General features: G+C 68.9%; 35 protein-coding genes and 2 tRNA genes. 14 read left to right on the forward strand and 23 right to left on the reverse strand.

Annotated elements, in window-relative coordinates:
• Positions 1–193: 193 nt before the first annotated feature.
• Complete coding sequence (locus GO986_RS19770; protein ID WP_157461245.1) at positions 194–796, forward strand: toast rack family protein; 603 nt, start codon at positions 194–196, stop codon at positions 794–796.
• Positions 797–955: 159 nt separating this feature from the next.
• Positions 956–1,747, forward strand: coding sequence for a 5'/3'-nucleotidase SurE (surE, locus tag GO986_RS19775; RefSeq protein ID WP_157461246.1), 792 nt, complete (start codon positions 956–958; stop codon positions 1,745–1,747).
• Positions 1,748–1,969: 222 nt separating this feature from the next.
• Here surE and GO986_RS19780 read toward each other — a convergent pair whose 3' ends face one another.
• Positions 1,970–3,421 (reverse strand): E3 binding domain-containing protein, encoded by a 1,452-nt coding sequence (locus tag GO986_RS19780; RefSeq protein WP_157461247.1) that lies wholly within the window; start codon positions 3,419–3,421, stop codon positions 1,970–1,972.
• A 280-nt stretch (positions 3,422–3,701) separates the two neighbouring features.
• Here GO986_RS19780 and GO986_RS19785 point away from each other — a divergent pair, with 280 nt between their 5' ends.
• The 4 genes from GO986_RS19785 to csaB all read left to right on the forward strand — a co-directional run bounded on the left by GO986_RS19785 (position 3,702) and on the right by csaB (position 8,482).
• Entirely contained in the window at positions 3,702–4,754 is a 1,053-nt protein-coding gene (locus tag GO986_RS19785; protein WP_157461248.1) for a Glu/Leu/Phe/Val dehydrogenase family protein, read from the forward strand.
• Positions 4,751–5,365 carry a uridine kinase gene (gene udk / locus GO986_RS19790; protein ID WP_224576114.1) on the forward strand — a complete coding sequence of 205 codons (615 nt, stop codon included), beginning with the start codon at positions 4,751–4,753 and terminating at the stop codon, positions 5,363–5,365. The genes GO986_RS19785 and udk overlap by 4 nt, the downstream gene beginning before the upstream one ends.
• A gap of 286 nt (positions 5,366–5,651) precedes the next feature.
• Positions 5,652–7,514 carry a DUF5693 family protein gene (locus GO986_RS19795; protein ID WP_439648721.1) on the forward strand — a complete coding sequence of 621 codons (1,863 nt, stop codon included), beginning with the start codon at positions 5,652–5,654 and terminating at the stop codon, positions 7,512–7,514.
• Positions 7,511–8,482 (forward strand): polysaccharide pyruvyl transferase CsaB, encoded by a 972-nt coding sequence (csaB, locus tag GO986_RS19800; RefSeq protein WP_157461249.1) that lies wholly within the window; start codon positions 7,511–7,513, stop codon positions 8,480–8,482. The genes GO986_RS19795 and csaB overlap by 4 nt, the downstream gene beginning before the upstream one ends.
• A 59-nt stretch (positions 8,483–8,541) precedes the next feature.
• Here csaB and GO986_RS19805 read toward each other — a convergent pair whose 3' ends face one another.
• The 4 genes from GO986_RS19805 to GO986_RS19820 all read right to left on the reverse strand — a co-directional run bounded on the left by GO986_RS19805 (position 8,542) and on the right by GO986_RS19820 (position 11,225).
• Entirely contained in the window at positions 8,542–9,006 is a 465-nt protein-coding gene (locus GO986_RS19805) for a PaaI family thioesterase (RefSeq protein ID WP_157461250.1), read from the reverse strand.
• Positions 9,007–9,249: 243 nt separating this feature from the next.
• Positions 9,250–9,822 carry a DUF2231 domain-containing protein gene (locus GO986_RS19810; RefSeq protein WP_157461251.1) on the reverse strand — a complete coding sequence of 191 codons (573 nt, stop codon included), beginning with the start codon at positions 9,820–9,822 and terminating at the stop codon, positions 9,250–9,252.
• A gap of 82 nt (positions 9,823–9,904) precedes the next feature.
• On the reverse strand, positions 9,905–10,873 hold the full coding sequence (locus GO986_RS19815; protein ID WP_157461252.1) for a CobW family GTP-binding protein: 969 nt from the start codon (positions 10,871–10,873) through the stop codon (positions 9,905–9,907).
• 22 nt (positions 10,874–10,895) lie between these two features.
• On the reverse strand, positions 10,896–11,225 hold the full coding sequence (locus GO986_RS19820) for a hypothetical protein (RefSeq protein ID WP_157461253.1): 330 nt from the start codon (positions 11,223–11,225) through the stop codon (positions 10,896–10,898).
• Positions 11,226–11,310: 85 nt separating this feature from the next.
• Here GO986_RS19820 and GO986_RS19825 point away from each other — a divergent pair, with 85 nt between their 5' ends.
• Positions 11,311–13,065: an ABC transporter ATP-binding protein gene (locus GO986_RS19825; RefSeq protein ID WP_157461254.1), complete on the forward strand. Its 1,755-nt coding sequence runs from the start codon at positions 11,311–11,313 to the stop codon at positions 13,063–13,065.
• Positions 13,066–13,078: 13 nt separating this feature from the next.
• Here the strand turns inward: GO986_RS19825 and GO986_RS19830 are convergent.
• From GO986_RS19830 to GO986_RS19855, 6 genes are all read right to left on the reverse strand, one after another.
• Positions 13,079–13,154, reverse strand: a tRNA-Phe gene (locus GO986_RS19830).
• A gap of 5 nt (positions 13,155–13,159) precedes the next feature.
• A tRNA-Asp gene (locus GO986_RS19835) sits at positions 13,160–13,235 on the reverse strand.
• A 201-nt stretch (positions 13,236–13,436) separates the two neighbouring features.
• Positions 13,437–14,198, reverse strand: coding sequence for a metallophosphoesterase (locus GO986_RS19840; protein ID WP_157461255.1), 762 nt, complete (start codon positions 14,196–14,198; stop codon positions 13,437–13,439).
• Positions 14,199–14,429: 231 nt separating this feature from the next.
• Positions 14,430–15,029, reverse strand: a complete 600-nt coding sequence (locus tag GO986_RS19845; protein ID WP_157461256.1) for a single-stranded DNA-binding protein — start codon at positions 15,027–15,029, stop codon at positions 14,430–14,432.
• Positions 15,030–15,165: 136 nt separating this feature from the next.
• The gene (locus tag GO986_RS19850; protein ID WP_157461257.1) at positions 15,166–17,556 is read right to left on the reverse strand and encodes a penicillin acylase family protein; all 2,391 of its coding nucleotides are present in this window, start codon (positions 17,554–17,556) and stop codon (positions 15,166–15,168) included.
• Between the two features lie 168 nt (positions 17,557–17,724).
• On the reverse strand, positions 17,725–18,102 hold the full coding sequence (locus tag GO986_RS19855; RefSeq protein WP_157461258.1) for a hypothetical protein: 378 nt from the start codon (positions 18,100–18,102) through the stop codon (positions 17,725–17,727).
• Positions 18,103–18,669: 567 nt separating this feature from the next.
• Here GO986_RS19855 and GO986_RS19860 point away from each other — a divergent pair.
• Positions 18,670–19,578, forward strand: a complete 909-nt coding sequence (locus GO986_RS19860) for a hypothetical protein (RefSeq protein WP_157461259.1) — start codon at positions 18,670–18,672, stop codon at positions 19,576–19,578.
• Positions 19,579–19,704: 126 nt separating this feature from the next.
• Here the strand turns inward: GO986_RS19860 and GO986_RS19865 are convergent, their stop codons facing one another.
• Positions 19,705–21,228: a hypothetical protein gene (locus GO986_RS19865; RefSeq protein WP_157461260.1), complete on the reverse strand. Its 1,524-nt coding sequence runs from the start codon at positions 21,226–21,228 to the stop codon at positions 19,705–19,707.
• A 312-nt stretch (positions 21,229–21,540) separates the two neighbouring features.
• Between GO986_RS19865 and GO986_RS19870 the strand changes: the two genes are divergently transcribed.
• Entirely contained in the window at positions 21,541–22,683 is a 1,143-nt protein-coding gene (locus tag GO986_RS19870; protein WP_157461261.1) for an MFS transporter, read from the forward strand.
• A 331-nt stretch (positions 22,684–23,014) separates the two neighbouring features.
• Here GO986_RS19870 and GO986_RS19875 read toward each other — a convergent pair whose 3' ends face one another.
• The 6 genes from GO986_RS19875 to GO986_RS19900 form a co-directional block, all read right to left on the reverse strand.
• Positions 23,015–23,860, reverse strand: a complete 846-nt coding sequence (locus GO986_RS19875) for a 4-(cytidine 5'-diphospho)-2-C-methyl-D-erythritol kinase (protein ID WP_157461262.1) — start codon at positions 23,858–23,860, stop codon at positions 23,015–23,017.
• A complete protein-coding gene (gene ispD, locus GO986_RS19880; protein WP_157461263.1) occupies positions 23,857–24,540 on the reverse strand; it encodes a 2-C-methyl-D-erythritol 4-phosphate cytidylyltransferase in 684 nt (227 codons plus the stop codon). The genes GO986_RS19875 and ispD overlap by 4 nt, the downstream gene beginning before the upstream one ends.
• Positions 24,541–24,655: 115 nt before the next feature.
• Positions 24,656–25,225, reverse strand: coding sequence for a UbiX family flavin prenyltransferase (locus tag GO986_RS19885; RefSeq protein ID WP_369409492.1), 570 nt, complete (start codon positions 25,223–25,225; stop codon positions 24,656–24,658).
• Positions 25,222–27,309, reverse strand: coding sequence for a hypothetical protein (locus tag GO986_RS19890; RefSeq protein WP_157461264.1), 2,088 nt, complete (start codon positions 27,307–27,309; stop codon positions 25,222–25,224). The genes GO986_RS19885 and GO986_RS19890 overlap by 4 nt, the downstream gene beginning before the upstream one ends.
• Positions 27,306–27,893: a glycerol-3-phosphate acyltransferase gene (locus tag GO986_RS19895; protein ID WP_157461265.1), complete on the reverse strand. Its 588-nt coding sequence runs from the start codon at positions 27,891–27,893 to the stop codon at positions 27,306–27,308. Before GO986_RS19895 ends, GO986_RS19890 begins: the two co-directional genes overlap by 4 nt.
• Before the next feature lie 317 nt (positions 27,894–28,210).
• A complete protein-coding gene (locus GO986_RS19900) occupies positions 28,211–31,534 on the reverse strand; it encodes an ATP-binding protein (RefSeq protein WP_157461266.1) in 3,324 nt (1,107 codons plus the stop codon).
• A gap of 127 nt (positions 31,535–31,661) precedes the next feature.
• Between GO986_RS19900 and GO986_RS19905 the strand changes: the two genes are divergently transcribed.
• The 5 genes from GO986_RS19905 to GO986_RS19925 all read left to right on the forward strand — a co-directional run bounded on the left by GO986_RS19905 (position 31,662) and on the right by GO986_RS19925 (position 35,179).
• Entirely contained in the window at positions 31,662–32,417 is a 756-nt protein-coding gene (locus GO986_RS19905) for a HesA/MoeB/ThiF family protein (RefSeq protein ID WP_157461267.1), read from the forward strand.
• Between the two features lie 73 nt (positions 32,418–32,490).
• On the forward strand, positions 32,491–32,859 hold the full coding sequence (locus tag GO986_RS19910) for an HU family DNA-binding protein (protein WP_157461268.1): 369 nt from the start codon (positions 32,491–32,493) through the stop codon (positions 32,857–32,859).
• Between the two features lie 533 nt (positions 32,860–33,392).
• Positions 33,393–33,827 carry a hypothetical protein gene (locus GO986_RS19915; protein ID WP_157461269.1) on the forward strand — a complete coding sequence of 145 codons (435 nt, stop codon included), beginning with the start codon at positions 33,393–33,395 and terminating at the stop codon, positions 33,825–33,827.
• A gap of 82 nt (positions 33,828–33,909) precedes the next feature.
• Positions 33,910–34,626, forward strand: a complete 717-nt coding sequence (gmk, locus tag GO986_RS19920) for a guanylate kinase (protein WP_157461270.1) — start codon at positions 33,910–33,912, stop codon at positions 34,624–34,626.
• Positions 34,627–34,654: 28 nt separating this feature from the next.
• Positions 34,655–35,179, forward strand: a complete 525-nt coding sequence (locus tag GO986_RS19925) for a macro domain-containing protein (protein WP_157461271.1) — start codon at positions 34,655–34,657, stop codon at positions 35,177–35,179.
• A 226-nt stretch (positions 35,180–35,405) separates the two neighbouring features.
• Here GO986_RS19925 and GO986_RS19930 read toward each other — a convergent pair whose 3' ends face one another.
• The 5 genes from GO986_RS19930 to GO986_RS19950 all read right to left on the reverse strand — a co-directional run bounded on the left by GO986_RS19930 (position 35,406) and on the right by GO986_RS19950 (position 40,420).
• Positions 35,406–37,589, reverse strand: a complete 2,184-nt coding sequence (locus GO986_RS19930; protein WP_157461272.1) for a fimbria/pilus outer membrane usher protein — start codon at positions 37,587–37,589, stop codon at positions 35,406–35,408.
• Entirely contained in the window at positions 37,579–38,286 is a 708-nt protein-coding gene (locus GO986_RS19935) for a fimbrial biogenesis chaperone (protein ID WP_232337921.1), read from the reverse strand. The genes GO986_RS19930 and GO986_RS19935 overlap by 11 nt, the downstream gene beginning before the upstream one ends.
• Before the next feature lie 102 nt (positions 38,287–38,388).
• On the reverse strand, positions 38,389–38,808 hold the full coding sequence (locus GO986_RS19940) for a hypothetical protein (protein ID WP_157461273.1): 420 nt from the start codon (positions 38,806–38,808) through the stop codon (positions 38,389–38,391).
• A 1-nt stretch (position 38,809) separates the two neighbouring features.
• Positions 38,810–39,313: a hypothetical protein gene (locus GO986_RS19945; RefSeq protein WP_157461274.1), complete on the reverse strand. Its 504-nt coding sequence runs from the start codon at positions 39,311–39,313 to the stop codon at positions 38,810–38,812.
• Between the two features lie 171 nt (positions 39,314–39,484).
• Complete coding sequence (locus tag GO986_RS19950) at positions 39,485–40,420, reverse strand: hypothetical protein (RefSeq protein ID WP_157461275.1); 936 nt, start codon at positions 40,418–40,420, stop codon at positions 39,485–39,487.
• Positions 40,421–40,500: the final 80 nt, after the last annotated feature.

Consider the following 40,500-nt stretch of genomic DNA (forward strand, 5'->3'; position numbering starts at 1 on the left):
TAGTCCGTAGCTGGGTCAAGACAGACTAACCCGTCTGGATCGTCCTTTTGAGGCTGGAAAAGGTTGGGCTTTGGGTGGAGTGGAAAGCCTCTTTATGTCTTCTGCTTGGGGTGCTGCTCATAGAGGCGTCATGCGGCGACTTGAGGATGACCGCAGTTCAGTTCTGCCCTCATCCCCTGTCCTTGGAGGTTTCATGCGCGCTCCCGTGTTGCTCTCGTTTTTTCTGACTGGTCTGGCTGCGGCGCAGACCTACCGCGCCGTGGATGTCACCCTGACCTTTGGCAGCGGCATTTTCACAGCAGCCCTCAGTAATGCGGTGAGTGCAACCCTGGGCAGCCAGAAGCCGACTGTTAAAAACGGGGTGGCGTATGTGGGTGCGCGCCAGACCTCAGGCGCCTGGGACGTGGGCCTGAGTCCCAAACTGCCGCTGGCCCTTAATGTCACCCAGGAATCTGGAAGCCAGGACCTGAACTTGCGCGGCTTGCCCCTGACCCGGCTGAACGTGAAGATGGGATCGGGGCCGGTAGACATTCAGCTTCCAGGAGCGTCTTTGACGGCTCAGGTGCGGCAGGAAAGCGGCAGTCTGGACCTCCATGTGCCCCAGAACACGGGCCTCAAGCTGGTCGTGAACCGCTTTCAATCCGGTGCGCTGACCATGGAGAGGAGGACCCTGGCGGTAGGGGAGAGCCTGAGCGGCACCTATCAGACTTCTAATTACGCCACGGCCAAGCACAAGGTCACGGTGAACCTGATCTGGGGCAGTGGTCCGGTGCAGGTGCATACACCGGGGCAGTAGTTCAAGGCGTTGGGGGGAGGCGGAGGCCTACTCGCCTGAGCATGAGTCTCTGCGCTTTTCGTGGTGCTCTGCCTGAGCTTCAATGGCAGCAGCACACCACTCGCTCTGCTCAGCACAACGTCCTCTGCCGCGACTGAAGCGCCCGCGCTAGGCTGCGGTATGGCAGCACACAAGCGACAGGCAGACCGGCCCACCGTGCTGGTGGCCAACGACGACGGCATTTTCAGCCCCGGCATCAAGGCACTGGGCCTGGCGATGGCGACTTTTGCCGATGTGGTGGTCAGCGCCCCCGATGTTGAGCAGAGTGCGGTTGGCCACGGCATCACTATCCGGCGCCCGCTGCGCTTCAAACACACGGCCGCCGCCGGATTTGGCGAGGTGCCGGCCCACCGGGTAGACGGCACCCCGGCCGACTGCGTGGTGCTGGGCGTACACCTGACTGGCCTGCCGGACCTTGTGGTGAGCGGCATCAACCTGGGGCCCAACCTGGGCGACGACCTGACCCACTCTGGGACGGTGGCCGCCGCCATTGAGGGCATGACGCTGGGGGTGCCGGCTATTGCCTTCAGCCAGCAGGCCACGCCAGGCGGCGAGTACGACTTTGGCCGCAGCGCCGAGTACGCCGCCCGGCTGGCGCAGCAGGTGCTGGCGCGCGGCCTGCCGCCCCGGACGCTGCTGAACGTCAATTTTCCGCACGGTGTTCCCCGGGGTGTGCGCGTAACCCGCGTGGGCGAACACCGCTGGGAAGACGCCATCGTGACGCGTGCTGACCCCGAGGGCCGGGAGTACCACTGGGTTGCCGGCACCAGCCGCGCCGCCGACGCCCACGACGAGGACACCGATTACGGCGCGGTTCAGGCCGGGTTTATCAGCGTGACCCCCGTGCGCATTGACCTGACCGCCCGCGACCTGCTGGCCGAGGTGGCAGGCTACGTTCCTGGCTTGAACTGAGGGTGAAAGGGGAAGAAGAGGTGAGGCAGCTCCTCAATCTTTCTCTATCCCGGTGCAGCAGGCAGGCGTGTGCCCGAGCACTCCCAGAGAGGAGCGGCGGCCTGACCTAAGGGCAAAAGCCATGACCATTCTTTAACGCCAGCAGGTCGGAGGACGTGCCAGGGGAAATTCATAAGAAGGCGGCGGACGTGAGCTTCACGTCCGCCGCCTTCTCGATTTGCTTTACAGCACGAGCAGAATGGGCTGTTCCAGAGTGCCGGCCACCTGCGCCAGGAACTGCGCGGCGCGTGCCGTTTCTACGTCGCCGTTCAGGCTCAGGGTGGCGCGGCCGTTCTCGGTGCGGCCCACGCTGAGGGTCACGGTCTGCGGGTAGTGCAGGTCGTCGAGATCCAGGGCGGCGGCGTCCACGACCAGCAGGTCGGGCGTGCCGTCAAAGTTGGTGTCCAGCGCCGTCATGGCGTCGCGCAGGCTGCCGCTGCCCACGGTGTGCGTGCGGCCCTGTCCGTCCAGTGCCACGCTGCTCAGGCCCAGGGTGTCGGCGTGGCGCTGCGCGGCGCGGGCGACCAGCAGACCCAGCGGCAGCTCCTGCGAGAGCGCGCGGCTGACCTGGTCGCGCAGGTCGTACAGGGCGGCCACGTCTGCGCCCCGGCGCAGGTAGGTGCCGAACCACACGCCGCCAGTGGGGGCCTGAGCGGGTGCAGCTGGGGTCTGAACCGGCACCGGCGCGGCAGGCATGGGGGCAGCGGGCGTGGGGACCACAGCCGGCTCAGGCGGCGCGGCCACTTCCGGCTGAGCCGGCTCGGGCTCGGGTGTGGGTGCCACGGGCTCTGGCTCGGCCACCACGGGTTCCGGGGTGGGCTCGGGCTGCACGGGTTCGGCGGCAGGTTCGGCCTGCGCGGCGACGGGCTCGGGCAGAGGGGTGGGCTCGGACACGGGAGTCGGCTCGGGCTGCGCCACCACTTCTGGCTGCACGGGTTCTGGCTGCACTGGGGTCGGCACCAGCTCGGGTTGGGCCGCCACGGGGGTGGCCACCGGCTCGGGCATGGGGGTGGGCGCGGGGGCCGGCGCCGCTTCGGGCTGGGCCGGCTTCTGGTACAGGCGCGAGAGCAGGCTGCTCAGGCCACCGGCCGGGGCCGCAGGCGCCGCCGGGGGTGGGGTCACGGGCGCCGGGGTGGGCTCGGGCATGGGGGCCGCCGCCGCAGGCATGACCGGCTCGGGGGTAGGGGTCACCACGGGCTCGGGCACAGGGGGAGTCGGCACCGGAGCGGCGGCAACAGGGGCGGGCGCCACTTCGGGCTCGTCGTCCAGCTCGAACTCGGTGTCCTCGTCCAGATTGCTGGGGGCGGGGGTGGCCGGCACCTCGGGGGAAGCGGTGCGGGTCTGCTCCACAAAGGCCGTCAGGTCGGTGTCCACGCCCGCGCGGCTGAGCATGTCGGCGTTCATGCCAGCCTGGTTCAGTATGGCGGCGCTGGGCACTTCCTCGCCGTTCCAGTCGGGCGGCGGCAGGTCCACCGGGGTATCGGGCGGATCTTCCTCGCCGGACATCACACGCGACAGGTAGTTCAGAATGTCCTGTTCGACGATCTGACCGCCGGCTCCGGAGCCTTGAATCCTCTGCCAGTCAATCCCGTTCGCTTCTGCCAGCACCTGGGCAAGCGGCGCAATCCGTTCCATTCAGTTCCCCCTTTGTGCGGCCCATTGTACGGGACGCGGCGACGGGCACGCGGCGCAGGCGCCCCACACGGGCACCAGCACTGGTCGCGCTTCCAACATCAGCATGCCCGTTAGGGTGCCGCCTGGCCTCTGACAGCGTTCTTTCATGCGGCGTTCACCTGGGGCGCAGGCCTGGGGAATCCCGTCCCTGTCGCCTGCGGGGCACGGGTGCTAGGCTGCTTTCTGGTTGGCGCGTCCCCTGCCCCGCAGGCGCCGGGCGCGGCCACAGGAGAAGCCATTTATGCAGATACTTGAAGAGATGGGGTCGCGCGGTCACGAGGCCCTGACGCTGCTTCACCATGCCCCCAGCGGCCTGCGCGCCGCGCTGGCGGTGCATTCGACGGTGCTGGGGCCGGCCATCGCGGGCGTGAGACTGCGCGAGCAGGACGAGGACCTGGCGGTGCGCGGCGCCCTGGCGCTGTCGGAAAGCCTGACCCTGAAAGCGGCCCTGGCAGGCCTGAACTACGGCGGCGGCGCCTGCGTCCTGATGACCCCTGAATGCGGCATGGACGACCCTCACGCCCGCGAGGCCCTGTTCCGGGCGCTGGGCCGCCAGGTCCGCCCCATGGAGTCGCGCGTGGTGCTGACCGAGGACATTGGCGTCAGTCCCGCCGATATCTCGTTTGTGGCGCAGGAAACCGGCTCGACGCTGGGCATGAACACCGACACCAGTTCGGTCACGGGTTACGGCGTCTACCGGGGCATGAAGGCCGCCGCGCGCTTTGCGCTGGGCTCCGAGAGCATGCGCGGCGTGCGCGTGGCGATTCTGGGCGTGGGGGCGGTGGGCCGCACTCTGGCCGCGCACCTGCACCGCGAGGGCGCCCGCCTGACCGTGGCCGATGAGCGCCCTGACCGCGCCGAGGCCCTGGCTGAAGACCTGGAAGGCATCAAGGTGGTGGGCGCCCACGAACTGCTGGACACCCCCTGCGACATTCTGGCGCCGTGCGGCTACGGCCATTCCATCCGCAGCGAGGACGTGCCCCGCTTGCAGTGCCGCCTGATTGCGGGCGGCGAACACCATCCCTTGACCCGCCGGGGCGAGGCGGCGGTCAAAGAGGCGGGCATCGTGTACCTGCCGGATTTCGCTATCAATTCGGCGGGGCTGATTGCCGCCGCCACGGGGCTGGACATGAACCAGGCCGCCGAGCGGGTCTACCAGACGGTGGGGCGCATCACGCAGGCGGCTGAGCAGTACGGCAAGGCTCCCCATGTGGTGGCCCGCCGCATGGCGGAGCGGCGCATTGACCTGATCGGCTCGCTGGGCGCCGGTCAGGGCCGGGGAGGCCGCGCGTGAGCCTGCCCTTTGTGATCGGTGTGGCGGGCGGCTCGGGCAGCGGCAAGACCACCGTGACCCGCCGCGTGATCGAGACGGTGGGCGGCGGCGGCGTGGCGGTGCTGAGCCAGGACAACTATTACCGCAACCAGGACGAGATTCCCTTCGAGACCCGCCTGAAGACCAACTACGACCACCCGGCGGCCTTCGACTGGGCGCTGCTGCGCGAGCATGTGGACGCCCTGCTCTCGGGCGTGCCTATCGCCATGCCGGAATACGACTTTACCCAGCACACCCGCTCGGCGCAGACGACCCCCGTGCTGCCCGCGCCCGTGGTGGTGCTGGAGGGCTTTTTTGCCCTGTACGACGAGGGGCTGCGCGAGCGCATGCACCTCAAGGTCTTTGTGGACGCCGACGCCGACGTGCGGTTTATCCGCCGCCTGCTGCGTGACACCCAGGAGCGGGGCCGCACCCCGCAAAGCGTCATCGAGCAGTACCTGGAATACGTGCGCCCCATGCACCTGAGTTTCGTGGAACCCACCAAGCGCTACGCCGACGTGATTATTCCCCACGGCGGCATGAACGAGCCCGCCCTGGACATGCTCGCCGCGCGCATCCGCACGACGATTTAGGGGTGTGGACAGGAGGAAGTGGGGAGTGGGCAGTAGGAAAAACTCTGGTCCGAGGGGGTTCGCTCACTGCCAACAGTGTCGCCCTTCAGGTCTGTTGAGGTCTGGCGCCGCGCTTCCCCAAAGTTAGGTGGGCTGACCAGATTGCCCAGCCCAGATGTTCTCTCCTCCTGTCCTGCCCCTTTCTTTCGGAGGACGCCTACGCGCAGCCCCGGCGGGCATGCTGACCTGTCATGCCCCCTGTCCGCCTTGCCCCGCCCCCACTTCACCCGCCCTTTAGGATGTGCCTGTGACCCAGCCCGCCCCCACCCGCCCCGACGCTGCGCTGCCTTCCGGCGTGGCCCTGCCGCCCGCCACGCGGCACCCCTGGACGCCCGCGCTGCTGGGCCTCATCCTGCTGTCGCTGATTCCCGCCTTTGTGCTGGCCTTTCAGCGGGTCAGTTACGAGCAGTCGCAGAAGACGGCCGCCCTGGTGATGGACTACCCGGCGGTCACCGCCCAGGCCCGCCGCTTTGGCCTGGAACCGGAAGCCCTGCTGGAGCGGTATCAGCGGCTGGGCGTCAACGGCGTGGCGCTCTACGAGGACGTGGTGGGCAGTCTGGTGCAGCGCGGCGAGATCGTCCTGAAAACCGGCGCCGACCTGCTGGCCGATGTGCCCGGCGCGCCGGTCAAGGCGCAGAACGTCTACCTGCGCTCGGTGAAGCCCGGCGCGGCCGAGGCGCTCCCGGCGCGCTACACCATTCCCACCCGCACTGTGCAGGCGGCGGGGCAAACCTGGGTGGAGTGGCCCACCGATCCCACCTTCCTGCCCACTGGCCCCAACACGGAGCTGCTGGCGCGCCTGAAGGCCAAAGGGCTGACCGTGGTGTACCGGCCCTATGCCGACGACGCCCTGCGCGAACCGGGCGCCGACTGGCCCGACGTGCCATTCATCCTGTTTAACGGCGACGAGGTGATTGGCGCGCGCACCCCCGAACTGCTGAGTAAGATCAACGAGCGGCTGGGCACGCGCCTGCCCGCCCTGATTGAGGCCACGCCCCAGCGCGGCCTGGACACCCTGATTGCCGGGCGCGGCGCGGCGCGCACCTTCAGCGTCAACCCCAGCTGGCAAAACCGCCTGGACCCTCTGACCCTGGCCAGCAAGTACAACCTCGCCGCCCGCGAGCGCTCCATGCGCCTGCTGTACCTGCGCCCCTATCCCACGATTGGCGAAACCGAGGCCCTGCTGGCCCGCACCACCGAATTGCTGGGCCGGTCGGGCGTGCGGATCACCGAGCCCGTGATCGCGCCCTTTCAGGACAACACGGCGCTGCGCCTGCTGAGCCTGGTGGGACCGCTGGCGGCGCTGCTGCTGCTGGGCCTCAGTTTTCCCCTGATGCGGCTGGGGCTGCTGGTGGCGGCGGGGTCGGCGGCGCTGGCCTTCGCCCTGAACAAGCTGGACCCCTTTGCCAGCGCGGCCCTGGTGGCGGCCGTCACCTTCCCGGCGCTGGGGCTGGTGCTGCGGCGCCACCGGGTCACCGACTGGTTTCTGGCGACGGGCCTGAGCCTGGCCGGCGTGCTGTTCGTCTCGGCGCTGGGGGCCAACAAGGACAGTGTGCTGGGTCTGGAACCCTTCCGGGGCGTGGGCCTGACGCTGCTGCTGCCGCTGGTGCTGGTGGGCCTGAGCTTCCTGCCCCGCCAGGACCTGCGGCAGACGGCGCGGGATATCTACAACGCACCTATCAAGTTGGGGGACGTGGTGGTGATGGGCCTGGGCCTGGCCGTGTTTGCGCTGGTGTTCCTGCGCCGGGGCAACACGACCGGGGCCAGCGTCAGTGACACCGAGGCCCGCATCCGTCAGGACCTGCAAGACAGCCTGGTGCGACCACGCTTCAAGGAGCTGGCGGGGCATCCGCTGGCGCTGGTGGGCCTCAGCGGCGTGCTGCCGGGCTACTTCAGCGCGCTGCTGATTCTGGGCGGGGTGGTGGGCCAGGCCAGTATCCTGAACACCTTCTCGCACTTTCACACGCCCCTGCTCATCAGCGCCCAGCGCTGCTTTCTGGGGCTGGCGGCGGGGCTGGCCGCCGGGGTGGTCATCATCTGGCTGGTCAAACAGGCGCTGCGCCTGTGGCAGACCTACGGCGGCCGCCCCCAGCCTGAGGCCCGCGCATGAAAGTCACCGTCAGCGGTTACTACGGCTTTGGCAACACGGGCGACGAGGCGATTGCCCTGGCGATCACCCGCGAACTGCGCAAATACGGGGCGTCGCCCCTGCTGCTCTCCAACACCCCCGAAGAGACGGCCCGCACCTACGGCTGCGAGAGCGAGGCCCGCATGCAGCCGGCAGCGGTGCTGGGGGCGCTGGTGCGGTCGGGGGTGCTGCTCTCGGGCGGCGGCGGCCTCTTGCAGGACAAGACGAGCGCGCGCACGCTGACCTACTACTTGGCGGTGATCCGGCTGGGCAAGCTGCTGCGCCGCCGCGTGGTGGTGTTTAACCAGAGCGTCGGTCCCCTCAGCGCGCAGGGTGGCCGCAAGGTCGCCGCCGCCCTGCGCGGCGTGCAGGTGATTGTGCGCGACCAGGGCAGCGTGGACACCCTGGCGGCCCTGGGCGTTCAGGCCCAGCTGGGCGGCGACCCGGCCCTGCTGCTGCCCCCCACTCCTGGCCTCAGGCGTGACCCCATGCGCGTCATCGTGGCCCCGCGCGGCGACGTGACCGAAGCCACCGAGCGGCTGCGCGACGTGGTGCGCGCCCTGCAAGCAGAGGGCCGCCGCGTGACCGCCCTGAGTTTTATGCCTGACCACGATGACCAAGCCGCCCACAGCCTCGGCGCCGACGAGGTGCTCAGCACCTGTGACCCCCAGGTGGCCCTGGACGCCATTGCGGGCAGCGGCTACGTGGTGGGCGTGCGCCTGCACGCCGTCATTCTGGCGGCGGCCAGCGGCACGCCTTTTTCCGGCATTGCCTATGACCCCAAGGTGCAGGGCTTTTGCACCGACGCCGGGGCGCCCGCCCACGCCGTCGCCCTGGACCCTGGCCGCGTGGCCGACGAGGCCCTGCGCCGGGTGCTGCCCGACCAGGCCGCCATTGAAGACATGCGCCTGCGGGCCGCGCAGAGTTTTAGCCGGGCCCTGGGGAAGTAAGGGTGGGGCCGGAGGACGTGGGCTGCGGGGGTTTCCTCCAGCCCACGTCCTCCGGTCAGCTAGGCCCCCACCGCAATCACGTTGCAGGTGCAGCGCGCCAGGCTGGTCACGCGGCCCCGCTCATCCTTGACTTCAATGGCCCAGACCAGCACGGTGCGCCCCCGGTAGGCCAGGGTGCCCTCGCCAGTGACCCAGCCGCCGGTCACCCCGCGCACATGAGTGCCGTTCAGGTCCACGCCGACGGCCACCTGCCGCGTGGGGTCCAGGTTCATCCACGAGCCGACGCTGGCCAGCTCCTCGGCCAGGGCGAGGTTGGCGCCGCCGTGCAGGCGGCCGGCCGGCTGGCGGTTCCCTTCCACCGGCATTCTGGCCACCACACGCTCGCGGCTGACCTCGGTAAATTCGATGCCCAGGCGCGCTCCCAGTGTGCCCGACAGCGCGTTCATGCGCCCGGCCAGTTCCCCTGGGCTCAGGGTGTCGAGTTCGTGGGGCGTGGGGAACTTCAGGTCGGGGTGCAGGGCCATGCAGCCATGCTAAGGCGGTCACCGTCCATTTGGGGGTGAACGGCGCGAATGCCGGGCGGCGTGGTGGTGATGGCGCGGCGGCGGTGTCCCTTCTGAACCGCAGGCTGTGAGCCGTGGTGTTCTCAGGCAGATTCGGATGAAATCGGATGCAACAACGGTTGCATCCGAGCGGACTTGCAAAGCTGCTCCGCAGAGCGGGCTGACAGACGTGGAGTTGACAAATCGGAACAGACAGAATCCGTCTTAGCCCTGACGGTGCGCCAGCGTTTGGCCCACGCCCAGGCCGTGGCGGTACACCAGTTCGCCGCCCAGAAAGCCGCCTGCGCCGGCCAGCAGCAGTCCAGCCCCCGAGAGCGCTTTCCCCAGGCCGCGCTTCCCTTTCCTGCGCGCCAGCAGCGAGCCCACATTCAGGAAAAAGGCGACTTCGTTCAGGGCGCCGTGAATGAAGCCCGTGCGCCGGGCCTCGCCGCGCGTGTTGGCCCAGTCGGCCCAGCCGGTGGCAATCGAGCCCACAGCGCCCAGGGTGCCCAGCGTCAGGGCCAGGTCGGCAGCGTGGTCATTGCCCCCCGGCGTGCGGGCTGGCAGGTGGTCCAGCGCCGCCGCCACCACCCAGCCGCCCAGCGGCAGATGAATCAGGATGGGGTGAATGGGGTGACCCAGCCACTCGCCGTGCAGGGCGTTCACGACGGCGGGCGGCAGCGTCGTCTCGGCGGCTTTCAGCAGCAGTTGCCACTGGTCGGCCACCGTTTCCAGGGTGTCGTGGTTGCTGAGAAGGTCTTCGGCGGCGTGGGCGGGGGGGGCGTGGCGCTGAAGCATGGGTGAAACCTCCTGGCCCTACCGTCGCACCCGCGCGGCGCCGGCATGTGGGAAGCCGGTTGAGGGGGGTTCATGGCCCGGCTTAGTCGGAAATCAGGTCGGCGGGGTCCGGGGTCAGGCACGCCGCCCACGCCCCTTCAAACTCGGCCCGGTCCAGCCCGCGCCCAATCACCACCAGCTCGGAGGTGCCGTCGCCCTCTTCCCAGGCGTCGGCCGTGAACAGGTCGCGCACCGCCTGAAACAGGATGCGCTGCGGGTAGCCGTGCAGGTCGAGAAACCCCTTGGCCCGCAGCACCTCGGCCGGGCGCGAGAGCAGGTAATCAGTCATGAACCGCTGCCAGGCGTAGGGGTCAAGGGGCCGCGCGGCGCGCAGGGTAAATGACTTCAAACCCGGAGTATGAACCGCCTGTACGTCCACACCGTCCAGCACGCGGGGGTCAAAGTCGTCGCGGGCCAGCAGCGCCGCTGCGTTGACCTGGCCCTGTTCTACCTTCTTGACCTCGGCCAGCGGGTTAATACCGCGCAGCACGCCCTCGGCGTGGGCCAGCAGGTCGGGGTCTGCCAGATCGGTTTTGTTCAGCACCACCACATTCGCGTAGGCCAGCTGCCGCGCGGCTTCGGGGTGGTCGCGCAGGGTCTGCAGGGCGTGGCGGGCGTCCACCACCGCCACCAGCGTGGTGACGCGAAAGGCCGCACGCACCGAGCGCTCCAGCAGTGTCGTCAGAACCGGGGTGGGGTCGGCCACACCCGAGAGTTCAACGATCACGGCGTCTGGTTTGTGCTCGCGCATGGCGATGGTCACCAGCGCGCGCAGCAGGTCGTCGCGCCCCGTGCAGCACAGGCAGCCGGCCGTCAGCTCGGTCACGTCGTCCTGAAGGCGCTCAATCAGGCTGCCGTCCACGCCCGCCGCGCCAAATTCGTTGACAATCACGCCCAGGCGGTGCGGCAGGCTGCGAATCAGGTGGTTGACCAGCGTGGTCTTGCCGGCCCCCAGAAAGCCGCCCACCACCACGACAGGAATGCGTTCATCGGGGTGGGTCTGGGTGGTCATGGGTTCAGGATAGGGGAGAGGCTCAGCGGTGAATGGTCACGGCGGTCAGCAGCTTGCACACCCCAACAATCACCACCAGCCACCACAGGACGGCCTCGTCGCGCTGCAGTGTCCCAGCCACGTCCAGATAGCGCTGCCGGGCACGGTAAGCGGTGATCAAACCAAGAGGCACCAGAATGAGGGCTAAGGCATCGACCTTCCAGCCATCCAGTGTCGGCTCGCGGCCTGTGGCCTCAAAACGGGTTTCGTGTCCAAACGTCAGATGAGCAAAAAAGGGCACGACGACGAGGAGAAGGCCGGTCCAGAGCGCCCGGCGCAGCACAGGGATGGCCGTCAATGTAGGATCAGACACGTTGTAGTGTAGCTGACTGGAAGCCCAGCTTGAGAAGGTGGCGTTGCGCCGGTCTGCACACCTGCTTTCCTCTAGCCTGCCCCCCATGCCCACGCCGTCTCCTTCTGTCCTGCGCCGCCTGTACGGGCTGCTGACGCCCTACCGCCGCACGGTGGGCGCGGGCCTGCTGCTCCTGCTGGGCAGCGTGGCCGCCGAACTGTACCCGCCGCTGGTCTGGATCCGCGTGGTGGATCAGGGCCTGCCAGCGGGGGACTGGGTATTGATCGGGTGGCAGCTGGCGCTGCTGGTGGCGGTGTTCGCGCTGCAACAGGTTCTGTCGGCCTGGCGCGGCCTGCTGCTGGAGCGTGCCGGGCAGCAGTTCATGCTGGACGTGCGCCTGGCGCTTTACCGCAAAGTTCAGGGTCAGTCGGCGGCTTACTTTGAAGCCCAGCGCACGGGCGATCTGCTGGCCCGCCTCACCGGGGACGTGGACGCCCTGGGGGACGTGCTGGTGCGCGGCACGGACGCGGTGCTGGCCAACGCCCTGCGCCTGGTGGGGGTGGTGGGGATTTTTATTGCGCTGCAGCCGCTGCTGGGCGTCCTGACGACGCTGCCCATGCTGGCGGTAGGCCTCATGCTGTGGCGCTACGGCCGCACAGTGCAGCCGGCCTACCGCGCCGCCCGCGCCCGCCTGGGGGACCTGAGTGCTTTGATGAACGACCGCCTGGGTGGCATGCGCGTGGTGCAGGGCTTTGCGCGCGAGGGCGCCGAAACCGCGCGCATTGAGGCCCTGGGCCGCGCCCTATACACCGAACAGGTCAAGGCCGTGCGGCTGCGTAACCGCGCCTTTCCGCGCGCCCGCTTTGTGGGCAACCTGGGCAACGTCATCATGCTGGGCGGCGGCGCGTGGCTGATTCTGGCGGGGCAATTCACGCTGGGCGGCCTGCTGGCTTACCGGGGTTACGGGCGCTATTTCTACGGCCCTATTGACGATCTCGTGAACATTGGCGACCTGTTGCAGCGGGCGGTGGCCAGTGGGGGCCGCGTCTTCGAGGTGCTGGATGCCCCGGTGGCGGTGCAGGAGCGCCCAGACGCTCTGCCTTTGCCTGAGCCGGCGCGCGGCGAGGTGCGCTTTGAGGGAGTCACCTTTGGCTACGACCCGGCCCGCCCGGTGCTGCGCGGCGTCAGCCTACACATTCCCGCCGGTCAGCGCGTGGCCCTGCTGGGCGAGTCCGGCGCCGGCAAAAGCACGCTGCTGGGCCTGCTGACCCGCACCCACGATCCGCAGGCCGGCCGCGTCACGCTGGACGGCGTGGACGTGCGCCAGCTGACGCTGGGCAGCCTGCGCACCCACGCCGCCCTGATGGCCCAGGACACCTTTCTGTTTCACGACACTGTGGGCAATAACGTGCGCTACGCCCGCCCAGAGGCCACCGACGAAGAGGTTCAGGCTGCTTTGGAGGCGGCCCACGCCCAGAAGTTTGTGGAGGCGCTGCCTGAAGGGCTGGAGACGGTGGTTGGAGAGCGTGGGGTGCGGCTCTCGGGTGGGCAGCGCCAGCGCCTCTCGATTGCCCGCACGCTGCTGGCCCGGCCCACCGTCCTGCTGCTGGATGAACCCACCAGCGCCGTGGACGCCGAGAGCGAGGCGCAGGTGGTGGCAGCCCTGAACGAACTGATGCGCGGCCGCACCGCCCTGATGGTCACCCACCGCCTGAGTCTGGCCCGCACGGCCGACCGCGTGGTGGTGCTGCGCGGCGGCGTGGTGGTTGAGGACGGCCCGCCGGAGGTGCTGCGCCGTCAGGGCGGGGCGTACGCAGCGCTGGAACGCGCGATGGGGGAAACAGAAAAAACCCCCGCGTAAGCGGGGGCGTTCTTGGTGGCCAGGGCCGGACTTGAACCGGCGACCCAACGATTTTCAGTCGTTTGCTCTACCAGCTGAGCTACCTAGCCTTCCTTGGCGGTCCGGACGGGATTTGAACCCGCGACCTTCTGCGTGACAGGCAGATATGCTAACCGCTACACTACCGGACCAAACGCTTTGGAAGAAGCTGCAAAAAGCAGCGGGGTTAAGGATAACGGCGGCCTGCGGCCTTGTCAACCGCGCCACACTTGCGGCGCGCTGGGCTCAAATGAATCGTTGCTCTGACCTGCTCAGGCGGGCGGGGTCAGCCGGTGCGGAGCGCTTCTCCAGGCTCACGCACTCACGCTTCAAGAAGGCGCCGCTTCGTCTGTTCAGAACGGGGCGGCGCGCACGCTCTGCACCGGATGTTCCTGGGCCGAGTCCAGCATCAGTTCCAGGTATTCGCGCTTATGCAGGGCGTCAATCATGGCAAAGGGGTGATCTTCGGGCAGCAGAATGCCGCCTTCCATCTGGGTGTGGCCGTAGACGCCGAACTCCAGCCCGGCCATCTTCACGTACTCGGGCGACTCCCGGTACCAGCGCTTGGAACTGTGGTCGGCGTAGAACAGGTCGTCGTAATAGGCGTGGGCGGGCAGCGGCGACACGTGGGCAAACTGCACGCCGCCTACCCGGATTTCGCGCGGGAAGGTGCGCATCCAGGCGGCCAGGTGGTCAGGCAGGTGCAGGCCGCCGTGTGCCGGGTCAAACTCAGCGTGAATCAGGCCGCCGCTGGTGCCCAGCATGTAGCTGGTGTTCAGCACGGCGTCGTCGTGGTTGCCCAGAATGATGTGAATGGCGTGCGGCGCCGCCGCCTGATAGGCCTTGAGGCGCTCAAGGTGCTTGACCTGTTCACGGGCCGCCAGGAACAGGTGGTCGGGGTCTTTGGGGTCAAAGCGCGGCAGGCCGGTCAGGCGGCTGTATTCCCGCTCGTTTTTGGGGTGAACGAGGTCACCGATCAGGATGACCTGATACAGCCCGGCCTGCACGGGCGGCGTGGGTTGCCCTGCACCATCGGCACAGCTGGCGGCCCGCAGCGCCGACCAGAGCGTGTCGAAATCGGCGTGAACGTCACCGAAAGCCAGGAACTTCCGCATTGGCCCCAGCATAGCGGGTGACGGCGGGCGCCCCACCAGGCCGTCTGGGGGTGCCCGCCTGTGGGCCGAGGGGGGCTCATACGGATGCCGCGATACAGAGGCGCAGACGGTGCCCTTTCGGCTATGCCGTCATGTAGCGGCATCCATTCCTTCTCCTGCGCAGCTTTGCAAGTCCGCTCGGCTGTCATCAAGCCTTCTGCTCGGTTCAATCGGAGGCCGTATCAGGCGCCTCTAGCCTTTGAGCAGCGTCTGCAGTTCCTTGTAGATGGCGCGGCTTTCGTCCAGGGTCTCGCCGTACCCGCGCATCAGGATGCGGGCGGCATCCCCGCCCCGGCCCGCCACCTTCAGCTGCTCCAGCAAGTCTTCAATGTGGCGCCGGGCCTTGTCCATCTGGGGATCTCGCGGCGGCTCTTTGGGCAAGGGGCGGCTGGCCGGCGCCTGGGGCGCGGGGGTCTCGGCTTCCAGTTCGGCGGTGTTGGCCCCGTCTTCGGGGTCGTATTCCACCCACACCGCCTCGCTGCTGGGCTGCACGCCGTAGCTGCGGGCCAGGTCGGCCAGGGCGGCCAATTTGGCATCGGCCAGGGTGTGCCCGGTGGCCAGGCCTTCGCGGGTGGCGCCCAGCACGCCCAGGCGGGCGCGCACGATGGGCGGCGTCACATGGTCGCAGGCCCAGGTCAGGCTCCAGCCGGGGTCAATGGCGTCCAGCTGCGCCGACAGCACAGCCAGGTCGGGGGTCAGGGTCACGCGCGCCTGGTCGCCGCGCACACTCAGGGTGGCCCAGGCGGTCATGCTGGCGCGCAGCGCGTCGCGCACGCGGGAAGGTTCAGCCATGTCCGGCAGTCTACTGAGTTCAGGCCCTTGCGGCGGAAACGGAGCCATTGCGGTGGCCTTTCGGAAATGCGAACTGTGAGCCTGGGTGTCCTGTGCTCGCGCCCCGCCCAGTTGGTCCGGGGTGAACGCGGCCCTCTCAGGGTGTGCTTGACCCCGCTGTGGGCCGCAGCGTCAGGGTGCGCGCTTGGCCCCAGTCCTGCGGGCGGGTGCTCATGGGCAGGTACTCACCGGCAATCCAGCGCTTCATCTGGTCGTCGGCGTGCGGGGCCAGCGGACTGCCCGCCTGCCCCAGGCTGCCGATATACAGGCTGCGGTCAGGGTCACTCAGGTCCACAATCTGGCGGTAGCTGGGGCCGTGCGTCTGGCGGAAGGTGCCGTGCTCGGGGCGCGCCACATTCACGGTGTTCGTGCCGCCGGGGGTCGGCGCCGAGTGGTTAAACAGCCAGGCCAGGGCGCTCACCTTGCCAAAGGCGCGGTGGTTGCTGGCCACCTGATGCAGCCGGCCGTAGGTCCAGCGGGTCATATCCGGCCCCAGGCGCTCCCGCAGGTCGGTCAGGGCCACTGTCAGGGTGCGGGTCAGCAGAGAAGCGCAGTCGCCCTGACCCTGCACGGCGCACAGCTCGCCGTCTCCACGCAACTGATTCAGGACCGAGAGGCTGTTCATGACGGTCTCGTCGTTCAGTTCGTCGCGGGCCATCTCGCGCAGCCCCATCATCCAGGCTTCAAACAGCAGGCTGGGCACACTTTCTACCGTTTGCTGGCCGTCCCAGCCGCGCAGCGCTTCAAGGGCGCGCCGGGCCTCGTCGTCCGCAGGGCGCGCGGCCAGCAGCAGCGGCCTGAAGTCCGGCCACATGGGGCTGAGCGTGTCGGTCTGGGTGGCCTGCACATCGGCCACACTGAGTTTGGGTTTAGCCTCCAGCAGAGCAGTGATGCGCGCGGCGCGGTACGGCTCGGACCAGTTGCGGGCGTTGCCCAGGGCGTAGGGGTAGCCCGGCGGGGTCACCTGGTTGTTGGCGGTGACCACCAGATTGTCTTTGGGGTTGTATACATGCGGCAGCTGCTCGAAAGGAATGAAGCCCTGCCACTCGCGCGAGCCGTCTCCGCTGACCGGCAAGCTGCCGTCCCAGCCCCGGCGGATGGGCACGCGGCCTGGGGCGTAATACCCGGTGTTGCCGTCCACATCGGCGTAGACAAAGCTCTGGCTGGGCGCCACGTACCGGGACAGCGCGCGGGTAAAGTCCGGCCAGTTCTGCGCGTAATTGAGGCCCAGAAAGGCGTCCATCGTGGTGTCGCCTGCCGCCAGCGCCGTCCACTTCAGGGCCACGCGCGGCCCCAGGCCCTCGGCGCCGGCGCCGCTGACCACCGGGCCGTGGGCACTCTCGCGCACCATCAGGGTCACGTCCGGCTGGCCCTTGACCCGAATGACCTCGGTGCGGGTGCGGAAAGTCGCGTCTTCGGGTTCCAGGTACAGGTCCTGCACGTCGGGGTTCACGTTGGTCACGCCCCAGGCCACCCGCTCGTTGCGCCCAATCACGATGGCGGGCAGGCCCGGAATGCTGGCCCCGATGGCGTTGAGCCCACCGCCCTGAAGGTCGGCCAGATACCACAGCATCGGGGCAGTCAGGGCCAGGTGAGGGTCGTCGGCCAGGATGGGCTTGCCGCTCTCGGTGCGCGCACCCCCCACTACCCAGTCGTTGCTGCCCTTGCCCGGCACGGCCTGCAGGCCCAGCGCGCGTGCGGCGGCCAGGTGGGCCCGTAACTCGGCCAGCGCGCCCGGCGGCACCGCCTGGGAGGGAAGACGGCTCGCTGGCTGGGCGGCCTGCAGCGGCAGTTCATCGGCGCTGAGGATGGTCGGCGCCCCGGCCGGGTACGGGGCCATCACCGCGTCCAGGCCGCCCTCGCCCAGCCGCTCCACCACCCGCGTGCCCAGCACCTCTTCTTCGTAGTTGCCGCCCAGGTCAAAGGCCATCAGCTTGCTCCACGACAGGCTGTCCACCTCCTGCCAGGGCTCCGGGCGGTAGCCCAGAATCCGGAACTCCGGGGCCACCTTGCCCTGGGCCTGCGCCGCATTGACCCCTGCCGTGTAGGCGCGGATCAGGCGGCGGGTGCGGTCTTCCAGGGCCGGCAGGGCCGACAGGGCCGCGCGCTGAAAGCCCCAGGTGCGCAGGAAGCGGTCCTGGCCCAGTGCGGCTTCGCCCAGAACCTCCGAGAGGCGGCCCTGGGCCACCCGGCGCTGAAAATCCATCTGCCAGGCGCGGTCCTGCCAGTGCACGAAGCCCAGCGCAAACACCGCGTCCTCATCGGTCTGCGCGCGAATGTGCGGCACGCCCCAGGCGTCGCGCGTGACCTGCACGCTCTGGCCCAGCCCGGCGGCCGTCAGGGCGCCCGCCGTGCGCGGCTCTGAAGTCAGGCGCAGCCAGCTGTAGCCGCCCGCTCCGGCGGCCCCCAGCACCAACGCGGTCCCCAGCAGCCCGGTGGCCACCCGGCGGCCCCACCCCCCACGCCTCTTGCCCTGTGTGGTCTTCATGTGATGTCCGCCCAGCATAGCGGATGGGGCCGTCTACCGCGTACTTGGCGGCAAAGGTAACGGCGGCAAAGAGCCGCTCTGTACTTCAGGCTGAACCGTCTGCATTTGGCCCAAGTCAGTGTGCCCGGCGTTCCTGAACTGGACGCCAGGCACACCGAAGGACCGACCTTAAAACTCTTCTTCGATCAGGGCGGTGTTGGCCTCCACACAGCGCTCGTGCAGAGGCAGGCGCTCGGCCAGCATTAGCAGGGCGTGGGCGTCGGTGTGCGACAGCCCCGAGCGGAAGGCCGCCGCCACTGGCGTGGTCAGGCAGGGCTGCGGCTCGGGCAGGGTGCAGTCCAGCACACAGAATTCAAAGGCGGTGTCGTCGGGGCGCGACATCTGCCGGGTCACGGCGGCGCCGTAGCCGTTGGCAAAGCGGAACACCAGCAGTTCGGCGCCGGGAAGGGTGTGGCGCTCAGGCAGCGCGGTGACCTGGGGAAAGTTGGCCACCGGCACAAACAGCAGCGGATTGACGGTAAAGCCCGTCTGGTCATGCAGCGTCATGAATCAGAAGCCTCCTTTCAGAAGCGAAAAGCGCAGTGCGCCGTTCCTTGTACGCCACGCAATCTTGCGCGCTGGACCTGACATGCCCCTTACGGCAGCTGACTTCAAGGTCACCAAGACAGGTGGATCAAGGAATGGGCCACAGTGGAGGCCATAGAGAATAGGTTGGATGTAGGGAGAAATGCCGCCTGGGACGCTGGCGATGGCAGCCCCGGTCAACCGCTCCATGAGATTCAGCCCTCATGCAGCAGGGTCAGAGGTCCACCCACACGGCCCCGCGCGGTGAGAATTTGCCTCATCCTCTAGCCCCGGCCCTGAGTTAACGGCAGAAGAGAGCCCCGCTCCTGCTCGGCCTTTTGACCGTGCCCAGATGAAGCCGCTGTGACGTGGCCCTGAGCCCGGTGAGCCGGCGCTGGCGCCGCCCTGAGAAAAGGCCAGGTGTCCCCTTGAGCCTGCCCGCAGAGAAAGCGCAGGTCGCGGCGGCAGGGTGAAAGGCAGGAACAGGCGCCGCGCCGCCGTTCACTTTTTCTCAGGGTGCCCGACGCGGCCCCGCCCCAGAGGTGTGACATGCGAACCTTCCCTTCTTCTGCCCGCTCGGTTCTGGCCCTGCTCACCCTGAGCCTGCTCGCTGGCCCGACCCTGGCCCAGAGTGCCCAACCTGTGGTGCCTAACCTGAATCTCCCGGCGACCCAGACCACCCCCGCACCGCCAGCACAGACGGCACCTGTGCAGACACCTGCCGACCCGGCGACCACTGAGCCGGCTGAACCAGCCACCGAGCCGGCCCCCGCCACAGACACGGCGCCTGCAACCGAGGCGGCGCCCACCACTGCCCCAGCCGAGGCCACACCTGCTGAAGCCGAAGCTGCCCCGGAGAGCAGCGCTCCCGCCAGCTTGCCTGCCGTGGGCAGCGTAAAGGTCCCGGTACTGAGCGGCGAGGAAGTGCTGAAAACCGTGCCCACCGTGCTGGGTGAGGCGCTGATTTACGCGGCGGGGACTGAGGACGCCCTGACCCGCACCGCCGAAGCGCTGGCGGCCGAAGGGTACACGCCTGCGCAGAACGAGTCGGCAGGCACCGGAACCACCGCAACCGCCCTGCGCCTTCAGAAAGATGACCAGACCTACGAGCTGAGCACCAGAACCCAGTTTGGGCTGACCGTCGTGGCCCTGTCGCGCGTGATGGACACTGCTGCCGGGACGGCCGCAGCCGCAGAAGAAACGGCCCCGGCTGAAGACACCGCCGCCGAGGACGCCCCAGCGTCTGCTGAAGACCCAGCCACTGAATCTGAGACGCCGGCCACCGACACCTCTGAGACCGGGGAGCCCGCCACGGACTCTGAAGACTCAGCCACCGAGTCCACAGACCCAGCGGCGCCTGAAACGGCCCCGGACGGCACTGTCGCGCCTGATCCGGCGGCCCCTGACCCCGCCACACCGGGCACCCAGGCCCCAGTCACGCCGCCCTCACAGCCGTAAAACCACCCTCACGCTGATCTTCAGGTCTGCCGGCCCCCACCGGCAGGCCTTTTTCTGGCCGCCGGGTTATGGCCCTGCCCAGCAGCCCCCGCCGCGTAGTGGGCAGGGGCTGATGGCTGTGTTCTTTTATGGCTTGGCCACGTTCTGGGCACGGTCGTGCAGGTACACCTCCAGGTTGGTGTAGCCGGCGCGCCCCAGTCGGGCCAGTGACAGGGTGGTGGTGTTGCCGTCCGCCGCCACCGCCGGATTCAGGCTATTGGCGCGCTCCCAGCTGTCAGGCATGCCGTCGCCGTCGGTGTCGGCCGGCGCTGGGGGCGGCGCCGTGAAATCCAGTCGCAGCGCGTCGCCCGCCGGGTTGGTGTCCTGGGGCGCTGGGTCAAACGTTCGTGCCGCCACGTGGGCCATCAGGCGGCGGTCCATCGGGTCGCGGGGCAGCGCGCCCACGTCGCGTGCCAGGAGGGTCAGCAACTCGTCTGCCGGGTGGTAGGTGATGGCCGGAAAGGGGTGCCGGGCCGGGGCGGCAAAGGGGGGCGGCGTCTGGGCAAAGGGCAGGCCTCCCGTCTGTGCCGCCTCGGCAAAGTCGTTGCAGCAGTACACCAGCCCAAAGTCGCGCTGTGCGGGAAACAGGTTGACCTGGTTGCCGGACAGAAACAGCCGGGTGGGCGTGCTGGCTGGCAGGTAGCCTTCCTCGGGAAGCCCCGCTCCTTCCAGTGTGAACATGCCGTGATTAAAGCGGCTGGGCTGCGCGTAAAAGAGGTTGCCCACCGCGTTCAGGCGGTAGTACAGCGGCTGCGAAGCGTAGCCTCCGGCCTCGGCATTCACCCGCGCGGTCTGACTGAGGCTGACCGGGCGGCTGGGGTCGTACATCACGTTGTTGGACAGCTCGTAGTCGGCTGCTGTGCCGCTGGCACTGGGGTTCTCGCGGCTGAACTCGGGCAAGCGGCCCACGATACGGTTCCAGAGGTTGTGGTGAAGAGACAGGCGGGTCAGGGGAAAGCCGCGCCCGGGGTCCGTGTAATTGAGCAGCATCCCGCCAAATTCGGCGTGGTCACCCACCGTCTCGGCAAACAGGCTGCGCTGCACCGTGATGTCGCTGGAAAAGGAGATCTGCACGGCCTCGTCCGAGGCGTTGCCCACCGATACGTGGTCAATGATGCCCAGTTTGGCGCGGTGCAGGCGCAGGCCGTCGTCCCCTATCCCGGCGGGGCGCAGGCGCAGATGACGCACGATGAAGTTGCGCGGTGTGACCGGAGGCAGTGGGCAGCCGTCGGCCTCACACACCGTCTCGCCTTCAATCAGCAGGCCGCGCAGGATGACCCCGCCCGGCGAGGTCTGCCCGGCCACCGTCACGTCGGGCTGCGTCAGCACCGGCACGCCCTGAATCACGCCGCTGACCCGGAAGACGATGGTGCGCGGTCCCTTCTGGTCCAGCGCCGCTTGCAGCGACCCCGGCCCCGACGCCGCCAGGGTGGTCACAGCCAGCACGCGCCCGCCCCGCCCGCCGCTGGCGCCGGCCCCGAACCCCTCGGCCCCCGGAAAGGCGGGCAGGGCGGCCTGGCTCTGACGGGCCAGCGCGGCGCCTGCGGGGTGCCCCGGCAGCGCCGACGCCGTGAGCAGCGCGAGCATTCCGAACAGCCGTCCTCTGTGCATGCTGGGCCTCCCCTCGTGGTCCGAACTGCTCCGGAGCATAGGGGGCGCGGCCTTGCAGAAGTCTGAAAAGCGGAAATGGACAAGGGTGAGGCGGAGCGTCAAGGCACGCCGAACGGGCCCACGAATCTAGGAAGGCTGGCCCCGTCTGCAGAACTGGTGCACAACGGGATGGGCAGTCACCTCCTGCTCGCTTTGAAGAGGCTTGTGTTTACAGGCTGGCGGCGGCACGCCCCAGGCCTGAAGAGCTTTGCCGCTGGTCCCCCCAGTTCCTGTGGCGTTTTTCCTTCACCTTCCCCGGATACAATCGGCGCGATGCTCTGGCAGCGGCCCCTGACCATGCTGCGGCTGCTGGCCCTGCTCGCCCTGAGCGAAACGGTGCGCGCCGCGTTTTTTGTGGCGGCGCTGCCCATTGGCGGGCCCGCACTGGGCCTGAGCGCCGCCGTGATTGGCGTGATGGCCGGCGCACACTACCTGGCCGACGCCCTGATGCGTGGCCCGGCCGGCGCGCTGGTGGCGCGCGCCGGCCTGGGGCCAACCCTGCTGGCAGGCAGTCTGCTGGGCCTGCTGACCCTGTGGCTGACCCGCACCCTGCCGTCGCCCCTGGGGGGGGTGCTGGCCTGCGCCGTGTGGGGGGCCGGCAGCGCGGCGCTGTGGCCCGCCGTCATGAGCGCCTCGCAGGCGCTGGCCCGGCCAGAGCGCACCGCCCGCGCCCTGACCGTGACCAACCTGACCGCTGTGCCCGCCGTGCTGGTCGGCGCCCTGGCAGCTGGCCCCCTCATGCAGGGCTGGCCAGGGGCCGTCTGGACGGGGCTGCTGCTCCTTCAGGGTGCGGCGGCGGCGCTGGCCCTGAGCCTGTGGCGCACCTCCCTCCCGCTGCGGACCGCGCCTGCCCCCTGGCGAGAGTGGCGGGGCGTGGCGGCGCTGCTGCCCACGGCCTTTGTGCAGACATTGGCGCCGGGCCTGCTGGTCACGACCCTGTATCCCATGCTGAGTTTTCTGGGCCTGCGCCTGGGAGACCTGCTGCTGCCGGGCGCGCTGACCGGCGTGCTAATCGGCGTCAGCGCTGCGTGGTTGGGTCGCCACGCCGACCGCGACCACCCAGGGCGGGCCCTCTTGCCAGGCCTGGCCCTGCTCAGCGCCGGGTTTTTCCTGGCGGCGCTGACGGGCGCCCAGTTTCTCTGGCTGCTGGCGGCGGTGGCGGGCGTGGGTTTCGGCGCCTTTCTGACCGGCTGGAACGGTCTGGTGGCGCGCACCCTGCCGCAGGGCCAGCGCGCCGCCGCCTGGGGGGCCGTCATGACCGCCGAGGCGCTGGGCGCGGCCGCCGGTCCCATGCTGGGCGGCGCGGCCTGGCAGGTCTGGGGCGTGGGCGGCGTCTTCGCGCTGGGGGGCGCGGCCTTTGCTGGGGCGCTGCTGTACGCGGTTCGCCGCCCAGCGGGCAAAGTTGCAGCGTCCTGAGCGAGAGGGGTGCTGGTCTCCAGTCCATAGGGGCCATTAGGTGCAGGTAGGTTGCCTCATCTCTGCGCCCACCACGGCCCTGAGGCTTGCCCGAATGCGCCGCTCGTCAGCCTGCTGTGTCTTTTGCTTAAGAGAAGCAGACGGCGGCATTCCGGTGCGCTTGTACCTCTTCTAGTCCACAGAGGCGCTGTCGGGGACGGCGCACTCCGCTACGGCTTAACAAGCCCGCTTGAGAAAGCTGTAGGGCCTGCCTGCATCCAACCGTAAGCCTGAAATGTCAGCAGCAGAGGCTCTGAATGCCTCACCGCGCGAGATAAAAGCCTTGTGGTTTTTACAGCGTGCAGGCCGCCGTGACCCACCAGTCTGGATACGCCCGGCTCAGCGCCTGCACCGCTTCGTGCGCCTGGTCATCATTCTGGGCCAGGGCAAAGCAGGTGCCGCCCGAGCCGCTCATCAGGGGCGAGTGGAGGCCAGCCTCTTCCAGGGCGCGCAGCGCGGCCCGGATCGGCGCGTGACGGGCCGCCACCGGGTCTTGCAGGGCGTTGAAATACGGCACCGGGCGCCCATTGGACAGCGCCGCCACAATGGCTTCGATATCCAGGGCGCCACTAAAGTCTTCCTCGGCGTCCAGCCAGATATAAGCGTCGCGGGCACTGACCTCGACCCCTGGGTTCAGCAGCACCAGCGCGGTGCGCGGCACCGGTGTGGGGGAGAGCACCTCGCCAATCCCGGCGGCGGTGGCGGCGCGGCCCAGCAGGAAAAACGGCACGTCGGCGCCCAGGCCCCGGGCCAGGGTCGCCAGGTTCACGCCCGATGGATACAGCCGCGCCAGCGCCATCAGCGTGGTCGCCGCGTCGCTGCTGCCGCCCCCCAGCCCCGAGGCCAGCGGCAGCCGCTTGTGAAGTGTGATGGCCGCGCCGCCTGTCACCCCTGCCGCCTGCAGGTACGCCTGCGCCGCGCGGTACACCAGATTGCGCTCGTCGGTCGGCAGGTCGGCGCCAGTGACCGTCAGGCTGAGGGTCCCGGCGCCCCGGACCTCCAGGTCATCCCCGACATTCAGCGGCACCATCAGGGAATGCAGGTCGTGGTAGCCGTCGGCGCGCAGGGCGCGCACGCTCAGGCCCAGATTGACCTTCGCCGGGGCGAAGTACGTGACTGGCGCGGCGTCAGGCGTCATACCCCCTCAGCATTCCATATCTGGGCGTCCCACACCGGGGCCAGCGCCTGGGCCAGCGCCAGGTCGCCTGGGGTGGTCACCTTGAACAGCCGCGCGTCGCCGGGCACCAGGGCCACCGCCTGCCCCAGCCGCGCCAAGAGCCCTGCGTCGTCGGTGGCGGCGTAGCCGTCGCTCAGGGCCGCCTCGTGGGCGGCGAGCAGCGCCAGGCGCCGGAAGGCCTGCGGCGTCTGCACGGCCCACAGGCCCTCACGCGGGGTGAGGGTGCCCCAGTGCTGGGCGGCGGCCCTTGGGTGAGCGGCCCGCACCAGCGTATCGGCCACCGGCAGGGCCGCGGTGGCGGCGCCTGTGGTCTGCACCGCAGCCAGCAGCGCCTGAATCACGCCTGGCGGCAGGAAAGGCCGCGCCGCGTCGTGAATCAGCACGGTGTCGGCGTCGGTGGCGCGCAGCAGGGCCAACACACTCGCCTGCCGGGTGGCGCGGCCCACCACGGCGCGGGCAGGAATATCGGCGGGCAACTCTTCGCCGGGGGGCAGCGCCACGAGCACCTCGGCCACATGCGGCGCCAGGGCCGCGGCGCTGCGGGCCAGCAGGGTGCGGCCTCCCACCTTGACCAGCGCTTTGGGCCCCAGCCCCAGCCGGGTGCCGGACCCGGCCGCCGGAATCAGGGCCGCGACTTTCATGCCATCTCCGGCGAAAAGGAAACGGGGCGCAGTTCGGGATCTGGGCTTGCAGAGCGCCGCACGGGTGGACCTTCCGGCGCTTTCCTGGCGCAGACGCAACTGGACGCACGCCAGCTCACGCGTGCCCGTCCTCACGCCAGCGGCGAAAGCCGGGCACGTCCAGCCCGAACTGGTCCAGCACCCGCGCGGTGACGAAATGCAGCAGGTCGTCGACCGTGTCAGGCGCGTGATAAAAGCCAGGGCTGGCGCTCATCACGGTCGCGCCGGCGTCAAAGGCGGCCAGCAGGTTAACGAGCATCGGGCGTGGCAGGGGGTCCTCGCGCACCACCAGCACCAGGGGGCGGCGCTCCTTGAGAGTGACGTGCGCCGCGCGGGTCACCAGGGTGTCGGCAAACCCGTGGGCCACTTTGGCCAGAGTACCCGCGCTGCACGGCAGCAGCAGCATGCCGTCGGTGCGGAACGACCCGCTGGCCACACTGGCTGCCAGGTCGCGGTCGTCGTGAACGTGTGCCGCCAGGGCCGTCAGGTCCGGGAGCTGCGGCCCGGCCCCCTCGGCGGTCATCACCCGCTTGGCCCCGCTGCTGACAACCAGATGGGTCTCGACCTCCAGATGGTGAAGGGCGCGCAGGGCCGCCAGGGCGTAGGGCATGCCGCTGCCCCCGGAGACACCGACGACCAGCTTCACGCCGCCGCCTCGCGGCGCAGGCGGCGGCCGTGGCGCACCTCGGCAGCGATAAAGGCCAGCAGATTGAGGCTGTAGGTCAGCACCAGGCCGGTCACCAGGGCGGTCTGGGTGGTGGGCAGCGTGAGGGCCGGCAGGCTGGGGGTCAGAATCAGACCGCTGCTGACACTCAGCGCCGCCACCAGCGCGCCCCAGGCCAGCAGCAGCATGCTGCCCCAGGGGCTATCCAGCAGGGCCGAGCCGGGCAGCAGCAGCCCCAGCGCGCGGTAGATCAGGGGCCGCGCCTGTGCGGGCGCCAGCGCCGAGGCCGGCAGCAGCAGCGCCAGCGCCAGCAGCCCCGAGAGCAGCGCCGCGCCCAGCAGCGCCAGGCCCAGGCGCGGCGACCCGGCAGACGAGTCGTCCAGCAGGGTTAGCGGTCGGCTTAGCCCGGCGCGCAGGGTCACGCTCAGGTCGCCGGTCACGGCGCGGGTCAGGCGGCGCTGATCGGGATAGCACAGCCGGGGCGTGCCGGGGCGGTAGGCCCGCTGAAAGGCGGCCTCGGGCGTGCCCGGATTGAGCCCCAGGTTAAAGGCGGCGGCTTCCAGGTCGGGGCGGGCGGCCAGGGCGGCGCGGTACAGCTCACGTGCCTGCGGCTCGTCGCCGCGCGTCTGGGCAATCACGCCCAGGTTGTTGCGCGCGCAGGCGTCGGCCCCGGCGCGGGTGTACTGCTCGCGGGCCAGGGCGTCTTCGCCGTCCAGCTGGGCGCTCAGGCCCGCCAGCAGCGCGGCGTCGGGGCCGGGGCGCAGCGGCAGATTGGCCAGCTGCGTGCCGCCCCAGCCGCCGCCGTAGGTGCCGCCCGTCAGCGCCGGTGACTGGAGCCCGGCGCCCGCCACATTCACCCATTGCAGCCCCCCCGTCACGGCCAGCAGGGCCGCCGCCAGCAGCACCAGGGTCAGGCGTTCGGGCAGCGTGGCGTAGGCCACGAAGACCCGCCGGGCGCGGGACAGGGGATGGCGCAGCCACGACCGGTAACGGCCCCCCAGGGCGCGAGTGTCCTGGCCCTGGGCACGCCACGCCCGCACCGCGACGGCCAGCAGCCCGGCCAGCAGGGCCGCGCCCAGGGCCAGCATGGCCAGCCGGGCCGCGTCGCGCACGCCGCCCAGGCCCTCTGGGCCCAGGTTGTACAGGGTGCCGGCGCGCAGCGAGCGCGAGAACTGCCGCCACTCGCCGGCCTCGCCGTCGCGGCCCTGGTCCTGCAGGGCCTGGGCGTAGCGGGCGTACAGGGCGGTGCCGCCTTCAAAGCGCGGGTGCAGTTCGCGCAGGTAGGCCATCCAGACGGCGGCCCGCGCCAGGCGCCGCTGGTCCAGCAGGGTCGCCACGTACCCGCTGGGGTTGCCGTAGGCCCCCAGCGCCTCCCGGCTGACGGCAATGGCTGGGTCCACGCCGCGCGCCGCTGCGTCCCGCCGCGCGCGGTCCAGGGCCAGGTCGGCCGCCGCCGGAAACCCCGCGCCGTCCAGCCGCGCGGCCAGCGCCACCCACGCTGGGAAAGGCAGGGTGACGCTCAGGGCCCGCCGCACAGCGCTGAGGGCCGCGTAAGCGTCGGCGCGGGCCGCCTCGGCTTCGCGCACCGCCAGAAAGGGATTGAGAGGGTCGGCGGCGGCTGCGCGCCCCAGTTCCCCGGGAAGCACGGCGTCGGCGGCGCGGGCCAGCCAGCCGGTGACCTCGGGGTCAGGCGGAAAGACCACGCGCTCCTGCACACTCAGGGCCGGGGTGACCTCCAGGGTGAGGCGCTCGGTCAGGTCGCCCAGTTCGGTGCTGACCCGCACCACGCCCCCCGAGCCGTCCAGCGAGGTCACGGTTCCGGGCAGGTCGGCGCGGCCCGCCACCACGCCCCCGGCGCCCAGGTCGTACACGACCGGCCCCACCCCCAGCAGCACGCGCGAGCCCAGTTCGAGGGGGCCAGTCAGCGGCCCCAGGGCGTCTGGAAAGGTGCGCTCCCAGCGGCCCGCCGGGTTGTCCACGCGCAGGGTGCGGCCGTCCAGGGTGGCCTCGGCGCCCGCGCTGCCCAGCGCAGAGGCGAGAAGGGCCAGCCCCAGCCACCTCTTCATGCGCCCTCGGCCTGGTTGCCGCGCGCGACCAGCTGGGCGCTGCGAACCGCCATGACCACGCCGCCCGCCAGCAGTTCCCACAGGCCCCCAGAGCGCGTGGCCAGCAGCAGGCCTACTGGCACGGCCACCAGGGTGGCGGCTGGCACCGCGTTCAGTTTCAGGCGGGCCTGCAGGGTGGCCCGGTACAGCGGGATAAACAGCAGCGCGGTGCCCAGCGTGCCCAGCAGCGTCACCGGGGCCAGCACCAGCAGCGCCCCCAGCAGCGGCGCGATGCCCCCGCCGCCCCGGAAGCGGAAAAACACCGGGTAACAGTGGCCGGCCACCACGGCCGCCATCGCCAGCCAGCCCCAGTCGGGCGCCACGGCGCGGGCCAGGCCACCCGCCAGCGCGCCTTTCAGGACATCGCCCGCTGTGACCAGAATGGCCGCCTGCCGCCCAAACTGGCGGTAGGTGCCGCTGCCGCCGGGCAGATCGCGCTCCCGGATATCCGCGCCGCGCGCGCGCGAATACAGCACCCCCGAGACCAGCGAACCCAGCAGATACGCAGCGAGGGCGACGAGCACGGGCGCGGCGGACGGCGGCATATGGGCGGCATTCTAGCGGCCTCGGGTGAGCGCGAAGGCGGCGCTGCCGTGTTCAGGTTACGCCTATCAACTGCCAGGGGGCGCAGCCGGTCGAGGCTGAGCGAATTCTTCGGGGCGCGCAGGCGGCTCTGCCAGGCCAGTTGCCTCTGACGTGCAGCCTGGGCGAAATGGCGGGCTAGAAACCCTGGCTGAGCCGGGGAGAGCCCTTGTTGCGGCAGTAGTGGGGCGGAACGGGGCAGAATCCCCTTGAACTGTTCCAGGGGAAAGCCGCTCTGGCTGTGAAGTCCCCTGGCCCCAAGCACCGTTTCGAGCGTCCTCTACAGCGTCAAGGCGTGGCGGGCCGCAAACTCCTGGCGAAAGGGGCCCGGCACCTGCGCCAGGGCAGCCTGCCACCAGGCTTGCGCCTGCTCACGTCCTTCGGCGGCGGCCTCATCGCCGGTGTGCTCCAGGGCGCGGGCATAAACGTCCAGCAGGTCGCCCAGCGGCTCCTCTGGGGTCAGGGCGGCGCTCAGGTCCAGGGCCGCGCGGCTGTCCTCCAGTGCCGCCGCGCCGTCTCCCAGGTCCAGGTGCGCCTGGGCCCGCCGGGTCAGCGCCAGTACCTCCAGCCCGCCCAGTTTGGCGTCGTGGGCCAGGGTCAGGGCCGCCGTGGCGCTGTCCAGGGCCTGGGCCGGCGCGACCACCCGCGTCAGGGCCAGCAGCAGGCGGCCCTGCTCGAACGGGTCCGGGTGAGAAACCGGCCGGGCCAGCGCCGCCTCCAGCAATGCGCGGGCCTCCTCGGGCTGGCCCAGGGCGGTCAGTACCTCGGCGCGGGTCAGCAGCACGCGCGGCTGGTCGTGGCCCACCAGGTCGCCCCGCGCTTCCAGGTCGTCCAGTTCTTTTAGGCTGCGTGCTGGGGCACCCAGCGTCAGGTACAGCCGCGCCAGATCAAGCTGCAGAATGCTCAGCCACCATGTCCGCACGATGACGGGCGAGGTCAGGGCAGCATTCAAGGTCTCCAGGGCGCCGGCCCACAGCCCCAGCGCGTGCTGGGCCAGCGCCTGGGCGTGTGCAGCGGTAAACAGCAGCTGACTGGGGGTGTCGAGCTGGGTCAGGGTGTCCTGGGCCTGCTGGGCCAGCCGCAGGGCCAGCTGGGCGCGCCCCAGTTCCTGCTGCAGCCACGCCATGCGGGCCAGCGCGGCCACCTGTCCGGTGTGGTCGTTCAGTTCGGTGTACAGGGCCAGCGCCCGGTCAAACTCTGCCAGGGCCGTCTGGCGGTGGGTCACGCTCAGGACGCGGCCCAGGCCCAGATGCACCGAGGCCTGAAGGTCGGGGTCGCCCAGCGTCGTGGCCAGCGTGCCCAGCTGGGTCAGGTGGTGACGGGCGGCGGTCAGGTCGCCGTGCAGCAGGGCCTCGGCGGCCAGGGCCTCATGGCACACGGTTTGCAGGCGGTGGTCGCTGGCGCCCGTGGCCTGCGTCAGGGTGGCTTCGGCCAGGGCGTGCAGGCCCGGCCAGTCCCCCTGCTCGAACAGGTCCCTGAGCTGCGCCTCGTAGGCGCGCACCGCCTGCTGGGGGGTGTGGGCCAGCCGGTGCAGCAGCAACCCCAGCCGGTGAAAGAGGCCGGGCACAGCGACGGCAGCGGCCAGGCGCAGGGCAACGGTGGCCGCCTCAAAGGCGCCGTCACTGTTGCCCGCGGCCTCAAACGACGCGGCGGCCTGCTCGCCAAAGGCCACGGCCTCGCCCAGGCGGCCCTGGCGCCGCGCCGCCTCGGCGGCCCGCAGCAGCCAGGGGGCGGCGCGCGCCTCGTCGCCGCCCACCTGCCAGTGCCCGGCGATGCGCGCGGGCGCGGCGTTCCCCTCACTTTCCAGCACGCGGGCGGCGCTGCGGTTCAGCAGGCGGCGCACCGCCTCGGTCAGGCCAGCCAGCACGGTTTCTTGCACCAGGTCGTGGGCGAAGCGCTCGCCCACCATGACCTGCGCCTCTTCCAGCTCCTCCCAGGCGGCGGCGGTGTCCAGCACCGGGGCGCCCAGGACCGCCGCCACCAGCTCGATTTGCAAGTCGCTTTGCAGCACGGCCGCGGCCCGCGCCGCCGCCAGGGCCGCCGCCGAGAGCCGGGTCAGGCGGTGGGCAATGAGGCTGGACGCCTGTTCGGTGACGGGCAGCGGCCCGTCCAGGGCCGAGGAAGCGAGCATGTGCTTGACGGTTTCCAGAATGAACAGGGGGTTGCCGCCTGTAAACTGCGCCAGCGCCGCGCCCTGCGTCTGCAGTTCGGGCACATCAAGGTCCCCCACCAGCTGCCCCACCGCCTCTGGGCGCAGCGGCGCGAGGTCCAGGGTGCGGTGGTGGCTGGCGGCGGCGCTGCGCCGGAAGAGGTCCAGCGTGTCGCTGGCCACCTCGGCGGGGCGCAGGGTGCCGATCAGGCGCGGCACGCCCCCCGGCTGCCCCAGGGGAAAGTGATTGGAAATCAGGACGAACGTCGCCTCTACAGAAGCGCGGTCGGCGAGGTGCAGGTCGTCGTACACCAGGGCGCTGACACCATCCAGCCCGGCCCGGAAAACATAGGCAATGGCCTCATGCAGCCGGTCGTCAGGACGGTCAAGCTGCGGGTCCTCTGGGCCGCCCAGTTCGGGCAGCAGCCGGGCGAGGCAGCGGCGCGTCCACGGCTCCAGAGGCAGCCCAGGTGTACGGGCCAGAATTCGCCGCAGGCTCCGCGTGGTGGTGGCGTAGGGCACGGTGGCGTCGCCGGGCCGGCCTTCCAGGGTCAGCACCTCGCCCCGGCTGCGCGCAAAGTCGTGTGCCAGCCTGGACTTGCCCACCCCCGCCTCGCCCGACAGCAGGATGACCTGGCCAGCGGCCCAGGCGTCGTCCAGCTGTCGCCATTCGGCCTCGCGGCCCACCAGGCGGGGGGGGCGCCGCACCGCCAGCGGCAGCCGGGGCCGCGCCGGCACTGCCGGCACCGCCACGGGCGCACCCCGCTCGATCTCCTGGGCCAGCGCCGCCGTCTCTGGCGCGGGCTCGACCCCAAATTCACGCTGAATCACGGCGCGGCAGCGCTCGAAGGAAGTCAGGGCGGCGCCCCGGTCACCCGCCAGATACTGCAGCCGCATCAACCGGCGCCACGCCTCCTCGGATGTGGGGCTCAGTTCCAGCAGGCGCTGGGTGCTCAGGCCCGCCGCCGCGAAGTCACCTGCATCTTCCTGCCGCTGGGCCTCGTTCAGCAGGCGCTCGGCCCAGAGCCGCTCGGCGCGCTCACGCCAGATCAGCAGCCAGTCGGCCAGTTCTTCCTGGGCGTCAACTTCGGTGCCGGCCAGCAGCAGACCGGGCGCCGGCGCCTCCCCGGCCGCGTGCAGGGCCGGCTGTTGCAGGGCGTGAACGTCGACCTGGACCTCGGACGCCAGCGCCAGCAGGTCGCCAGCCAGCACCAGCCCGTCACCGTGGGTCCGGGCCAGCCGCCGCACCAGATGAACCAGGTTGTTCCGCGCGCCGCGCTCGGGCGTGTCCGGCCACAGCAGCCGGGCCAGGCGCGAGCGGGTGGTGGGGCCTTCCAGGGCCAGGTAGGCCAGCAGCACCAGGGCCGCGCCGTCCAGCGGGACACTCAGGCCACCGGGGCGGATCAGGCGCGGCGCGCCGAGCAGGTGCAGCTGCCAGAAGGGCGCGGGCGTCATGGGGCCTCAGCATACCGAGTCCGCCCCGCAGGCGGGCAGACCTCAGCCGCCAGGATGCAGAGAAGGTCTAGCCGCGCCGCCGCCCAGGCCGTTTCCGGTGCCTGGCCGGCGCTCTACACTGCTGGTCATGGGCACGCCCCCCACTCCCTCCCTGACCCGCACCGAACTGCGCCGGGCCAGCCGCGCGCTGCTGGTACCCGAGTGGCAAGAGGCCGGGGCCCAGGCCCGCCTGAAGGCGGCGCGGGTGCTGGTGGTGGGCGCGGGCGGCCTGGGCAATCCTGTGATTGCGGCGCTGGCCGGGGCCGGCGTGGGCGCCCTGACGGTTGCCGACAGTGACACTGTGGCCCTGAGCAATCTGCACCGTCAGCCGCTCTTTACCGCGGCGGACGTGGGCCGCCCCAAGGCCGAGGTCGCCGCCGCCCGGGCCCAGGCCATCAATCCATTTGTGCAAGTCAGGGCGGCGCCGCACCTGACCGCCGACACCATCGGGCCCCTGCTGGCAGAAGCGACTTTGCTGATTGACGCCACCGACAATTTCGAGACCCGCTACCTGATTGCCGACACCTGCACCGCTGCCGGGCGCGAGTGGGTGTGGGGCGCGGCCAGCGGCACCAGTGGCCTGGTCAGTGTCTTTGGCCCTGGGCTGGGCCTGCGCGACGTGTTTCCTGAGCCCGGTGACGCGGCCTCCTGCGACGAGGCCGGGGTGCTGGGGCCGGTGCCGGGGGTGGTGGGCCAGATGATGGCCCTCGAAGCCCTGAAGGTGCTGGGCGGCGTGGGTGAGGCGCTGCGGGGGCGGCTGTGGACCCTGGACGCCCTGACCGGTCACACCCGCACCCTGAAGCTGGGTTCTGTGCGTGCCCCAGGCCCCCCAGCGGCGACTTGACGCGGGGAGCAGGTGTGTTACTGTGCGCCTGAGCCTACAATCCAGCTCGACTTCAGTTCTCGGAGGTTCCCGCATGGCCAAGAGCAGCAAGCCCGCCGCGAAGAAGCCCGCCACCCGTCCCGCCGCCCGCGCCGCTGACCGCAGCGCCCCCAGCAGCGAGGGCAGCGGCAAGATTGCCAAGACCCAGATTATTGACCTGGTCGCCGACCGCACCTCGCTCAGCAAGAAGCAGGCCGGCGACGCCGTGGCCACCATGCTCGACTGCGTGGTATCGGCCCTGCGTTCGGGCCAGAGCGTGGGCCTGCCCGGCCTGGGCACCCTGAGCGTGGCCCAGACCGCCGAGCGCAGCGGGGTGCGCCCCGGCACCAGCGAGCGCATCACCATTCCTGCCGGCAAGAAGGTCCGCTTTAAGGTGGCCACGACCCTGAAAGGCACCCTGTAAAAGCCAGGGGCAATGGTCTGTCAGCGGCGCCAGGTGCGCCGCTGCTGCGTTGTGTAGGGCGCGTTTCTTATCGAATACAGCTTCCGATTGAAACTATTGAGACGAGCGAGCAGGTGAGGTCGAGCAGGATACTGACCTACCGATGCTCTTGCCGAGTATCCACAAGACAGGTGGAATTTTTACCAATCAAATTGTTGAAGAGAAAGGCCTCTCTGCAAAGAGGGCGGTGTAGAGGTGATTGACGCCTCTTCCGTCCACGACAGCTGCGGGCTCTCTCTGAAGAGTGATTCGTCTCCACTGCTTGGCAGGTTTGCTCATCTCAGGGGCACAACCGGATAGAGCTTGAGAGGTGTCGGCTTCTACGGCTGCCGGCCCTTTTATATTCAAGTGTTGAAAAAGAGTGAAGCCCTGCTCTGGAGCCTTCTAGAGCTGTGAGGAAGCCCTTTCCTTTCAGAGGCGCGTGCTTGCGCTAGAGGGCGCACACTTTACATAACGCAGGCGGGTCACCCATACTTCAGGGTAAGGAGGCTTTTATGGCTTACAAGAAACTCAGTGAACAGGTGCTGGAACTCAGCAACCCCCAGCGCAGCGATTCATTTATCAAACTTTTCCGTGAGGCGGTGCGTCAGGGCAAGTTTGACGCGGCGTACATGCCTGAACGCTTTACCATGCCCAAGCAGTTTAGCCGCCGGGGCACAGAAGGCACCTACGAGCGCGACACGCGCGAAATGCTCTTTGACCAGACGGAAGACTTTGACGCCTGGTTTGAAGACACTAACCGTTCACTGGCTGCGGCCCGCCGGGGCGGCAGTGTCAAGCCCAGCGTGGAAGCCATTGAAGCGGGTCTGGTGGACTTTAAGACGATGGCCGAAGAAACCCGCCGCAAGATGCAGGCCAGCTACGAAAAAGGCCAGGCCCTGGGCAAGAGCCGCTCTAAAGGCAGCCCCGCAAAGGGTAAAAAGAAGTAACGCTAACCCTTGCGTCAGTGGCCCCCAGCAGTGGCGGGGGCCGCTGTTCTCTTTGGGCGGCTGCATTGGGTATCGTGGCGGGATGACCGCTGGTCCCTTTTCTGACATGCCCCTCAGCACCTCGCCGCGCCGGGGCCTGCTGCTCGTGATGACCGGCGCTTCGGGCGTGGGCAAGGGCACCCTCCGTGAACGCTGGCTGGCGGGCCAGGACGTGTTTTACAGCACCTCCTGGACCACGCGTGAGGCCCGGCCCGGCGAGGAACACGGCGTCCATTACATCTTTGTCGGCGCCGACGACTTTGAGCACAAAGCCCAGGCAAACGGGTTTCTGGAACACGCTGCCTTTGTCGGTAACCGCTACGGCACCCCGATTGAGCCCATAGAGGCCGCGCTGTCCCGTGGACAGGACGTGATTCTGGAAATTGAGGTCGAGGGCGCCATGCAGGTCAAGAGCCGCATGGGCGAGGAAGCCATTCTGGTATTTATCATGCCGCCCAGCCTCTCCGAGCTGCGCCGCCGGCTGGAAGGCCGCGCCACCGAAACCCCGGAGCGTATCGAGGGCCGCCTGACCCGCGCCCGCGAGGAAATCCGCGAGGCCCACGAGTTCCGCTACGTGGTGGTCAACGACGATCTGGACCGCGCCGTGGACGAGCTGCATGCCATTCAGCGGGCCGAGCGCGCCCGGCAACTTCCCGAACCCGAGTGGGCTGAGGCCGACCGCGAGGCCCGCGTCAAGGCCGATGCCCTGCGCAGCTACACGCTGACCGACGCGCAGCTGAACGAGGTCGCCACGCACTAAACACCCCTTCAGTCAAGGAGGCTCTGTCATGCCACTGGAACTCGTGCAGGGCGATATTTCCGCGCAGACCACCTGCGCCGTGGTCACCGCCGCCAACAAGCAACTGATGGGCGGCGGGGGCGTGGACGGCGTCATTCACCGCGCCGCTGGCCCCGAGCTGCTGCGGGCCATCTGGCAGCTGGGCGGCACGCCGACCGGAACAGCCGTGGTCACGCCGGCCTTTGACCTCTCGCGGCAGGGCGTGCAGTACGTGATTCATGCTGTGGGGCCGATCTGGCGTGGTGGGCAGGCGGAAGAGGCTGAGCTGCTGGCCAGCGCCTACCGCCACAGCCTGGCGTTAGTGGTCCAGCAGGGCTGTGCCAGCGTGGCGTTTCCAGCCATCAGTACGGGGGTCTACGGCTACCCATTGCCAGAGGCAGCCGAGGTCACCATTCGGACCATCCGCGACTTTCTGGCGGCTCACCCCGACTTGCAAGTGCGCGTGGTGCTGTATGACCGGGGCACTTTGAACGTGTTTCGGCAGGCCGAGCAGCGGCAGCTGGGCGGGGCCTGACAGCGGAACTCAGCGTGGTTGGGGGTGATGATCCTCAAGCACGCTGAGGCGACCACAGTGAGTGTCCGTCAGAGACAACGGCGAAAGTGGAATGGAGGGGCGGCGTTGGCCCCTCAATGGAACGAGCAGCCGCTGTGAGTCCAGTTGGCGGTCAGGAAGGCGACCGACCCTGAAGACGAAAAGAGGGCGGCCCAGCAGGCGCCCTCTTCCTCAGATGAGTGATGGCTCAATCGGCGGGCAGGTCTGTGCCGCTGGGGTCTGCGCTGCAACGCACAGTGTCAGCCTGGGGGCTGATGGTCACGGCGCAGCTGCTGCCGTCCTGAAGCCGCAGGCGGCCCGACTGGACCTGACCTGTGCGCGGAAGAAGCCCGGTCCCAAAGGCATCAAGGTCATACTCCTCGCCCGTGCCCAGACTGACGGCGGCGTAGCTGGCCTCGGCGCCCGTCGGGGTCTGGAAATTGACGATTCTGGCCTGCTCAAAGTTCTCGCGCCAGTCCACTTTCACCGCGCGCGATTCTGGGCTGGGCAGCAGCAGGTGGGCGTCTTTCACGCTGATTTCGATAGGCAGGGCCTGAACGTCCACGCGAAGATCGACCGGCTGACCAGAAGACACCGAGAACACCAGCGCGCCCTGCGCGTCGGTGCGGCCCTGGAAGGCGCCTGCCACGTAAATCGAGAGGTTTGGAATGCCCGTTTCCAGCAGGACCGAGACCTCGCTGCTGCGCGCCGCACTGGCATACACCCGGTCATTGGCATACACCAGCGCGCCCTCCACACCCAGGTCAATCTGTCCGTTGGAGCCGGCTCCGGCATTGACCTCGACTGTGCCGCGCTGCTGATAGGCGCCGTACAGGACACCTGAGCCGTAGGCCAGGCTCACGCGCTGGTCCGGCGTGGGCAGATAGGTCGTGGCGGCCCGCACCTCAGGTCCCGACGGGCCCGCTGCGGCGCTGACCACCGCCGTCCACTGCTCGCTGGGTTTGTAGCCCAGCGTCAGGCTGACCTGCCGGCCGCGCTCGCTGAGGCGCGCCGCGCCGCTCAGGCGCACGGTCTCGCTCAGGTCGCCCGAGGCCTGCACGCGGCCGTACCAGCCGGCCTGCTGCGGGTCGTAGCCCACGCCCACAGCCGTCGCCACGCCGCCCAGGTCGTACCCCAGGGCCGCCTCGCCGCGCGTGGCCTGGACATTCCCCAGCGGAATCTGGGCCTTGATGCCCAGGCCAGCGGCGCTGCTGAGCCGGCCACCGTAGGCCACTGTCGCCGCCGTGCCCTGGTCTGGGCTGTTGTGGGCCAGCCCAACCGTCAGGGTGTGGTTCTGGTTGGCCATGGTCACGGCCAGCGCGCCGCTGGTCACCCCGGCCTTGACCTGTGCCTGCGCGTCCAGCGTGAGGGCCGGGGTCAGGCCGTAACTCAGCTGCGCCCCGGCGTAGGGGAGGGTGCCCAACCGGCCAGCCTCGCCCAGGGCGTGGTAGCTGCCGGCGGGCAACAGGGCCGCCGGAAAGCTGTAGGCCGCCGAGATTTCCCGCTGGCCGCTCGCGTCGCTGATAATCGCCACAATGGCGCCGGCACTGCCAGTGAGGGGCAACTGCCGGAATACCGCGCGGCCCGCACCGAAGCTCCAGCGGCCCAGAAGGACGCCGCCCGAAATCAGGGTGACCGTCCCCGGCTGGGGAAGGGCGACCGTAAAGTCATCGGTGCGGCGCACCGCTGAGCCGGTGACCTGGGCCTGCAGCCCGCTGAATCCCCCCACGCCGCCGGCCAGCAGGGGCTGAATATTCCAGCCGGCCTCAATGTGGGCGTCCCGGTTCAGCTGATACCGGGCGGCAGCTGAAGGAAGCAGTTCCAATTCCCGCGTGGACGAACTGGTTTCTGTGACACCTACCCGCGCGCTAAAGGGGCCGTTGGCATAGGTGCCCTGGAGGCGCCCGCGCTGCTCCAGCACGCTTGACGGCAGGCGGTGGGCCTCCAGGCTGTATTCCAGCGCATACAGCGGCAGGTTCTGGGAGGCTGCTGGCGCCGCCTGGGCGTCTGAAACCGTGACGGTATAGACGGGCAGCAGGTCCAGCCGCGCCTGAAAGGCCAGGGTCTGACGTTCGGCGTCGTACTGCGCGGCCAGGACGGGATTTAACTGCGTGAAGGCCAGGCCGTCACAGGTGACCTGGGCCTGGCCGTAGCGTTCCTCGCCGGCCTGCAACGCTTCTGTCTGCAGCCACAGCCCTTCTCCGGCGCGGCGCAGCGAATAGGTGCCCCGGCTCAGGCCGTCCACCCTCACCTCGGCCAGGTCTTCGGGGGCGGCGCAGATGTCGGCCGCCAGCGTGGTCTGGGCCGACGCGGTGGGCGCCAGACCCAGCAGGGCGCCGAGCAGCAGCCAGCGCCCGGATATCCGGCCCAGCGGCCCAGGCTTACTGAACATTCAGGGTGACTTTGACCGGCTTCTGGTTCGCGTCATCGGCCGCGAACTCCAGCGCCCGGACATCCTTGAGTTCGGCGGGCAGTTTCAGTTCCATGGTGGCGCCGCTCAGCACGTACTGGTTACCCAGTTCAAAGGTGCGGCCTGCCGCCGTGACCTTGATGTTGCGGAACACCCCGTAGCCGTCCCCAGCGTTCTTAAAGACCAGCGAGGTCCCTTCCGCGCGCGGCGCTGCGCTGATCGTCACGCCCGCACGCGCCGACTGCCTCTCGACAAACAGGGGCAGGCTGAAGACGTACCGGGGAGTAATCGTGACGCTGCCGCTGCTGGTGGGCTGCGGCTGCACCTTCTGGCGCAGAATCAGCCGGTAGGTCACCGAAGCCGTGTTGGGCGCCTGACGCAGCGCCACGCGCACCACCTGGCTTTTGCCCGGCGCCACGGTGAAGGTCATGGGGCTCACGATGGCGTCGCGGGTGGGGACCAGCACGTCCTGGCCGTCTTTCTGTGTCCAGGCCAGCACTTCGGCGGTAAACGCCGTGGGGGCGCCGTCGGTGTTGGTGATGGTGGTGGCGGTGGTCAGGGACTGTGCGGGGTTGAGGTTGAGCAGCACAGGGCTCAGCACAAATTTGGCTGCTTGCGCCTGACCCAGCGCGCACAGCGCAGCGGCCAGCACCAAAGCTCGTTTAAAGTTGGGCATCATTGTTCCTCTGAAGGTGGCCACAGGGCCAAAAAACAGACTGTTGTCTTGTGTTGGGAAGTGCCAGAAAAGAGGCGCCGCTGGGCGGCTGCCTCCCTGACTGGCTTAAAAATCGACGCTGACCGTCAGGCTGTCCGAATAGGGGCCAGTTGGGGCGCCCCACTGTCCGGCCGGCACCGTGACCTGAAAGGTCAGCAGACCGCTGATCACCCGCAGCTGCGCAGCGCCGGGAATCACGTAGTTCAGGGCACTGGCCCCAAACCGCATGGTGCCCAGAAACCGGCCCGTGCTGGCTTCCAGGGTGCCGCCCGTGCTGCTGAGCCGCACGCTGCTGACGGTGCTGCCGCCGGTGCAGGAGACGGGCAGCTGCACGGTCTGGGTCCAGTCCTGCGCGTAGCGGTAACTGTCCACCGCATTCACCACGGGCGCGCCGAACTGGCAGCTGGCCTGGGCCGCGCCGCCCGTCAGCAGGGCCAGCGCGGTCCAGCGTGCCCAGTCAGCCAACCTGCGAGACAAACGCATCACCTTAAAATTCTACGGTGAAGTCAACTGTTCCGGTGTAAAACCCGGTGGGGGCACTGAACTGTGCCTGCTGGGGCCAGCCGGACCGGATCACCGAAACGTAGCGGGTGGCGCCCTTAAAGGCGCCGCTGGCCACCGTGTTGGTGCCGCCCACCGAGAACCACACCAGGGTGTTAATGGTGGGGCCACCCGCCGCGCCGTCACGGGTCAGTGCCACGGGCACAGCGTTCTGTTTCGTGGTGGCCGCCGTGCTGCCGCCAATCTTGCGGGCCGTCAGCGCGGTGCCGCTGTTGCAGTACACGCTGATAGACACCTGGGCCTGCTCGCCGCTGTAGGTGTTGGCCAGGGCCGCCTCATAATCGGGCAGTTCGATGGTGGGGCTGCTGTTGGCGGTGTCAAATTGACAGGCCGACTGGGTGGCCGCGTTGATGGTCACCGTGGTGGATGTGGTAGCTGCCGTGGCAGCCGAGAAGCACACCAGAGGCAGGGTCAGCCAAAAAGCTTTCATAACTCGTCTCCGTGGAATCTTGAACATATCCTCTCTAGCTTTAGACGCAAGAGGCCGGGAGTTTATGCTTTCCCAGCCTCTTGTCCAAATCTCGACTACTCAGTCCATAGCCTGCGCTCAATCGCTGAGCAGATATGGATTTAAAAACATTCTGAGCAGCCATTATTTATCTTATCGGTTGATGGTTGCCGACATATCGTCGAGGTTCAAATAGCCAAAGCCGCCACCAGTGACTTTGATGTACTTCACATTGTTCCAGTTCAGGACGCGGGTTTCTACAGGAGCGACCAACTCAGAACGATTTGAGAAAGTGGACGAGCCAATTTCGATATTGCTACTGTCGTAAGCAGTAATTTTGGCATCCCAGAACAGAGCGTTGGCGGTTAGCGTCTTCAGATTAAAGGTCGCGTTATTTGTGGCGTTGATGGTGCCATTGGAGCCGGGGCCATTGAATCTAATTAGCAGGCTGGTGTGGTTTGTAGGTAGTCCACCACCAAACTTCATCATAAAGTTCGCCTCTGATACGAAATTAAAGCCCTTCTCTAGGTAAGGGGCACTGCCCAGTCCATCGTATCTGAAGTTGCCAGTGCTCGTCGGGTAAGTGTACGAGAGAGGTCCACTGTATGTGTCGAAAAGATCAAGCGCAGTAATGACAGTCGCAGTGAAATTCACGGTCTTAACGTCTGTTCCACAGGTCAGCTTAATTGCATACGTTCCGCTTTCCTGGTACTCGTGGTTCTGCTGCTCGCTGGCAATATTTGTGGGGGTAGGCGTTGCCGCTCCCGTGGTCGAGCTATCGCCCCAATCAACCGTGCAACCCGTTTCGGCCGGGTAGGTCGTCTTGATGTAGGCGCGGGCGGTGCTGTCGCTCATGCGCAGCACGTTCAAGTAGGACTTGGGTGCAACGGCCTGAGCGCTCAGGTCGCCGTCCAGCCCCAGGGCCTTGAGGTCGCTCTGAACCTTGGCTTCAAAGGCCTGAACGTAGTCCTGACCGGCCGCGACGGGCGCGCCCCCGAGGAGGCTGTGGTCAGCAGACTGAGGAGCAGAGGAGGTGCCGCAGGCGGCGAGCAGCAGGGGAAGCAGCAGGACAGAAGCAATTTTTTTCATGGTGTTTAAGCCTCAGGAAGCAGATAAGGAAGAGGGCTTACCAGCCGATGTAGTAATCAACCGTGGCGGTGTACAGGCCT

Origin of the sequence: Deinococcus arboris (assembly GCF_009755355.1) — a bacterium.
Lineage (GTDB): Bacteria > Deinococcota > Deinococci > Deinococcales > Deinococcaceae > Deinococcus > Deinococcus betulae.

What these genes read in the sequence shown, in the direction of transcription:
- GO986_RS19930 (WP_157461272.1), bottom strand. Translation starts at nt 37,589, where the DNA reads ATGTTCAGTAAGCCTGGGCCGCTGGGCCGGATATCCGGGCGCTGGCTG.
- GO986_RS19860 (WP_157461259.1), top strand. Translation starts at nt 18,670, where the DNA reads ATGCGAACCTTCCCTTCTTCTGCCCGCTCGGTTCTGGCCCTGCTCACC.
- GO986_RS19905 (WP_157461267.1), top strand. Translation starts at nt 31,662, where the DNA reads ATGGGCACGCCCCCCACTCCCTCCCTGACCCGCACCGAACTGCGCCGG.
- GO986_RS19770 (WP_157461245.1), top strand. Translation starts at nt 194, where the DNA reads ATGCGCGCTCCCGTGTTGCTCTCGTTTTTTCTGACTGGTCTGGCTGCG.
- GO986_RS19945 (WP_157461274.1), bottom strand. Translation starts at nt 39,313, where the DNA reads ATGAAAGCTTTTTGGCTGACCCTGCCTCTGGTGTGCTTCTCGGCTGCC.
- GO986_RS19840 (WP_157461255.1), bottom strand. Translation starts at nt 14,198, where the DNA reads ATGCGGAAGTTCCTGGCTTTCGGTGACGTTCACGCCGATTTCGACACG.
- GO986_RS19950 (WP_157461275.1), bottom strand. Translation starts at nt 40,420, where the DNA reads ATGAAAAAAATTGCTTCTGTCCTGCTGCTTCCCCTGCTGCTCGCCGCC.
- GO986_RS19850 (WP_157461257.1), bottom strand. Translation starts at nt 17,556, where the DNA reads ATGAAGACCACACAGGGCAAGAGGCGTGGGGGGTGGGGCCGCCGGGTG.
- GO986_RS19805 (WP_157461250.1), bottom strand. Translation starts at nt 9,006, where the DNA reads ATGGCCCTGCACCCCGACCTGAAGTTCCCCACGCCCCACGAACTCGAC.
- GO986_RS19815 (WP_157461252.1), bottom strand. Translation starts at nt 10,873, where the DNA reads ATGACCACCCAGACCCACCCCGATGAACGCATTCCTGTCGTGGTGGTG.
- GO986_RS19910 (WP_157461268.1), top strand. Translation starts at nt 32,491, where the DNA reads ATGGCCAAGAGCAGCAAGCCCGCCGCGAAGAAGCCCGCCACCCGTCCC.
- GO986_RS19845 (WP_157461256.1), bottom strand. Translation starts at nt 15,029, where the DNA reads ATGGCTGAACCTTCCCGCGTGCGCGACGCGCTGCGCGCCAGCATGACC.
- GO986_RS19925 (WP_157461271.1), top strand. Translation starts at nt 34,655, where the DNA reads ATGCCACTGGAACTCGTGCAGGGCGATATTTCCGCGCAGACCACCTGC.
- GO986_RS19825 (WP_157461254.1), top strand. Translation starts at nt 11,311, where the DNA reads ATGCCCACGCCGTCTCCTTCTGTCCTGCGCCGCCTGTACGGGCTGCTG.
- GO986_RS19785 (WP_157461248.1), top strand. Translation starts at nt 3,702, where the DNA reads ATGCAGATACTTGAAGAGATGGGGTCGCGCGGTCACGAGGCCCTGACG.
- GO986_RS19865 (WP_157461260.1), bottom strand. Translation starts at nt 21,228, where the DNA reads ATGCACAGAGGACGGCTGTTCGGAATGCTCGCGCTGCTCACGGCGTCG.
- GO986_RS19780 (WP_157461247.1), bottom strand. Translation starts at nt 3,421, where the DNA reads ATGGAACGGATTGCGCCGCTTGCCCAGGTGCTGGCAGAAGCGAACGGG.
- GO986_RS19810 (WP_157461251.1), bottom strand. Translation starts at nt 9,822, where the DNA reads ATGCTTCAGCGCCACGCCCCCCCCGCCCACGCCGCCGAAGACCTTCTC.
- gmk (WP_157461270.1), top strand. Translation starts at nt 33,910, where the DNA reads ATGACCGCTGGTCCCTTTTCTGACATGCCCCTCAGCACCTCGCCGCGC.
- GO986_RS19870 (WP_157461261.1), top strand. Translation starts at nt 21,541, where the DNA reads ATGCTCTGGCAGCGGCCCCTGACCATGCTGCGGCTGCTGGCCCTGCTC.
- ispD (WP_157461263.1), bottom strand. Translation starts at nt 24,540, where the DNA reads ATGAAAGTCGCGGCCCTGATTCCGGCGGCCGGGTCCGGCACCCGGCTG.
- GO986_RS19935 (WP_232337921.1), bottom strand. Translation starts at nt 38,286, where the DNA reads ATGATGCCCAACTTTAAACGAGCTTTGGTGCTGGCCGCTGCGCTGTGC.
- csaB (WP_157461249.1), top strand. Translation starts at nt 7,511, where the DNA reads ATGAAAGTCACCGTCAGCGGTTACTACGGCTTTGGCAACACGGGCGAC.
- GO986_RS19895 (WP_157461265.1), bottom strand. Translation starts at nt 27,893, where the DNA reads ATGCCGCCGTCCGCCGCGCCCGTGCTCGTCGCCCTCGCTGCGTATCTG.
- GO986_RS19875 (WP_157461262.1), bottom strand. Translation starts at nt 23,860, where the DNA reads ATGACGCCTGACGCCGCGCCAGTCACGTACTTCGCCCCGGCGAAGGTC.
- GO986_RS19890 (WP_157461264.1), bottom strand. Translation starts at nt 27,309, where the DNA reads ATGAAGAGGTGGCTGGGGCTGGCCCTTCTCGCCTCTGCGCTGGGCAGC.
- GO986_RS19855 (WP_157461258.1), bottom strand. Translation starts at nt 18,102, where the DNA reads ATGACGCTGCATGACCAGACGGGCTTTACCGTCAATCCGCTGCTGTTT.
- GO986_RS19915 (WP_157461269.1), top strand. Translation starts at nt 33,393, where the DNA reads ATGGCTTACAAGAAACTCAGTGAACAGGTGCTGGAACTCAGCAACCCC.
- surE (WP_157461246.1), top strand. Translation starts at nt 956, where the DNA reads ATGGCAGCACACAAGCGACAGGCAGACCGGCCCACCGTGCTGGTGGCC.
- GO986_RS19900 (WP_157461266.1), bottom strand. Translation starts at nt 31,534, where the DNA reads ATGACGCCCGCGCCCTTCTGGCAGCTGCACCTGCTCGGCGCGCCGCGC.